At 67.0% G+C, this 55,319-nt stretch carries 61 protein-coding genes (2 of these 61 running past the window's edge); 24 read left to right on the forward strand and 37 right to left on the reverse strand.

Annotated features, from left to right (window positions below):
* From argH to BM282_RS00845, 8 genes are all read right to left on the reverse strand, one after another.
* Positions 1–8, reverse strand: partial view of an argininosuccinate lyase gene (argH, locus tag BM282_RS00810; RefSeq protein WP_089875854.1) — the start only. Its footprint begins 1,456 nt before the window's first position; 8 of the gene's 1,464 nt are visible here — the first part of the coding sequence; its start codon is at positions 6–8; the stop codon falls past the left edge of the window.
* A gap of 3 nt (positions 9–11) precedes the next feature.
* On the reverse strand, positions 12–1,253 hold the full coding sequence (locus BM282_RS00815; RefSeq protein ID WP_089875856.1) for an argininosuccinate synthase: 1,242 nt from the start codon (positions 1,251–1,253) through the stop codon (positions 12–14).
* Between the two features lie 519 nt (positions 1,254–1,772).
* A complete protein-coding gene (locus tag BM282_RS00820; RefSeq protein WP_089875858.1) occupies positions 1,773–2,975 on the reverse strand; it encodes a cation:proton antiporter in 1,203 nt (400 codons plus the stop codon).
* On the reverse strand, positions 2,975–3,460 hold the full coding sequence (locus BM282_RS00825; protein ID WP_089875859.1) for a cation:proton antiporter regulatory subunit: 486 nt from the start codon (positions 3,458–3,460) through the stop codon (positions 2,975–2,977). The genes BM282_RS00820 and BM282_RS00825 overlap by 1 nt, the downstream gene beginning before the upstream one ends.
* A gap of 77 nt (positions 3,461–3,537) precedes the next feature.
* The gene (locus BM282_RS00830; RefSeq protein WP_089875861.1) at positions 3,538–4,161 is read right to left on the reverse strand and encodes a dolichol kinase; all 624 of its coding nucleotides are present in this window, start codon (positions 4,159–4,161) and stop codon (positions 3,538–3,540) included.
* Between the two features lie 7 nt (positions 4,162–4,168).
* Positions 4,169–5,956 carry a glycine--tRNA ligase gene (gene glyS / locus BM282_RS00835; RefSeq protein WP_089875863.1) on the reverse strand — a complete coding sequence of 596 codons (1,788 nt, stop codon included), beginning with the start codon at positions 5,954–5,956 and terminating at the stop codon, positions 4,169–4,171.
* A 2-nt stretch (positions 5,957–5,958) separates the two neighbouring features.
* Complete coding sequence (locus tag BM282_RS00840) at positions 5,959–6,804, reverse strand: CBS domain-containing protein (RefSeq protein WP_089875865.1); 846 nt, start codon at positions 6,802–6,804, stop codon at positions 5,959–5,961.
* An 87-nt stretch (positions 6,805–6,891) separates the two neighbouring features.
* Positions 6,892–7,404, reverse strand: coding sequence for a DUF7555 family protein (locus tag BM282_RS00845; RefSeq protein ID WP_089875866.1), 513 nt, complete (start codon positions 7,402–7,404; stop codon positions 6,892–6,894).
* Between the two features lie 149 nt (positions 7,405–7,553).
* On the opposite strand from BM282_RS00845, the gene BM282_RS18335 reads away from it, so the two are divergent.
* The 3 genes from BM282_RS18335 (at position 7,554) to BM282_RS00855 (ending at position 11,923) form a co-directional block, all read left to right on the forward strand.
* The gene (locus BM282_RS18335) at positions 7,554–7,721 is read left to right on the forward strand and encodes a DUF7556 family protein (RefSeq protein WP_175501325.1); all 168 of its coding nucleotides are present in this window, start codon (positions 7,554–7,556) and stop codon (positions 7,719–7,721) included.
* Positions 7,722–7,912: 191 nt separating this feature from the next.
* Positions 7,913–8,332, forward strand: coding sequence for a PPC domain-containing DNA-binding protein (locus BM282_RS00850; RefSeq protein WP_089875868.1), 420 nt, complete (start codon positions 7,913–7,915; stop codon positions 8,330–8,332).
* 3 nt (positions 8,333–8,335) lie between these two features.
* Entirely contained in the window at positions 8,336–11,923 is a 3,588-nt protein-coding gene (locus BM282_RS00855) for a DNA polymerase II large subunit (RefSeq protein WP_089875870.1), read from the forward strand.
* 174 nt (positions 11,924–12,097) lie between these two features.
* Here BM282_RS00855 and BM282_RS00860 read toward each other — a convergent pair whose 3' ends face one another.
* Positions 12,098–13,156 (reverse strand): PQQ-binding-like beta-propeller repeat protein, encoded by a 1,059-nt coding sequence (locus BM282_RS00860; RefSeq protein ID WP_245758259.1) that lies wholly within the window; start codon positions 13,154–13,156, stop codon positions 12,098–12,100.
* A 346-nt stretch (positions 13,157–13,502) separates the two neighbouring features.
* Here BM282_RS00860 and BM282_RS00865 point away from each other — a divergent pair, with 346 nt between their 5' ends.
* The 3 genes from BM282_RS00865 (at position 13,503) to BM282_RS00875 (ending at position 15,189) form a co-directional block, all read left to right on the forward strand.
* Positions 13,503–13,793, forward strand: coding sequence for a DUF7130 family rubredoxin-like protein (locus BM282_RS00865; RefSeq protein ID WP_089875872.1), 291 nt, complete (start codon positions 13,503–13,505; stop codon positions 13,791–13,793).
* A 117-nt stretch (positions 13,794–13,910) separates the two neighbouring features.
* Complete coding sequence (locus BM282_RS00870) at positions 13,911–14,810, forward strand: ketopantoate reductase family protein (RefSeq protein ID WP_089875874.1); 900 nt, start codon at positions 13,911–13,913, stop codon at positions 14,808–14,810.
* A gap of 52 nt (positions 14,811–14,862) precedes the next feature.
* A complete protein-coding gene (locus BM282_RS00875; RefSeq protein WP_089875876.1) occupies positions 14,863–15,189 on the forward strand; it encodes a DMT family transporter in 327 nt (108 codons plus the stop codon).
* A 29-nt stretch (positions 15,190–15,218) separates the two neighbouring features.
* On the opposite strand, the gene BM282_RS00880 is transcribed toward BM282_RS00875, so the two are convergent.
* From BM282_RS00880 to BM282_RS00890, 3 genes are all read right to left on the reverse strand, one after another.
* Complete coding sequence (locus BM282_RS00880; RefSeq protein WP_089875878.1) at positions 15,219–16,760, reverse strand: sulfatase; 1,542 nt, start codon at positions 16,758–16,760, stop codon at positions 15,219–15,221.
* Positions 16,761–16,826: 66 nt separating this feature from the next.
* Complete coding sequence (locus BM282_RS00885) at positions 16,827–17,189, reverse strand: NifU family protein (protein WP_089875880.1); 363 nt, start codon at positions 17,187–17,189, stop codon at positions 16,827–16,829.
* A 74-nt stretch (positions 17,190–17,263) separates the two neighbouring features.
* The gene (locus BM282_RS00890) at positions 17,264–17,581 is read right to left on the reverse strand and encodes a DUF5783 family protein (RefSeq protein ID WP_089875882.1); all 318 of its coding nucleotides are present in this window, start codon (positions 17,579–17,581) and stop codon (positions 17,264–17,266) included.
* Between the two features lie 243 nt (positions 17,582–17,824).
* Here BM282_RS00890 and BM282_RS00895 point away from each other — a divergent pair, with 243 nt between their 5' ends.
* Together BM282_RS00895 and BM282_RS00905 are read left to right on the forward strand one after the other, a co-directional pair.
* Entirely contained in the window at positions 17,825–19,387 is a 1,563-nt protein-coding gene (locus BM282_RS00895) for a Na+/H+ antiporter NhaC family protein (protein WP_089875884.1), read from the forward strand.
* 478 nt (positions 19,388–19,865) lie between these two features.
* Complete coding sequence (locus tag BM282_RS00905) at positions 19,866–20,099, forward strand: hypothetical protein (protein WP_089875888.1); 234 nt, start codon at positions 19,866–19,868, stop codon at positions 20,097–20,099.
* 248 nt (positions 20,100–20,347) lie between these two features.
* Here BM282_RS00905 and BM282_RS00910 read toward each other — a convergent pair whose 3' ends face one another.
* The 7 genes from BM282_RS00910 to hemC all read right to left on the reverse strand — a co-directional run bounded on the left by BM282_RS00910 (position 20,348) and on the right by hemC (position 26,548).
* Entirely contained in the window at positions 20,348–20,764 is a 417-nt protein-coding gene (locus BM282_RS00910; protein ID WP_089875890.1) for a hypothetical protein, read from the reverse strand.
* 75 nt (positions 20,765–20,839) lie between these two features.
* Entirely contained in the window at positions 20,840–22,279 is a 1,440-nt protein-coding gene (locus BM282_RS00915; RefSeq protein WP_089875892.1) for a DHH family phosphoesterase, read from the reverse strand.
* Between the two features lie 38 nt (positions 22,280–22,317).
* Entirely contained in the window at positions 22,318–22,542 is a 225-nt protein-coding gene (locus tag BM282_RS00920; protein ID WP_089875894.1) for a hypothetical protein, read from the reverse strand.
* Positions 22,543–22,593: 51 nt separating this feature from the next.
* Complete coding sequence (locus BM282_RS00925) at positions 22,594–23,763, reverse strand: MFS transporter (protein WP_089875896.1); 1,170 nt, start codon at positions 23,761–23,763, stop codon at positions 22,594–22,596.
* A 51-nt stretch (positions 23,764–23,814) separates the two neighbouring features.
* Positions 23,815–24,558 carry a uroporphyrinogen-III synthase gene (locus BM282_RS00930; RefSeq protein ID WP_089875898.1) on the reverse strand — a complete coding sequence of 248 codons (744 nt, stop codon included), beginning with the start codon at positions 24,556–24,558 and terminating at the stop codon, positions 23,815–23,817.
* The gene (gene cobA, locus BM282_RS00935; RefSeq protein ID WP_175501326.1) at positions 24,555–25,382 is read right to left on the reverse strand and encodes a uroporphyrinogen-III C-methyltransferase; all 828 of its coding nucleotides are present in this window, start codon (positions 25,380–25,382) and stop codon (positions 24,555–24,557) included. The genes BM282_RS00930 and cobA overlap by 4 nt, the downstream gene beginning before the upstream one ends.
* A 2-nt stretch (positions 25,383–25,384) precedes the next feature.
* Positions 25,385–26,548 carry a hydroxymethylbilane synthase gene (gene hemC / locus BM282_RS00940; RefSeq protein ID WP_089875901.1) on the reverse strand — a complete coding sequence of 388 codons (1,164 nt, stop codon included), beginning with the start codon at positions 26,546–26,548 and terminating at the stop codon, positions 25,385–25,387.
* A 150-nt stretch (positions 26,549–26,698) separates the two neighbouring features.
* On the opposite strand from hemC, the gene BM282_RS00945 reads away from it, so the two are divergent.
* Both BM282_RS00945 and BM282_RS00950 read left to right on the forward strand, forming a co-directional pair.
* The gene (locus BM282_RS00945; protein ID WP_089877282.1) at positions 26,699–27,883 is read left to right on the forward strand and encodes an outer membrane protein assembly factor BamB family protein; all 1,185 of its coding nucleotides are present in this window, start codon (positions 26,699–26,701) and stop codon (positions 27,881–27,883) included.
* On the forward strand, positions 27,880–28,395 hold the full coding sequence (locus tag BM282_RS00950) for a hypothetical protein (protein ID WP_089875902.1): 516 nt from the start codon (positions 27,880–27,882) through the stop codon (positions 28,393–28,395). The genes BM282_RS00945 and BM282_RS00950 overlap by 4 nt, the downstream gene beginning before the upstream one ends.
* A gap of 18 nt (positions 28,396–28,413) precedes the next feature.
* Here the strand turns inward: BM282_RS00950 and BM282_RS00955 are convergent, their stop codons facing one another.
* The gene (locus BM282_RS00955) at positions 28,414–28,866 is read right to left on the reverse strand and encodes a hypothetical protein (RefSeq protein WP_089875904.1); all 453 of its coding nucleotides are present in this window, start codon (positions 28,864–28,866) and stop codon (positions 28,414–28,416) included.
* A gap of 91 nt (positions 28,867–28,957) precedes the next feature.
* On the opposite strand from BM282_RS00955, the gene BM282_RS00960 reads away from it, so the two are divergent.
* Entirely contained in the window at positions 28,958–29,722 is a 765-nt protein-coding gene (locus BM282_RS00960) for a YihY/virulence factor BrkB family protein (RefSeq protein ID WP_089875906.1), read from the forward strand.
* A gap of 78 nt (positions 29,723–29,800) precedes the next feature.
* On the opposite strand, the gene hemL is transcribed toward BM282_RS00960, so the two are convergent.
* The 7 genes from hemL to hemB form a co-directional block, all read right to left on the reverse strand.
* Positions 29,801–31,138 carry a glutamate-1-semialdehyde 2,1-aminomutase gene (gene hemL, locus BM282_RS00965; protein ID WP_089875908.1) on the reverse strand — a complete coding sequence of 446 codons (1,338 nt, stop codon included), beginning with the start codon at positions 31,136–31,138 and terminating at the stop codon, positions 29,801–29,803.
* Positions 31,139–31,214: 76 nt separating this feature from the next.
* Positions 31,215–31,919 (reverse strand): CPBP family glutamic-type intramembrane protease, encoded by a 705-nt coding sequence (locus BM282_RS00970; RefSeq protein ID WP_089875910.1) that lies wholly within the window; start codon positions 31,917–31,919, stop codon positions 31,215–31,217.
* Between the two features lie 127 nt (positions 31,920–32,046).
* Positions 32,047–32,415: a P-II family nitrogen regulator gene (locus tag BM282_RS00975; RefSeq protein WP_089875912.1), complete on the reverse strand. Its 369-nt coding sequence runs from the start codon at positions 32,413–32,415 to the stop codon at positions 32,047–32,049.
* A gap of 2 nt (positions 32,416–32,417) precedes the next feature.
* Positions 32,418–33,803, reverse strand: a complete 1,386-nt coding sequence (locus tag BM282_RS00980; RefSeq protein ID WP_089875914.1) for an ammonium transporter — start codon at positions 33,801–33,803, stop codon at positions 32,418–32,420.
* 393 nt (positions 33,804–34,196) lie between these two features.
* The gene (locus BM282_RS00985; RefSeq protein WP_089875916.1) at positions 34,197–34,574 is read right to left on the reverse strand and encodes a P-II family nitrogen regulator; all 378 of its coding nucleotides are present in this window, start codon (positions 34,572–34,574) and stop codon (positions 34,197–34,199) included.
* Entirely contained in the window at positions 34,571–35,935 is a 1,365-nt protein-coding gene (locus BM282_RS00990) for an ammonium transporter (protein ID WP_175501327.1), read from the reverse strand. The genes BM282_RS00985 and BM282_RS00990 overlap by 4 nt, the downstream gene beginning before the upstream one ends.
* A 316-nt stretch (positions 35,936–36,251) precedes the next feature.
* Positions 36,252–37,232, reverse strand: a complete 981-nt coding sequence (gene hemB, locus BM282_RS00995) for a porphobilinogen synthase (RefSeq protein WP_089875919.1) — start codon at positions 37,230–37,232, stop codon at positions 36,252–36,254.
* A gap of 111 nt (positions 37,233–37,343) precedes the next feature.
* On the opposite strand from hemB, the gene BM282_RS01000 reads away from it, so the two are divergent.
* Positions 37,344–37,856: a DedA family protein gene (locus tag BM282_RS01000; protein WP_089875921.1), complete on the forward strand. Its 513-nt coding sequence runs from the start codon at positions 37,344–37,346 to the stop codon at positions 37,854–37,856.
* Between the two features lie 19 nt (positions 37,857–37,875).
* Positions 37,876–38,124, forward strand: a complete 249-nt coding sequence (locus BM282_RS01005) for a hypothetical protein (protein ID WP_089875922.1) — start codon at positions 37,876–37,878, stop codon at positions 38,122–38,124.
* 431 nt (positions 38,125–38,555) lie between these two features.
* On the opposite strand, the gene BM282_RS18340 is transcribed toward BM282_RS01005, so the two are convergent.
* Positions 38,556–38,720, reverse strand: a complete 165-nt coding sequence (locus BM282_RS18340; RefSeq protein ID WP_175501328.1) for a DUF6757 family protein — start codon at positions 38,718–38,720, stop codon at positions 38,556–38,558.
* A 65-nt stretch (positions 38,721–38,785) separates the two neighbouring features.
* On the reverse strand, positions 38,786–39,613 hold the full coding sequence (locus tag BM282_RS01015; protein WP_089875926.1) for a PHP domain-containing protein: 828 nt from the start codon (positions 39,611–39,613) through the stop codon (positions 38,786–38,788).
* A 136-nt stretch (positions 39,614–39,749) separates the two neighbouring features.
* On the opposite strand from BM282_RS01015, the gene BM282_RS01020 reads away from it, so the two are divergent.
* Positions 39,750–40,034, forward strand: coding sequence for a DUF5789 family protein (locus tag BM282_RS01020; RefSeq protein WP_089875928.1), 285 nt, complete (start codon positions 39,750–39,752; stop codon positions 40,032–40,034).
* Here BM282_RS01020 and BM282_RS01025 read toward each other — a convergent pair.
* Positions 40,031–41,020, reverse strand: coding sequence for a DUF5784 family protein (locus tag BM282_RS01025; RefSeq protein ID WP_089875930.1), 990 nt, complete (start codon positions 41,018–41,020; stop codon positions 40,031–40,033). The two genes, BM282_RS01020 and BM282_RS01025, sit on opposite strands and share 4 nt — an antisense overlap.
* Before the next feature lie 101 nt (positions 41,021–41,121).
* On the opposite strand from BM282_RS01025, the gene BM282_RS18345 reads away from it, so the two are divergent.
* Positions 41,122–41,295 (forward strand): DUF5786 family protein, encoded by a 174-nt coding sequence (locus BM282_RS18345; protein WP_175501329.1) that lies wholly within the window; start codon positions 41,122–41,124, stop codon positions 41,293–41,295.
* Between the two features lie 4 nt (positions 41,296–41,299).
* Here the strand turns inward: BM282_RS18345 and BM282_RS01030 are convergent, their stop codons facing one another.
* The 3 genes from BM282_RS01030 to BM282_RS01040 are packed head-to-tail and all read right to left on the reverse strand — an operon-like array spanning position 41,300 to position 44,034.
* The gene (locus BM282_RS01030) at positions 41,300–42,025 is read right to left on the reverse strand and encodes a DUF7530 family protein (protein WP_089875932.1); all 726 of its coding nucleotides are present in this window, start codon (positions 42,023–42,025) and stop codon (positions 41,300–41,302) included.
* Complete coding sequence (locus BM282_RS01035) at positions 42,026–43,102, reverse strand: NAD(P)H-binding protein (protein ID WP_089875934.1); 1,077 nt, start codon at positions 43,100–43,102, stop codon at positions 42,026–42,028.
* A gap of 53 nt (positions 43,103–43,155) precedes the next feature.
* Positions 43,156–44,034, reverse strand: a complete 879-nt coding sequence (locus BM282_RS01040; RefSeq protein ID WP_089875936.1) for a YkgJ family cysteine cluster protein — start codon at positions 44,032–44,034, stop codon at positions 43,156–43,158.
* A 115-nt stretch (positions 44,035–44,149) separates the two neighbouring features.
* Here BM282_RS01040 and BM282_RS01045 point away from each other — a divergent pair, with 115 nt between their 5' ends.
* The 3 genes from BM282_RS01045 to BM282_RS01055 all read left to right on the forward strand — a co-directional run bounded on the left by BM282_RS01045 (position 44,150) and on the right by BM282_RS01055 (position 46,839).
* On the forward strand, positions 44,150–44,353 hold the full coding sequence (locus BM282_RS01045) for a DUF7561 family protein (RefSeq protein ID WP_089877284.1): 204 nt from the start codon (positions 44,150–44,152) through the stop codon (positions 44,351–44,353).
* Positions 44,354–44,459: 106 nt separating this feature from the next.
* On the forward strand, positions 44,460–46,295 hold the full coding sequence (locus tag BM282_RS01050; protein WP_089875938.1) for an ATP-dependent DNA helicase: 1,836 nt from the start codon (positions 44,460–44,462) through the stop codon (positions 46,293–46,295).
* Between the two features lie 352 nt (positions 46,296–46,647).
* Entirely contained in the window at positions 46,648–46,839 is a 192-nt protein-coding gene (locus tag BM282_RS01055; RefSeq protein WP_089875940.1) for a DUF7317 family protein, read from the forward strand.
* 2 nt (positions 46,840–46,841) lie between these two features.
* Here BM282_RS01055 and BM282_RS01060 read toward each other — a convergent pair whose 3' ends face one another.
* The 3 genes from BM282_RS01060 to BM282_RS01070 all read right to left on the reverse strand — a co-directional run bounded on the left by BM282_RS01060 (position 46,842) and on the right by BM282_RS01070 (position 49,678).
* On the reverse strand, positions 46,842–47,966 hold the full coding sequence (locus tag BM282_RS01060) for a 60S ribosomal export protein NMD3 (protein WP_089875942.1): 1,125 nt from the start codon (positions 47,964–47,966) through the stop codon (positions 46,842–46,844).
* 41 nt (positions 47,967–48,007) lie between these two features.
* Complete coding sequence (locus tag BM282_RS01065) at positions 48,008–48,631, reverse strand: phosphoribosyltransferase (protein ID WP_089875944.1); 624 nt, start codon at positions 48,629–48,631, stop codon at positions 48,008–48,010.
* Between the two features lie 159 nt (positions 48,632–48,790).
* Complete coding sequence (locus BM282_RS01070; protein ID WP_089875947.1) at positions 48,791–49,678, reverse strand: NAD-dependent epimerase/dehydratase family protein; 888 nt, start codon at positions 49,676–49,678, stop codon at positions 48,791–48,793.
* Between the two features lie 111 nt (positions 49,679–49,789).
* On the opposite strand from BM282_RS01070, the gene htpX reads away from it, so the two are divergent.
* From htpX to BM282_RS01090, 4 genes are all read left to right on the forward strand, one after another.
* Complete coding sequence (gene htpX, locus BM282_RS01075) at positions 49,790–50,659, forward strand: zinc metalloprotease HtpX (RefSeq protein WP_089875949.1); 870 nt, start codon at positions 49,790–49,792, stop codon at positions 50,657–50,659.
* Between the two features lies 1 nt (position 50,660).
* Positions 50,661–51,269, forward strand: coding sequence for a PspA-associated protein PspAB (gene pspAB / locus BM282_RS01080; RefSeq protein ID WP_089875952.1), 609 nt, complete (start codon positions 50,661–50,663; stop codon positions 51,267–51,269).
* A gap of 249 nt (positions 51,270–51,518) precedes the next feature.
* The gene (gene radA, locus BM282_RS01085) at positions 51,519–52,550 is read left to right on the forward strand and encodes a DNA repair and recombination protein RadA (protein WP_089875954.1); all 1,032 of its coding nucleotides are present in this window, start codon (positions 51,519–51,521) and stop codon (positions 52,548–52,550) included.
* Positions 52,551–52,703: 153 nt separating this feature from the next.
* Positions 52,704–53,096, forward strand: a complete 393-nt coding sequence (locus BM282_RS01090) for a hypothetical protein (RefSeq protein WP_089875956.1) — start codon at positions 52,704–52,706, stop codon at positions 53,094–53,096.
* A gap of 18 nt (positions 53,097–53,114) precedes the next feature.
* On the opposite strand, the gene BM282_RS01095 is transcribed toward BM282_RS01090, so the two are convergent.
* Complete coding sequence (locus BM282_RS01095) at positions 53,115–53,873, reverse strand: CDP-alcohol phosphatidyltransferase family protein (RefSeq protein ID WP_089875958.1); 759 nt, start codon at positions 53,871–53,873, stop codon at positions 53,115–53,117.
* A gap of 201 nt (positions 53,874–54,074) precedes the next feature.
* On the opposite strand from BM282_RS01095, the gene BM282_RS01100 reads away from it, so the two are divergent.
* Together BM282_RS01100 and BM282_RS01105 are read left to right on the forward strand one after the other, a co-directional pair.
* Positions 54,075–55,025 carry a zinc-dependent alcohol dehydrogenase gene (locus BM282_RS01100; RefSeq protein ID WP_245758260.1) on the forward strand — a complete coding sequence of 317 codons (951 nt, stop codon included), beginning with the start codon at positions 54,075–54,077 and terminating at the stop codon, positions 55,023–55,025.
* A gap of 48 nt (positions 55,026–55,073) precedes the next feature.
* Positions 55,074–55,319, forward strand: partial view of a 6-pyruvoyl trahydropterin synthase family protein gene (locus tag BM282_RS01105; protein ID WP_089875962.1) — the 5' portion only. Its footprint extends 132 nt past the window's final position; only the first 246 of its 378 coding nucleotides appear in the window; the start codon lies at positions 55,074–55,076; the stop codon falls past the right edge of the window.

A 55,319-nucleotide genomic window follows, 5' to 3' on the forward strand; every position in this document is an offset into this window, starting at 1 on the left:
TCGCTCATCGTCTACTCGTCCGTCTCGGCTTTCTCGTCGCCACCGTCGGTGGCGAGTTCGGGCTTGTCCTTCGTCGCCTTCGCGACGGCGGCGTTGGCGAGGCGGGACTGGAAGCCGTGGTACTTCGCGACGCCGGTGGCGTCCTCCTGGGTGATTCCGCCGACCGTCTTCGTGTTGAAGGAGGCGGCCTCCTCGGAGTAGACGGCGTAGTCGGACTCGCGGGCGACGGGGCGCGTGCGGCCGCCGTCGAACTTCACGGTCACCGTTCCGGTCACGCGCGTCTGCGTCTCGTCGATGAAGCCTTCGAGGGCCTTCACGAACGGGGCGTCGACGAGACCCTGATAGCCCTTGTTGGCCCACTGCTGGTCTATCTGCTCTTTGAAGTCGCGCTCCTCTTTGGTGAGGACGAGTTGTTCGAGGCCCTCGTGCGCGGTGAGAAGCGTCGTCGCCGCGGGGTGCTCGTAGTTCTCACGCACCTTCAGCCCGAGCATGCGGTCTTCCATCATGTCCGTGCGGCCGACCCCGTACGCGCCCGCGACCTCGTTCAGGTGTTCGATGAGGTCGGCGGGTTCCATCTCCTCGCCGTCGACGGCGACGGGGTAGCCGTTCTCGAACGCGATTTCGACGGTGCCCGTCTCGCCCTGCGGCGTCTCGGTCCACTCGTAGATGTCCTCGGGCGGGATGTAGCTCGGGTCTTCGAGTTGGCCGCCCTCGATGGAACGACTCCAGAGGTTCGTGTCGATGGACCAGACACCGTCGTTACCGGCTTGGACGGGCAGGCCCTTCTCCTCGGCGTACTGCTTCTCCCACTCGCGGGTGAGACCCATCTCGCGGACGGGGGCGACGACGTCGAGGTCGGAGGCGCGCCAGATGACCTCGAAGCGGAGTTGGTCGTTCCCCTTCCCGGTACACCCGTGCGCGAGGGCGTCACAGCCCTCTTCCTTCGCGACGTCGAGGATTGCGTTCGCGATGACCGGGCGGGCGAGCGCCGTCCCGAGGGGGTAACCCTGGTAGGTCGCGTTCGCGCGGACCGAGTCGAAACAGAGGTCCGCGAACTCGTCTTTCGCGTCCACGACGTGGATGTCGAGGCCGTGCGCCTCCGCCGTCGCCTTCGCCTCCTCGAACTCCGACTCCGGTTGGCCGACGTCGACGGTGACGCCGACGACGTCGTCGTATCCGTACTCTTCTTTCAGCAGTGAGACGCAGACCGTCGTGTCGAGACCGCCACTGAACGCGAGTGCCACGCTTGTCATACCTGCTTCTGGTCGTTCGGGGTTGATAAATTACACGGTGTTAAGTTGCGAAATTAAAGGGTAGGGATGCCTATACGGGTGCTGAGCGCTTTCGAGTTTTCCGATAAACCGTCGAAGTGTAGTGTGTAGTAGGCCCTAGAGGGCCGGTCGTCGCGGTCGTCGCACGCCGTCGGGGCGCGCGGAGAAAGAACCGTCCGTCTCGGACGCCGAGGCGTCGAGACGCGCGGCTCCCGGGGTGTCGCAGACGGCGACCGCTGGGAACCGCGTCATCACTGCTTCTGTGCGGGTACGTCGTATTAAGCGTTTTCGGGTCTGCAACGATTGCCGACCCGCTCGCCCCGTCAGTCGGCCGCCTCCAGCGCCAACTCCAACACCGTCTCGGTGTCGAAGAGGGCCAGCACGATTCCGAGGACGAGCAGTGCGACGAGACCGAGGAGTGCGAGTTCCAGCAGTGTCATCGCACCCGACGTTCACGGAGCCACGAACAAGTGCGTAACGGCCGTCCCCGCGGCGACGGCGTCACCCGCCCGTCGATTCGGAGGCGTCCTCGTCGCGGAACACGAGTCGTTCGAGCGTCCCCGACTGCTCCATCAACACCGTTCCGAGACTGCTCATGACGAGGACGTAGCCGACGGCGAACGCCGGGATGACCTCCTGCATCACCGTCGTCGCCCCGTTCGCCGCGAGGGCGGCGATGACCAAGGAGAACTCGCCGCGGGGGACCATCCCGACGCCGACGCGGAGCGACCGGCGCTTCGAGAGGTCGTAGACGCGGCCGCCGAGGTAGCCCGAGAGCATCTTCGCGGGCGTCGTCAGGGCGACGGCGAGGACGAGGGGGACGGCGGCGGCGGCGAGGAGCGTCGGGTCGGTGCCGACGCCGATCCAGAAGAAGAACACCGCGCCGAACACGTCGCGGAGGGGCGCGAGGAGACGCTCTATCTTCTCTCGGTGTCCGCTCGTCGCGAAGCCCATCCCGACGAAGAACGCCGCGACGGCCTCGCTCACGCCGAGTGCGAGTGCGACGCCCGAGACGGGGACGACGACGGCCAGCGTCCGCAGGACGAACGCCTCCTGACCGGGGACGTCCAGTATCCCGGCGAAGAAGCGCGACCCGTACTGGACGGCGAGGAGGAGGACGCCGAGGAAGCCGAACGCGATAGCCAGCGACTGCGCGAGGCTTCCGAGTCCGTCGCCGCCGAGGACGAGTGAGGTGACGACGGCGAGGTAGACGGCGATGAACAGGTCCTCGAACACGAGCGTCCCCAACACCGGTTCGGCCTCGGGGTTCGCGATCCATCCGAGGTCGATGAGCGACTTCGTGATGATGGCGCTGGAGGAGATGTAGACGATGCCGCCCAGCAGGAGCGATTCGACGACCGACCACCCGAGGAGGAGGCCGATGGCGATACCGATGGGCAGGTTCACCGCGAGGTCGAAGAGACCCGACCGCGTGATTCGCGTGCGCGACGTCAGGAGGCGGTCCAGGCTGAACTCCAAGCCGAGGAAGAACAGGAGGAGGACGATACCCACCTCCGCGAACAGCGTCACGACTTCGCCGTCGGCGACGTACGGCAGTCCGAGTCGACCCGCGACGTACGGCCCCGCGAGGACGCCGCCGACGACGTACAGGGGGATGACCGACAGACCGAGACGGAGCGCGATGGCTCCGGTCAGGGCGAGGACGACGAACAGTTGACCGAGTTCGAGGAGTTCTCCGGCCATCAGTCGCCGCGTATCGTCGAGAGTGCGTCTCGGCACGCGTCGGACGACCCGACCACGACGAGCGTATCGCCCGCCTCGATGGTCGCGTTACCGCCCGGCGACGGGATGACCTCGTCGTCGCGTTCGATGGCGATGACGGACGCACCCGTGGCCTGCCGGAGGTCGGACTCGGCCAACGTCTTCCCGGCGACGGGCGAGTTCGCTCCGACTTCGACCCACTCCAGCATCGTGTTCTCGCCCAACAGCGTCTCTATCGAGTCCGTCTGGACGGGTTGGAAGTACGCTCCTTCCAACAGCGTGCCGACCTGCCGTGCGAGTTTGTCGGAGAGTTCGAACAGTTTCTCGGAGTCGCTGTCGGCGTCCGCGCGACGGAACACCTCGCGCTTGCCGCTGTTGTGCGTCACGATGACGAGGCGAGAGCCATCGCCGAGGTCGACCTCGTGCTTTTTGCCGACGCCCGGAAGGTCGCTCTCGTAGACAGTCATACACCCGCGTTGGTCGGCACCGGATAAAAACACTCGCCGGCGCCGGGTCGCTCGCTCGTCTTCTCTCTTGCGTCCGACTACACGACCGCCGCGGCACCCGTCACCCAGAGCACCGCCGCGATGCAGAGACACGCCGCCGGCGGAATCGAGGCGTTGTCGTCGACGACGTAGCCTCGGACGACGGGTTTCACGCCGTCTGCGACCGTCGCGCCGACCGCCCCCGCGACGGCCGCGCCGACGCCGACGGGACCGGCGACCGGCAAGAGAAACGGTACGCTGACGAGGAGGCAGACGAGGAACATCGCGCCGAGCGTCGTCATCCGCTTCGGTTCGCCCGCCTCGCGCGTCCGCCCGAGCAGTCCGCTCACGGGGTCGCCGACGGCGAGCATCAGCATCCCCGGCACGGCGACGTAGGGTTCGAAGACGAGGGCGACGGCGGTCATGCTGAAGATGTAGAGCGCGTACCCCGCGAGGTTGGTCTGTTCGTACGACCGGGTGAGTTCGTCGTAGATGGCCCAGTCGAGACCGACGCGGAGTCTGAGCAGTTCCAGTATCCCGACGAGAACGGAGAGACCGACCATCACCACTCCCAACTGCGCCCACGTGAGGACGCCGAGGACGTAGCCGAGTGGGAGAAGCGCACCGCTCACGTGGACGAGTCGGCGTTTCACCTCGCTCTTCGAGGGTGTGGTGGAGGTCACCGTCCGGTCAGGCGTTCGTTACTTCCTCGTACTCGGCGGCGATGTCGGCGAACGTCCGGTCGTCGGCCCGGACCGACTCTAACTCCGCGGCGAGGGCGTCGACGGGGACGCGGACCTGTCGGCCGGAGTCACGTTCGCGGATGGTGACCGTCGTCTCGCTGTCGCCCTCCAGACCGTCTCGGTCGACGGTGATACAGAACGGCGTGCCGACTTCGTCCTGTCTCCGGTAGCGACGGCCGATGCTGCCGGAGTCGTCGTAGAAGACCGAGAGGCCGGCCGTCCGCAGGTCGTCGACGATGTCTTCCGCGAGGTCGACGAGTTCGTCGACGTTGCTCACGAGGGGGAACACGCCCACGTCGCGCGGCGCGACGGCGGGGGCGAGCGACAGATACGTCCGTTCCTCGTCGTCCACCTCGTCCTCCTCGTACGCGTGCGCGAGGAGCGTGTACACCGTTCGGTCGACGCCGAACGAGGGTTCGACGACGTGCGGCGTGACGTGTTCGCCGCTCTCGGTCTGTTCTTCGACGGCGAAGTTCGTCACGTCGGTGTCGACGGCGTAGGACTCGCCGTCCACCTCGACGGTCACCTCGTCGGCGTCGAAGGCGTCCGGGTCGCGTTCCGCGAGCGTCTCTAACGCCTGCTTCACGCCGCCCGCCGCGCCGCCGAACTCGGGGCCGAGGACGGACATGTCGGGGTCGACGACGGCGCGTTCGACCGTCTTCGGTTCGTCGTACTGCCGGAAGACGGTGAAGTCCTCGTCGGCGTGTTCGGCGTGCTTCGACAGGTCGTAGTCCGACCGGTAGGAGAAGCCCGCGATTTCTATCCAGTCGCCGTCGACTTCGCTCTCGGCGTCCCAGCAGTCCGAGGAGTAGTGCGCGAGTTCGCCGGGGAGGTGTTGGCGGAACCGGAAGCGGTCCACGTCGACGCCGATACGTTCGTACCACTCCTGGGCGACGCCGAGGAAGTAGCCGACCCACGCGTTGGCGACGATGCCGTCTTCGACGGCGGCCCCGATAGTCGTCTCCACGTAGTCGCCGTCGTCGGCCTGTTGTTCGTCTGCGGGGTAGAGAAGCACCTCGACGTCTTCTACGGACGAGAGGTCGGGTTCGTCGCGTTCGGGGTCGACGAACTGCTCTAACTCGGCCTGCGTGAACTCGCGCGTGCGGACGATGCTCTTCCGCGGCGAAATCTCGTTGCGGTAGGCGCGGCCCACCTGCGTCACGCCGAACGGCAGGCGGTTACGGGCGTACTCTTTGATGCGCGGGAACTCCACGAAGATGCCCTGCGCCGTCTCCGGGCGGAGGTAGCCCGCCGTCGAGGAACCGGGGCCGATGTTCGTCTCGAACATGAGATTGAAGTCCTCAACGGACTGGCCCGCGAGGTCAGCGCCGCAGTTCGGACAGACGAGGCCCAGGTCGGCGATTCGCTCGGCCGCTTCCTCGACGGACAGCGTCTCGGCGTCTTCGAGGTCGGAGTTGTCCTCGATGAGGTGGTCCGCGCGGTGGGACTCGCCGCACTCGGCGCACTCGACCAGCATGTCGTCGAAGCCGTCCAGGTGACCGGACGCCTCGAAGACGGGTTCGGGCATGATGGTCGGCGCGTCTATCTCCATGTTGCCCTCCTGGACGGCGAACCGGTCGCGCCACGCGTCTTCGACGTTCGACTTCAGCGCGGCACCCTGCGGACCGTAGGTGTAGAACCCGGCGACGCCGCCGTAGGCGTCGCTGGAACCGAAGTAGTAGCCGCGGCGTTTCGCGAGTTCGGTGAGGCGTTCGCCCTCGGTTCGTTCCGCCATCCCTACAACGCCTCCAGGAGGTCGATGTCGCGGACGATGCCGACCAGATTGTCACCGCTGACGAGCGGAATCTGCTCGATGTCTTCCGTTATCATCGCCTGTGCGGCCTCGACGGCGGACTTTCGCTTCGAGACGGTGACCACGTCGGTGCTCATGAACGTCGACACCGGTTCGGCCGGGAGTTCGACGTTCCGCGTCGGGACGTAGCGGTTGCCGACGGTCTTGATTCCCTCCCACATCCACTCGTCGTCCTGGTCGGCGACGGAACCGCCGGTGTCGTCCTCGCCCTCGACGACGCGCGCCACGTCGATGATGTCGACTTCGGTGAGGATGCCCGCCATCTGGCCCTCCTCGTCGAGTGCGACGGCGTAGGGGACGTTCGCGTAGAAAATCTCGCGCTCGGCGACGGTCAACGGCGTCTCGACGTACGTGGTGTTCACGTCCTTCGAGGCGACGTCCGCCGCACCCGCGTCGAGTGCGACTTCGCCGCGGGCGATGGCGCGAACCACGTCGGTGACGGTGACGATGCCCTCCAGTTCGCCGTCGACGACGGGAACGCGACGAGTACCCTCTTCGACCATCATGCGGGCGACGTCCTCGACGGAGGTGTCGGCCGTCGTCGTCGGCACGTCGCGCATGAGGACGGCCAGTTGGTCTTCGTCGGGGTGTTCGATGAGGTCCTCTCGGCTGACGAGGCCGCGGTAGGCCTCCTCGCCGTCGGTCTCTTTCACGACCGGCACAGACGAGAAGCCGCGCTCTTGGAGATACTCCAGAACGTCGTCACGGGTGCCCGGGAGTTTCACGGTCACCACGTCCTCTCGCGGAGTCATCGCGTCGGCTACTTGCATACCCCGTCGTACTTCCCGCCGCCTCTTGTACTCTGCGAAGGTCTGCGACGCGTTCGCGTGGCGTCGAGGGAGTGAGACGCTCCGAGGTCAGACGGGCACGACGCCGAACACCGTCTCCAGCAGGTAGGAGACGAAGAGCGCCCACATCCCGCCGACGAAGACGCGCAGGCCCCACGACGACCGATACGCCGGGTCGGGAGCCAACGAGGCGGGCAGGAGCGTTCGGCGGGCGACGTCGCTTCGACGGCCCTCGCCTGCGTCTCCCGCCCGACGCCCGTCTGCGCCGCCCGCCGGACGCTCCTTCTCGTCGGACGCGCCGTCTCGTCCGCGTCTCCACGCGCGCTTCGGACGGAGCGAGAGGAGCGACCCGCCCATCGCGAGGAACCCGAAGACGAACAGGCCGCGCTTGAACCCGACGGGGCCGTTGCCGACGACGAGGCCGACGAGAGCCAGCAGAACGGACCCACAGAGGAGGACGACGACGCCCCACGTCGCGGCGTCGAGTGCGATTTTGAACAGTTGCGCGGGCGGGGGCATCTCGTCTGTGGGTCCCGAGTCGCCTCTCGGGCGGGAGTCGACGGTGTCCGAATCGAGGTCCATTGGCGGTGAGTACGGCCGTTTCGTCGAGCGGACGGGTAGAACTTCCCCTCGCGTTCGGCCCCGCCGACGAACTGACTCCCCGGTCAGATTCTGAGCATCGTCGTGGTCTTTCCGACGAGTTTATGTAGGGTTGTTACAGAGTATCAAACATGACGCCGAATGTGACGGCATCGTCCGACGCGTCGCGCGCCGAGGTCATGGCCTCGGTGGACTCCAGTCTCTCCCGCTCGGAGTTCATTATCGCAGACATCTCCTGCGACAACGCGTGGCTTTCGATGCGAGAGGCGGAGGCGCCGTCACTTCGGGACTGGGCCTGAGCGCCCACGGGTCGGCGGGCGCGGCACGTCCGCCGACTCACTTCGACTCCGCGAATTCTCACGCGTGAGCGCCGAACGGCGGCGTTCGCGCCGGCAGACTCGTCCACTTCTCCCGAGCGACTGCGTCGTCTCGTCGCCTCGTCCGTCCCGAACACTGAACACTTTTGCCGTTCCCACGCAAGCACCTGTCTATGAACTATCGGGCAGTCGAATCCAGTCGCGAGTTCCTCCTCCGACTGGACAACGGGGCGGACTGGCGCGAGGAGATAGAGGAGTTCGCCGAACTCGAGGACATCGAATCGGCGTGGTTCAACGCCATGGGCGCGGTGCAGGACGCCGAGGTGTGGTTCTACGATCAGACCGAGCAAGATTACCGCTCCGTGACGTTCGACGAACCGTTGGAAGTCGCCGCCTGCGTCGGCAACGTCGCCCTCCTCGACGACGAACCGTTCGCGCACACGCACGCCGTCCTCTCCCGTCGAAGCGGCCAGTCGTTGGCGGGCCACCTCAACGCCGCCACCGTCTTCGCGGGCGAGGTGTACCTCCGCGCGTTCGACGAACCGCTCGAACGCGAACACGACGACGTGACCGACTTAGACCTCTGGTTGTAGACCGTGCACGAAGACGACGAACGGTACTTCGCGCGCATCGAGGACCGTCTCGACGAGGCGTTCGACCGCGCCCGCGCCGCGAAGGGACAGGGGCGTGACCCGCAACCCGAGGTCGAGATTCCGGTCGCCAAAGACATGGCCGACCGCGTCGAGAACATCCTCGGTATCCCCGGCGTGGCGGAACGCGTCCGCGAGTTGGAAGGGCAGATGTCCCGCGAGGAGGCCGCCCTCGAACTCGTCAACGACTTCGTCGAGGGGAGCGTCGGCGACTACGACTCCCGCGCCGGGAAGGTCGAAGGCGCGGTGCGGACGGCCGTCGCCCTCCTCACCGAGGGCGTCGTCGCCGCGCCCATCGAGGGCATCGACCGCGTCGAAATCTTAGAGAACGACGACGGCACCGAGTTCGTCAACGTCTACTACGCCGGCCCGATTCGCTCCGCCGGCGGGACCGCACAGGCGCTCTCGGTCCTCGTCGCCGACTTCGCCCGGTCGCTTCTCGGCATCGAGGAGTACAAGGCGCGAGACATCGAAGTCGAGCGCTACGCCGAAGAGGTCGCTCTCTACGACAAGGAGACCGGACTGCAGTACTCGCCGAAGGACAAGGAGACGAAGTTCATCGCAGAGCACATGCCCATCATGCTCGACGGCGAGGCGACGGGCGACGAGGAAGTCTCCGGGTTCCGTGACCTCGAACGCGTCGACACCAACTCCGCCCGCGGTGGGATGTGTCTGGTCATGGCCGAGGGTATCGCGCTGAAAGCCCCGAAGATTCAGCGCTACACCCGACAACTCGACGAAGTCGACTGGCCGTGGTTGCAGGACCTCATCGACGGCACCTACTACGAGGGCGGCGGGGCGGACGACGGCGACGGCGACGGCGACGAAGACGACGCGGCCGAGGACGCCGACGCGGCCGACGAGACGCCCGAGGACGCCGTCGAAGACGCCCCGGAACCGGCCGGTCCCGCCCGCGTCGACCCCGCGAGCAAGTACCTCCGCGACCTCATCGCCGGGCGTCCCGTCTTCGGCCATCCGAGCGAGGCGGGCGGGTTCCGCCTCCGCTACGGCCGTTCCCGCAACCACGGCTTCGCGACGGCGGGCGTCCACCCCGCAACGATGCACCTCGTCGACGACTTCCTCGCGACGGGGACGCAGATAAAGACCGAACGTCCCGGGAAGGCGGGCGGCGTCATCCCCGTCGACTCCATCGAGGGGCCGACGGTCAGACTCGCCAACGGCGACGTGCGGCGCATCGACGACCCCGAGGAGGCGCTGAAAGTGAGAAACGGCGTCGAGAAGATTCTGGACCTCGGGGAGTACCTCGTCAACTTCGGCGAGTTCGTCGAGAACAACCACCCGCTCGCACCCGCGTCGTACGTCTACGAGTGGTGGGTTCAGGAGTTCGAGTCCGCGGGTGCACCGGTCCAAGCCCTCGAAGACGACCCGCGAATCGACCTCGAACATCCGACGGCCGAACAGGCGTTCGAGTGGGCCACCGAGTACGACTGCCATCTCCACCCCGACTACACCTATCTCTGGCACGACATCACCGTCGACGAGTTCGAGACGCTCGCGGACGCCGCGGCGGGCGGACGAGTCGTCGAGTCCGACGGCGGCGTCGTCCTCGAACCCGACGACGCAGACTCCACCGACGGCGTCCTCGAACTCGACCGGACCGAGGAACTCACCCGACTGCTCGAACACCTCCTCGTCGAGCACACCCAGACCGACGAGACGCTCCGGATTCCGGAGTGGCGACTGTTCGCGCGTTCGCTCGGTCTCACAGCGTCCTTAGAGATGACCTGGGACGACCTCTCCGCGGAGGCCCGCCAGTGGGCCGGCGGCGACAACGCCGTGAAGGCCGTCACCGAAGTCGCCCCCTTCGACGTGCGCGAACGCGCTCCGACCCGAATCGGCAACCGGATGGGTCGCCCCGAGAAATCCGAGTCGCGGGACCTCTCGCCCGCGGTCCACACGCTGTTCCCCATCAGCGAGATGGGCGGGAACCAACGCGACGTCGGCGAGGCGGCCCGCGCGCGAAACGAACAGGGCGTCCGCGGCGAACTGAACGCCCTCGTCGGTGACCGCGAGTGCCCCGACTGCGGCGCGCACACGTTCAAGAACCGCTGTCCCGACTGCGAGACGCACACCGAACCGCACTACGAGTGCGAGGAGTGCGGTACCGTCGTCGAACCCGACGAGTCCGGTCGCGTGTTCTGCGAACGCTGCGAACGCGAGGTGGAGAGCCCCGACTGGTTCTCCATCGACCTCTCGACGGAACTCCGTTCGGCGTTAGAGAACGTCGGCGAACGCGAGTCCTCCTACCCCATCCTGAAAGGCGTGAAGGGACTCACCTCGGCGAACAAGACGCCCGAAGCCATCGAGAAAGGCATCCTCCGGGCGAAACACGGCGTCTCCTCGTTCAAAGACGGGACCGTCCGCTACGACATGACCGACCTCCCAGTCACCTCGGTTCGCCCCGCGGAACTCGACGTCTCCGTCGACCACTTCCGCGAACTCGGCTACGAGACGGACATCGACGGCGAACCCCTGCGGTTCGACGACCAACTCGTCGAACTGAAAGTACAGGACATCGTCCTCTCGGACGGCGCGGCCCAACACATGCTGAAGACGGCCGACTTCGTCGACGACCTCCTCTCGAAGTTCTACGGTTTAGAGCCGTTCTACGACGTAGAGGAACGAGACGACCTCATCGGCGAACTCGTGTTCGGGATGGCCCCGCACACCTCCGCGGCCGTCGTCGGGCGCGTCGTCGGATTCACGTCCGCGGCCGTCGGCTACGCCCACCCGTATTTTCACGCCGCCAAGCGGCGGAACTGCGACGGCGACGAAGATTGCGTCATGCTCCTCATGGACGGCCTCCTGAACTTCTCGAAGGAGTTCCTCCCGGACAAGCGCGGCGGGCAGATGGACGCCCCGCTCGTGATGTCCTCGCGCATCGACCCCTCGGAGATTGACGACGAGGCGCACAACATGGACATCGTGCGCCAGTACCCCGAGGCGTTCTACGAGGCTTCCTTAGAGATGGCCGACCCCGGCGAGGTGGAGAACCTCATCCAACTCGGCGAGGACACCCTCGGCACCGACGACGAGTACCGCGGGTTCGACCACACCCACGACACCACCGACATCGCCCTCGGCCCGGACCTCTCGGCGTACAAGACGCTCGGGTCGATGATGGACAAGATGGACGCGCAACTCGAACTCGCGCGGAAACTCCGCGCCGTCGACGAGACTGACGTGGCCGAACGGGTCATCGAGGGGCACTTCCTCCCGGACCTCATCGGGAACCTCCGCGCGTTCTCCAGACAGGAGACGCGCTGTCTCGACTGCGGCGAGAAGTATCGACGGATGCCGCTGACCGGCGACTGCCGGGAGTGCGGCGGCCGAGTCAACCTCACCGTCCACCAGGGGTCGGTGAACAAGTACATGGACGTCGCCATCGAGGTGGCCGAGGAGTTCGGCTGTCGCGACTACACGAAACAGCGACTCGAAGTCCTCGAAAAGAGCCTCGAATCGGTCTTCGAGAACGACAAAAACAAGGCCTCGAAGTTGGGCGACTTCATGTAGGACCTTTTTGCTGACTCGGGTTTCCTCGCGTCGCCTTCGGCGACGCTGCGGGAACCCTCGTTGCAAAAAGCTCCACCAAAAATCTCCCACAGACTCGGCCTTCGGCCTCGTCTGTGGTGCGACATCCTGACTGCTCCGCCGCCGCACCGCTCCGCCGCCGCATCCGCCCTGCTTCTACTCCGCCGGCCCCACGCCGTGCAGGCCGTCGGCGGCGTCCACGTACACCGCGCCGTCGACGGGCGTGACGCCGTGAATCGTCTGGTTCACGGTGTCTGAGACCTGCACCTCGGGCGTCGCGTACGACCACAGACCCTCGCCCGTCGTCGCGTCGTAGGCGTACAGCGTCCCCCCGTTCGTCACGTACAGCACGTCTCCCGTACACGCCACGGGGACGGCGCGACGGTTCGGCAGTTCTCGTGCGGACCCGTCTTCGGCATCGAGTGCGAGCATCGTCTCGTTCGGACCGACCGCGTAGACGGTTCCGTCGGCCACGACGGGTGGCCCGCGGGCAGGCCCCGTCTCGGCGGCCCAGCGAACGCTCCCGTCCGCCGTATCGAGCGCGTACAGTCGATACCGTCGCTCGTCGCTCGACCGGTAGTCGACGACGTAGGCGGTTCCGTCGGCGACGGCGACGCTCCCCCACCCGTGCGAGACGGCGTCGCTCACGAACCGTTCCTCGCCCGTCTCCAGTTCGACGGCGTGGACGCCCGCATCGCTCGTCACGAACACCGCGCCGTCGCCGACGGCGGGCGTCGCCCGCGACCGGACACCCGATTCGTACGACCAGCGCTCGGTCCCATCGAAGTCGAACGCCGTGAGTCGCGGCGGCGTCTCGGTGTACCCACCGCCGTTGACGAAGAGGGTGTCGTCCGTCACCGTCGGCGCGCCCTGAATCCCCTTCGTCTCCGGGCCGCGCCACAGCACCTCGTCGCGGTCGGTGGCGAGACAGAACACCTCGACGAACGTCGTGACGAACGCCCGGTCACCGGCGACGGCGGGCGGACTGTTCACGCCGTACGAGACGAGGTCCGTCGCCGAGCGAACCGCGGCCGTCGCGGGTCGCGACGCGTGAACGACTTCGGTTCCTCCCGCGCGTAGACGTTGTACATCGTTCCGTCGGCGACGCTCGGCGCGTGTCCGGCGTCCAACGTCCAGTAGCCCGCGGCGTCGCGGAGGCCGGACAGTTCGGGTGCGTAGCCGGTGTTGCCGGCGTCGAAGCGGAACTGGGGCCACGCTCCCGACGAATCGAGCGGTGGCTCACCGGGCGGCGTCGCGGTGACCCGTTCGTCGGGGCCGTCCGTCGGTCCGTACGTCTCCGTCTCGGGCGTCACTTCGGTCTCCGTCGCCGTCGGCGGTCGGGTGGGCGATTCGGTCGGCGACGACGACTCGTCGGATTCGGCGGTACACCCGGCGAGGCCGACGGCGGCGACGCCGGCGAGGTGGAGGAACGAGCGACGGGTCCGGCGTTCGTCTGCACCGCGCGTTGGAGGGCGCATATCTCCCGTTCGACCACCGAACGTGAGTACCTTCTGTAATTTCGCCGAAGAGATTTATTCCGTTGGCCGTCGAATCCTCTCCCATGGCCGAACAAAAACCCACCGCGAGCATCGGAACCGTCGTGTACACCGAGGACGGCCGCGAACTCGGGACGATTCGCGGCTTCGACGACGACGGCTTCTTCGTGACGACCAGAGAGGGCATCGCCAGCCTCTCCATCGAACACGAACGCGCCGGCCACGAGTTCGGCGAGGCCGAGTTGGCGTGGCGCTGTGCCAACTGCGGCGAGATGGGTCAGTTGGACGAGATGCCCGACAAGTGCCCGGACTGCGGCGCGCCGAAGGAAGACCTGTTCTACTGGACCGAGGACTGACCGCGCCTCGGTCTCGGCCGCGGACCGTCCGTAGACGACGGACGGCCGTGACGACGTACCGACCGACCGCCGACGACCGACCCCGACGCTTTTTCCGACTCGCGTCCATCGCTCGCCATGGATATCCTCGTCTTCGGTGCCGGCAGTCTCGGGACGCTCGTCGGCGCGGTTCTCGCCCGGACGCACGACGTGACGCTCGTCGGCCGCGACCCGCACGTCTCGAACGTCCGCGAGTCGGGCGTCCGCGTCTCCGGCGCGCTCGACGTTCACACCACGCCCGCGGCGACGACGGCGGGCGAGGGCCGCGCGGCCGACCTCGCGATAGTGACGGTCAAGTCGTTCGACACCCCCGCGGCCGTCGACGCGCTCTCGACGGGGGCGTTCGACGCGGTGCTCTCGCTCCAGAACGGTCTCACCGAAGGCGAACTCGCCGCCGGACTCGACGCACCCGTCCTCGCCGGGACGGCCACCTACGGCGCGCGCCTCACGGCCCCCGGCCACGTCGAGTGTACCGGCGTCGGGCGCGTCGTCCTCGGAGCACGGCGCGGCGGCACCGACCCCCGCGCGGAACGGGTCGGGAAGGCGTTCCGCGACGCCGGCCTCGACACCCTCGTCGCCGCCGACATGCCGCGCCGTCGCTGGGAGAAACTCGCGGTCAACGCCGGTATCAACGCCGTCACCGCCCTCGCCCGCGTCGAGAACGGCGCACTCGCCGAGGGACCGGGGTCCGAACTGGCGCACCGCGCCGCCCGCGAGACGGCCCGCGTCGCCCGCGCGGAAGGCGTCTCGCTCACGAACCGACGTGCCCGCGCGTCGCTCGCGGAGGTGGTCGACGCGACGAGTGCGAACCGGTCGTCGATGCTTCAGGACGTGGACGCCGGTCGGAGAACGGAGGTGGACGCCATCCACGGCGTCGTCGTCGAACGAGCGGAGCGACACCGACTCGACGTGCCGACGCACCGTACGCTCGCGGCCCTCCTCCGAACGTGGGAGCGCGGACGGGGCGTCCGGTCGTAACCGCGAGCAGGCGAGTCGCATCGCTCAAACGGGTCGGTCTCGAAGCCCCCACGTGAACCAACAGACCGCCTGGCTAGTCCTCCTCGGTGCCGCCGTGTTCGAGACGGTGTGGGCTATCGGACTGGAGTACGCCGACGGCTTCTCGAACCTCCGAGCGACGCTCGTCGTCGTCGTCGCACTCGTCGTGAGTATGGCCGGCCTCGCGAAAGCCGTCCAAGTCCTCCCCGTCGGGACGGCGTACGCCGCCTGGACCGGTATCGGCGCGGTGGGAACCGTCGTTCTCGGCATCGTCCTCTTCGGTGAGTCGACGTCGCTCGTCAGACTCGTCTGTCTCTCCGCCATCGTCGCGGGCGTCGTCGGCCTGCGCTTTGCGGCCTGAAGACGAGACGAACAGCGACAGCGGGTCGCCTACTCCAGATAGCCGAGGTCACGGAGGCGGTCTTGGGCCTCCTCGTCCATCGACTCCACGGAGTCGTCCGACACGTCGGCGTCGAGAGCGTCCGTCCACGCGCCGCCGACGTTCGACTCGAACGCCGAGAGCGCCGCCTCGGTCGCTTCGATTCGGTCGTCGTCGCTCCCGGCGAGATTCTCCGTCTCTCCGGGGTCTTCGTCCAGGCGATACGCTTCGTCGGGGATGCGGTCGATGCGGACGTACTTCGCGTCCGTCCGGCGTGCGGCCCGCATCCGCGAGTAAAAGCGCGAATCCTCGGGCAGCGTGATTCCGGCGGCAGAGGCCTTCTCCTCTAACTGCTTCAGTTCGACGACGGGTCGCGAGTACTCGACGAACGCGTACTCACCGTCGCGAGTCTGGCCGGGGTCCTCGTTCGTCGCGTCGGCGAACTCCCGGTAGGAGTCGGAGAGAAGCGACCGCGTTCGGTCGAGGGCGACCACGTCGTCGCCGGGGTCTGCGGGCGTGCCGCCCTCCACGTCGAGGGCGTCCAAGACGGTGTGGTAGAGATCGACGAGTTCGACCTGGTCCTCGCGGCGTTCCTCCTCCAACGCGGGATGCTTCACCATCAGCGGGACGTTCACGAGCGGGTCGTACAGGCAGAACTCGTGACCGTACAGGTCGTGTTCGCCGTGGAGTTCGCCGTGGTCCGCGCAGACGACGACCATCGTGTCGTCCCAGCGGTCGGTCTCTTTCAGCCAGTCGAACAGGCGGCCGAGTTGGTCGTCGATGTGGGCGATTTCGGCGTCGTACAGGCCGCCGATAGCCTCCCACTCCTCGTCGTCGATGTCGCGCGCGCCGGCGTTGTACTCTTTGGAGTTCTGACACACTTCCGTCGAGTCGACGCCGGGTGCGAACTCGTCTGCGAACTCCTCGGGCGGGTGGTACGGCAGGTGCGCGTCCATGAGGTTGATGAACGCGAACGACCGCTCGGAGGAGTCGATGAACGCCTTCGTCCGGTCGACGACGGCGGGCGTCTTCGAGTCGGACCCGCCGCCACTCGCGAGATACTCGTGGGCGGTGTTGCCGAGGCTGACGAGTTTGTCGGCGACGGCCCGGAGGGCGTCGTTGTCGTTCATCGTCTTCCACGCCTTCGCCAACGGCCCGGAGAGGAACTCTCCGGGCATCACCTCGAAGAAGTTGTCCTGGTCGGAGAAGCCGTCGGTCAGGTGGGTGTACGGCGTTATCCAGGCGTTCGACGAGTAGCAGGCGGTGTCGTATCCCGCCGCGGAGAGCGTCTGTGCGAGCGTCGTCGCGCCCTCTAAGTACGGGTTCTCCTGGTCTGCGCCGTGGTCGGAGGGGTACATCCCGGTGAAGAGCGAGGCGTGGACGGGGAGGGTCCACGGCGCCGGGGCGACGGCCTGTTCGAAGACGGTCGCCTCCTCCGCGAACGCTTCGAGGTTCGGCGTCGTCGGCCGGTCGTACCCGTACGGCGTGAGTCGGTCCTTCCGGACCGTGTCCATCACGACGAAGAGAACGTTCTCGGGCGACTCAGTGCTCATACACCTCTCTCGCGCGGACAGAATGAAAGAGTCACCGGTCTCCCGCGTCGCCGCGGTGGGGACCGACTAGAAGGGGGCCTGCGGGCCTTCGTCGCTGCCGCCGTCGTCGGAACTGGACTCGCCGGGGAACGACGGGGACATGCCGCCGCCGTGGCCGCCGTCGCCGCCCATGCCGGTGTCGGCGTTGACTTTCTCGATTTCGGGAATCTCTTTGACCATTCGGCTCTTGATGGCCTGGATGGTCATCGGCGAGATACCGCACCCGGAACATGCTCCGCCGAGCATGATGGTGACTTCGCCGTTCTCTCGGTCGAGGTGCTGAATCGCCGCGGAGCCACCGTGCATCTGAATCTGCGGGAAGTTCCGGCGCAGGAAGTTGGTGACGCGTTCTTTCAGGTCGTCGTCCGCGTTGCTCGCGTCCGTGCTCATACGCCGGGATTCGTGGTGGACGGGCTTAGACCTTTGGTTCGGGTACGTCGCTTCCGTCTCTCGATTCGGCCCTCTCAGCCGTCGACGCCGAAGATACGTCGATGTTCGGCGACCAACTCGTCGAGGTAGCGGTCCAACACGGCGTCGAACTTCTCGTCTTCGACGACGACGCCGGTCAGTCGGTCTCTCGGGTTCTCGGGCAGTTGGATGTAGAAGTCGCCGTCCTCGTACATCGGTTCTGACTCGTTCAGAATCTGCTGGTCGATGGCGTGGATGAGGTTCGAGTCGTACTCGTCGTTCATCGTGCTGAACGCGTTCTTGTACGCTCGCTGGAGTTGCGGGAAGTAGTGGACGTACTTGTCCTCGAACTTCTCGGGGTCGAAGTCGGTCATACCTCGGAGTTTTCCGTTCGAGGAGAAAAGTCGGACGGTCCGTCCGTTCGATGGTCGTCGCCGGTCGCCCGTCGCGTCTCTCCCGGCCGAGCACCCGCGACGCCGGACGGGCGGCGGCCATCGCGCGGCGTTCGGGTGCGAGTGACACGGACAGCTTGTCCGACTGATGAACGTCTCTTTCGGAGAACATTCGGACTCGGGGCTAAAATCCTTAACACGGGCGACCGTTATCTGCGGCCTGTCATGTCCGCCGAAACGTACGGAGCCCTCAGTCTGCTCCCAGCACTGTTCGCCATCGTGCTGACGCTGTTGAGCAGACAGGTGCTCCTCTCGTTGTTCACCGGTATCTGGATAGGTGCGACCATCTTGGTCGGGTGGAATCCCATCGCGGGGGCGGCTCACTCGCTCCAGTTGGTCATCAATAGCGTCACGGGGTCGTTCAACAGCAAACTACTGTTGTTTACGTTCCTCTCGGGGGCGATGCTCGGGATGATATTCCTCTCGGGCGGGATGAGCGCTCTCGCTCGGCGCATCATCTCGCGTATCGAGACGCGGAAGCAGGCGGAACTGGGAACGGGCCTCCTCGGGATGCTCATCTTCGTCGATTCGTACGCGAGCACGATGATAACCGGGTCCGTGATGCGCCCCATCACCGACCAGTTCGACATCAGTCGCGAGAAACTCGCGTACCTCCTCGACTCGACCACCTCGCCCGTCGTGAGCGTCGCCGTCGTCTCGACGTGGGTCGGCTTCGAGGTCGGACTCATCAGAGAGCAGTTCTCCCAACTCGGTATCGACCAGAGCGCGTTCGTGGTGTTCCTCCAGAGCATCCCGTTCCGTTTCTACAGCCTCCTCGCCGTCGTCCTCGTCTTCATCCTCGTCTGGATGGGGTGGAACTTCGGCCCGATGAAACGCGCCGAGAAGCGCGCCAAAGAGGAGGGGAAAGTGCTCGCGGACGACGCCGACCCGCTCATCGAAACTCGTGAGGAGGACATCGTCACGCCCGACCACGTCGACTCGCGCTGGTGGTACTTCGCCGCGCCCATCGTCGTGCTGGTCGCCGTGACCGGGTTCGGTCTGCTCTACTCCGGCGGGTGGCCCGCGAAGGCCCCCGTCGAAGCGCTGAAAGGTGCGGCCACCGCCGACGCCATCCTCTGGGGCGTCTTCTCGGCGTGTGCACTCTTGCTCGCCATCCTCGTCGGCCACGCGCGCGTCGAACTCGAAGCGGTGAGCGACGCCATCTTCGAGGGGTTCAAGATGGTGATGTTCCCGGTGGCTATCCTCTCGCTGGCGTGGACTATCGGCGGCGTCAGCGAGTCGCTCGGCGTCGGCCCCTACGTCGTCAGCATCGCGGAGGGTGTCGTCACCCCCGCACTCCTCCCCGCTATCGTGTTCGTCTCGGCGGCCATCATCTCCTTCTCCATCGGCACCTCGTGGGGAACGATGGGTATCATGTTCCCGGTGGCGGTTCCGCTGGCGTACCAACTCGGCGCGGCGTTACCGCTCGCCATCGGCGCGATACTCACCGGGTCGCTGTTCGGTGACCACTGCTCGCCCATCAGCGACACGACGGTCCTCTCGTCGATGTTCGCCGGGGCCGACCACGTCGACCACGTGAACACCCAGATTCCGTACGCGGTGCTGTGTGGGTCCGTCGCGACGGCGTTGTTCGTCGCGGCCGGCTACGGCGTCGGTGCGCTCGTCCTTCTGCCGATCGGGGTCGTCACCCTGTTCGCCGCCGCGTACGTCCTCTCCCAACACGTCGACGTGCGCGTGCCGGCGATGTTCGGGTCGTCGTCGGACTGAACCGCCGACGATATCCGAGACGGCGCTCACCCGCCTCGGCGATCGATTCGATGACTGCACCGTGGGTCCGCCGGTAGCGCTCGGTTCGTGTCTACCGAAGACTCTCGGTTCGCGTCCACCGGTGAGTCCACCGGAACCGTCACGCGCGACTCTATGGTCCTCGACTGGCACCACCCGCTTCCGATTCGGTTCGGGTCGCCGTCAGACCTCACAGACGAAAGCGGCTCTTCGCCCGCATCGAGGGTCTCTTCGGCTCGTTCTCGTGCCTCGGTGCCGCCACCGTACAGGAACACCGCGTCGTCGACGTCGTCCACGCACTCTCGTCCGCTGTCTTGGCCGACCCCCGACCCGCAGGACCTGAACTCATTCTATATCGCATGATGACGTTTATCGGCTGCTCCTTGCTCGACTCGGAAACCGACGGCTAACAGGCGTATCCATAGCCATATCGTCGAATTAGGGCCGTGACCGGCCGTCGGTGATTCGCCTTCCTCCGTTCACCGCCCATGCGCGGAGTTCGTTCGGCATCACCGGCGACCAACCCGTCCCGCTCTTTCGGTGGGAAAGCGCCGCCTGCGAGACGACAGCAGGGAAGGAGGCGATGAGCCTGGATGGCGAACTCGGTGCGTTCTGTCCCCACGCCACGACGCTCGACGTCGGTCTGCGTCCGACGCGGTGTCGAGACGGCGTCTCGAACGTCATTCTCTGCTGACACCGCCGCCGACGACAGCGAACGCTCCTTCGTGCGTTCGTTCGATGGCAGAGGGTATCCGAACACGAACGTCGGACATTTTCGGCCGATTCTCGCACAGACACGGCGTCTCACCGCCGTCTCGGCTACTCGGTCACTTCGCCGATACCGACTTCATATACTCTATACCGCGATACAGAATCTCGACACGGCGCTTTCTCTCCGTGAGATGTCGGTCTCTCATCGCAGGCGAAGCGACGCTCGCAGAATCAGGGAAACGACGAACCGCTGACGGTGACACCGACTTCCTCGACGAACGCACCGCTGTTGTCGGCGGCGACGAGTCTCGCGGGCTTTCCGACCGGAAACCGAGCGTCGCTCACGCTCGTCTGACCGGGTGCGATGGGGGAGTTCCAGACGCTACTCCCTTCGCTGTCGATGACGGCTAGCTCTCGGACGCTGTGCTCCGTCGTCGCCGTATCGGTGAGCGAGACGGTTCCCACGGCCCGATTCGCCGTCCACGACTCCGACAGCGAGACGGACTCGAACACGTCGGAGTCGGAGAGACCGTCGGTCCGTAGCGAGAGTCCGGTCGACACGCACCCTCCGAGCGTCGTGAGGCCGACGGCGGTCAGTCCTGCGAGGAGTCGTCTGCGGGTGTACGAGGGCGAATCTTCGGTATCCATGTAGACCACGGCCGAGTGACCGTACGTGGCCCTCGTCGGCGGCGCGCTTAGGCGGTTTGGCCGCCGGGGGTCTCGCTAGCCGAGTTGCTCGCCGACGAGACGGTCCGCCTCGGCCACGAACGCCTCGCGCGTCCCGGCGGGGATGGTCGCACCCGCCGCGACGTCGTGCCCGCCGCCGTCGCCGCCGACGGCGCGGGACGCCTCGCGCATCACGGCGGAGAGGTCCAGTCCCTTCCGGACGAGGGCGTGCGTCCCCCGCGCGGAGACTTTCACCTCGTCGGCCGACTTCTCCGCGAACGCGAGGATGGGCACGTCGCCGCGGATTCCGCTCGCGCCGACGGCCATCCCGGCGACGATGCCGACGATGGTCTCTCTGATTCGCGTCTCGGCGTCGAACCACTGGACGTTCTCCTCGACGGTGACGCCCTCGCTTTTCACCCACTGGAGCCCCTCCGAGAGGTTTCGCCGGTGGTTTCGGAGGAGTTTCCGCGCCCGTTCGAGCGCCTCGCCCCTGTCGCCGAGACAGACGGCCAGTCCCACGTCGGCGCGTTCGTACCGGGCGGTGGCGTTCAACAGCGTGGAGAACTCGCTCACGTCTCTCAGTTCGGTCCCCACCTCCTCGGAGAGCAGCGAGTACGTCGTCCCGACGAGTTCTTCGATGCGTTTCGCGGGGACGCCGGAGGCGATAGCTCGACGCAGCAGCGCACTCACGACGGTCTGTCGCTCGTCCATCGAGAGGTCGACCCAGCGACGCCAGTCGCCGTCGGCCTTCAGGTCGAGGTCGAGGTCCGACAGGAACTCGATTGCGCCGTTCTGGTCGTTCGAGATGCCGGGGATACGGACGTCGCTGGCGTACTCCAAGAACTTCGGGAGCGGACGGGTCTGCCGCCCGTAGATGGCGAGGTCCGTCGCCTCCTCAAGCACGCCCGCGTCGACGCCGTCGGCGACGATACCGGCGTTCGCGCCGTGGAGGCCGCCCTGTGAGTCCTGCATGTCCCCCACCGCGCCGACGACGGCGAGGGCGGCGAGGTCACGGTTCGCGCCGGGGTCGGACTCAAGCGCCCGCGCGAGGACGTAACTCGCGCCCGCGCCGGACAGTTCCGACGCGCCGTCGACGCCGAACAGCAGGGGGTTCAGATGGTACTCCGTCTCGGCGTCGGCGGGTTGGTGGTGGTCGGCGATGACCGGCGTGAAGTCGCCGCGTTGCTCGTGTGCCGCGATGATGTCGAGTTGGCCGCTGCCGAAGTCGGTGAACAGGACGGTGTCGTAGTCCGTGGCGGCGATGCGCGCCACCTCGCTCTCGTCGAGTTGCTTCGAGAACACCGTCTCGAACGGAATCTCGGCCCGTTCGAGCGCCGAGGCGGCGACGGCGGCACTCGTCAGGCCGTCGGCGTCGATGTGCGAGGCGAGGAGGACTCGGTCGGCGTCGCGTAGTCGTGCGGCGCAGTCGGCGGCGCGTTCTCGCATCTCCGGAACCGGGCCGTCTGCCGCCGCGGGTGTACTGTCCGCGCTCATACCTCTCGTTGGCTCGTTCTCGGGTTTAAACCTGCGCTCTACTCGCTCGTCGCGTCCGACTCGTTCGGGTTCGTGTAGTAGTATATCGCGGTGAACGTGACGCCCATCGCCGTCGCCGAGACGAGTTCGGGGTCCCCGAGGAGCGTGCTCGTGGCGAGCGAGACGGCGAACACGAAGACGCCGACGGTGAGCGCGTAGCGCCCCCGCGAGAAGGCTCTCAGCCGTTCGTCGAGGCGTCGGTAGAGGTCCGTGGTGGAGGGCATCGCTTCGGTGTCTCTGGCGAGGTGGCAAAATAGTATCTGGTATGACAGGACTCACACCCGTCGCCGGACCACGAACAACAGCACCGCGGCGACGGCGGTCAGCGCCGTCACGAACGCCCACGCCGCGTCGTACCCCATCGACTCCACGACGAACCCGAACGTCGGCGGGGCGAGCAGTCCGCCCGTGTTCAGCGCCGTCTGCCCGCCCGCCGTCGCCGCGCCGATGTCGTCGTCGTCGACCACGTCGCTCAGACAGGAGTAGAACACGCCCGTCGACCCGTGGACGGAGAGGCCGAGGCCGACGAAGACGGCGACGGTGAGGAGGAGCGACCCCCCGCTTCCGACGAGGACGACGAACAGTCCGGCGCCGACGGCGGTTTGAGCGAGGGCGACGGTGGCCGCGCCGTGCGCGCCGCCGAGTCGGTCCGCGAGCGTTCCGGCCCCGACGCGGCCGAGACTGCCGGTCACCTGCGTCGCCGCGAGGACGACGCCCGCGACGGCGGCGCTCGCGCCCACGACGTCTTCGACGTAGAGCACGGTGTAGCCGAGCATCGAGAAGACGCCCGCACCGAGGAACAGGCCGGCGGCGACGAGTGCGACGTAGGGGCCGTTCGCGCGCAGGCCGCCGAGTTCGGGTCGTTCGAATCGGCCGCTTCCGCTCTTCCCGCGGTAGACGACGGCGAACCCGACGGCGTAGACGCAGGCGAGTGCGGCGATGGCCCAGAAGCCCACCCGCCAGGCCGCGACGGCCGCGACGCCGGTGACGACGAGCGACGCCGCACCGCTCCCGGCGGTGACGCCGACCTGTTTCAATCCCATCGCGAGGTTCGCCCGGCCCGCGGGTGCCCCGGCGACGATACCGCGGTTCGACCCCGGCATCGCCGTGGAGTACGCCGCGCCGAGCAGTGCGCCCGCGACGAGGAGCAGTGGGTAACTGGGCGCGAACGTCACGCCGACGGCGGCGACGGCGAGGGCGACGAGGCCGACGGTCATCACCCGTTTCTCGCCGAACCCGTCGACGGCGGCACCGCTCGGAAACAGCGAGACGGTGTAGCCGAGCATCGCCGCGGTCAAGAAGAGGCCGACGAGCGACTCCGTCAGGTGGAACGACTCGCGGAGGAAGCCCGTCGCGGCGAAGATGGTGTAGTAACAGAGGCTCGCGGCCGTCTGCCACCCGGCGACGACGCCGACGGTGCGCCACGACCCGTCCGTTCCGCTCACGCGGGCCTCCGAGTCGTCGTCTGCGTCGCGAGGCGTCGCCGTCTCACGGCGTCACTCGTGGTACGTCGGCGCGGCCGCCTCGACGACGGCGCACGCCAGTTGCTCGAAGTCCGCGTCGTCGGGGACGACGTCGACGTCGATGCCGTGCGACTCGGCCGTCTCGCGCGTCGGCGGACCGATGACGCCGACGACTATCCGGTTCAGTCCGGCGACGGCCTCGTCTCGGACGCCTCGCTCCTCGGCCGCGTCGAGGAAGTTCTCGACGGTGAGCGAGGAACTGAAGCAGACGCCCTCCAACTCGCCGCCGGCGGCCATCACCGCCGACTGGCCCGTCCCCTCCGGCCGAACCAGTCGGTAGAGCACCGTCTCGTGGACGTCGGCACCGGCGTCTCGGAGTCCGTCGAGGAGGACGTCGCTGCCGTGGTCGCTCCGGGCGACTTCCACCGTCGCGCCCGACACCTCCCCGCGGAGGCGTTCGACCAGACCCGCGGAGGTGTACTCCTCTGGGACGATGTCGACCGTCCACCCGGCGTCGCGGGCGACGGCGGCCGTCGACGGGCCGATACAGACCAGCGTCGCGTCGCCGGGGTCCCACCCTTTCTCCGAGAGCAGTTCGACGCCCGTCTTGCTCGTGAGGACGACGTACGCCGCGGACTCGGGCGTCGCGTCCGTCGGTTCGACGGCGAGCATCGGGTCCGGGACGGCTATCGCGCCGAGCGAATCGAGGAGTTCCACGGCGTCGCGCATCCGGTCGTCGTCCGGGCGGAAGACGGCGACGCGAACCTGTTGGCTCATTCGTCGTCCACTCCGTCCGCGTCCGATTTCACGGCTTCGTCTGCGGCACGTTCGTCTCCGTCCCACTCGCCCGTCCGGTTGCCGAGGAACGCGAGGACGCGTTCGCGCGTTCCGGCCACCTCGCCGATGACGGTGACGGCGGGCGGTTCGATGCCCGCCTCGTCGCGCACGGAGACGATGGTGTCTAAGGTGCCGGTGGCGACGCGCATGTCCGGCCACGTCGCGCGTTCGACGAGGGCGACGGGCGTCTCGGGGTCCATCCCCGCCTCGCGGAGTGCGGCCGTGTAGTCGGGGAGTTTGCCGACGCCCATCAGGACGACGAGCGTGCCGCCCGTCGCGGCGAGTGCCTCCCAGTCGACCGCCGACTCCTCTTTCGTGGGGTCTTCGTGGCCCGTGACGAACGAGACGGAGGAGGTGTGGTCGCGGTGCGTGACGGGGATTCCCGCCGTTCCGGGGCCGGCGATGGCGGAGGTGATTCCGGGGACGACCTCGAACGGGATTCCCTCGCTCGCGAGATGCTCCATCTCCTCGCCGCCGCGTCCGAAGACGAACGGGTCGCCGCCCTTCAGTCGGACGACGGTCTTACCCTCGCGGGCGAGTTCGACCAGTCGGTGGTTGGTGTACTCCTGCGGCGTCCACTCGCCGCCGGCGCGCTTCCCGACGTCCTCGCGCTTCTCCTCGGGAATCCGTCCGAGAATCTCCGGGCCGGGGAGCTTGTCGTGCAGGACGACGTCAGCCTCCTCCAGCAGGCGCGCCGCCTTCACGGTCATCAGGTCCGGGTCGCCCGGTCCGCTGCCGACGAGGTAGACTTTCCCGACGCTCATCGTCACTCCCCGCGGGGGCCGTGGTCGGCGTCTTCGACGCTGTTCTCGTCGTCGGCGTCGTCGGCGTCCGCCCGGGCGGCGGCGATGAGTTCGTCTGCGCCCTGCGAGGCGAGATAGTCGGCGAACTCGGCCGCGGCGTTCGCGTGGTCGTCGACGGGCAGGTCACGGCTCGCACTGACCTCTTCGCTCCCGTCGACGGCGAGGACGCGCGCGGTGACGTGGACGTGTTCGCCCTGCAGTTTCGCGTGGACGCCCATCGGGGCGATGCATCCCCCGCCGAGTTCCGCGAGGACGGTCCGTTCGACGGTGGTGGTGACGCGCGTCCGTGGGTCGTCCAGAGCGCCGTTGATTCGGTCGAGGTGGTCGGTGTCGTGACGTGCGGTGACGGCGATTGCCCCCTGACCGGGTGCGGGGACGAACTCGTTCTTCGGGAGGCGTTCGTACTCGACGCGGTGGAGGAGGCCGGAGCGCTGGAGGCCCGCCTCCGCGAGGACGATGGCGTCGTACTCCGTCTCCACGTCGCGTTCGAGCGCGCGACGCTCTATCTCCGAGAGGTCGTCGAACCACTCGTCGATGGAGCGGTCGAACTCCGTCTCGTACTCCTCGCCGGAGGCGGACGCCTCGGCGCTGTTGCCCTTCTTGTCTCGGTCGTCGTCGACGCGGGCCTCGTGTTCGCGCTGGAGCGTCGGCGCGAGCAGTTTCTCCACGCGCGTGTCGACGTTGCCGCGGAGCGGTTCGACCTCCAAATCGGGGCGGTTCGCGAGAATCTGCGCCTTCCGGCGGAGCGACGACGTGCCTACCACCGAGTCCGCGGGGAGGTTCTCGAACGCCGTGCTGTCGGGCGTGACGAGGACGTCGCCCGCGGGGGCGCGTTCGGGGACGCCCGCGACGACGAGGTCACGGGGCTGTTCGGTCGGCATATCCTTCATCGAGTGGACGGCGACGTCGAGTTCGCCGTCGAGCACCTTCTCGTCGAGTGCCCGGACGAACGCGCCCGTCTTCCCGAGTCGGTGGATGAGTTCGTCGCGAATCTGGTCGCCACGCGTCTCCACCTCCACCAGTTCCACCTCGAACCGACGGTCCGCGAGTGCGTCGCGCACACTCGCCGCCTGTCGGAGTGCGAGGTCGGACCCTCGCGTCGCCAGTCGGAGCGTCCCGCGTTTCATAACTGTCCCCACGTGGGCGCTGGGGAGTGAAAAGCCCACCAGTTCCCGTTCGCGGGCGTCAACCGCTCCCGTGGTCGACGAGCCTGCAAACCGCTTGACACCGCTCGTGGCATCGGTGTGGCTAAGTGTCGCTCCGCCGTCGACTCTCGCGTGCGCCCTCCACGCTTCACTCGCCGCCGCCTGCTCGCCGCGGGTGGCCTCTCGCTTCTCGGCGGTGCCGTCCTCGACCCGTCGTGGACGGCCGGTGCGGCGTCCGACGCCGCGGTCGACGGCTGGCCGATGGAACGCCGCGACCCCGCTCGAACCGGGTTCGACCCCGACGGCACCGCCCCCCGCGGGGAGTTCTCCGTTCGCTGGCGAGCCACGGTGCCCGAACCGTCGTACCGAACCCGACCGCTCGCCGTCGTCGACGGGAACGTCTACGCCGTCGGCGAGGACGAACTCGTCGCCGTCGCCGCCGACTCCGGCGAGACGAGGTGGCGGTTCGACGGCGAGTCGCGACCGTGGCGCGAGTACGTCGGATTCACCTCCTCGCCCGCCGCCTTCGACGGCGGCGTCGTCGTCGCGAGTCAGACGGACGTGCTCGGCTTCGCCGCGGCGAGCGGTCGACTCGACTGGTCGTACGACGAGACGACGAACGTCGAGACGCCGCTTCTCGTCGGGAACACGGTCTACTGCGAGGCTTCCGGAGACGGCACTCTCGTCCTCGACGCCGAGACGGGTCTTTCCCGCCGTCGGTCGCCGCTCTCGACGGACTTCGAACCGTTCGCGTATCGGGAGGGGGTCCTCGTCGGCAGGGGCGACTCGCCCGACAAACTCGTCGCCGTCGACGCCGCGACGGGCGACCGACTCTGGACGGAGACGTTCGCTATCGCCTCGGCGTTCTTCCTCTCGCCGTCTCTCGGCCGAGAGACGGTGTACTACGGAACCGGCCCGCTGTACGCGATTTCGCTGGCGGACGGTTCCGTGCGGTGGGAGGGTGACCTCGGGGCGTCTCGGGCGGGGACCAGACCCGTCACCGACGGCGACCGCGTGTACGTCGTCGCCGCGGACGAGGAGACGCGGTTCGTGGTCGCGTTCGACGCCGAGACGGGCGAACGGGTCTGGCGTGCGGACGCGAACGCCGCCGACGAGGCGGTTCCGGCCGTCGTCGACGACACGCTGTACGTCACGACGCCGACCGGATTCGTCGCCCTCGACGCGGCGGACGGGGGCGAAGTCGGCCGATTCCGGCCGACGCGACGCCGCGGGTCGACCCGTTCGCCCGTCGTCGTCGACGGCACCGTCTACGTCGCACTCGACGACACGCTGTACGCCGTGGAGGGGTCGGCGTGAGCGACGAGACGGAAGGGAACGAGGGGACGAGCATCACCGCCAACGTCGCGGCGGGGTTCTCGGACCTCGTCCGCATCGTCGTCCTCTGGTTCGCGTTCACGACGCTTCTCAATCCGCTCGGCGTCGTCGTCGACGCCGCGTTGGTGGCCGAACCGTTCTCCTTCGGTCGCCTCGTCACGCTCGGTCTCAGCGTCGTCGCCATCGCGGTGACGAACGCCCGCGCGCCCGCGGTGTCGGCGTACCGACTCTGGGTCGTCGGCCTCGTCTCGACCGTCCTGTTCGTCGCCGTCGGCCGCCTCTCCGGCGCGTTGGACGCCCCGACGAGCGGGTCGCTTCTCGTCGTTCTCAGACTCTTCCTGCTCTGGGCGGGCGCTGTCGGCGTCTCCGTCGGATTACTCCGCTATCGGTGGGACGACGGCGAGGGCGACGAGGGCGACGACGGTGACGGCGGAGACGACAGTGACGGCGACGACGGGGCCGATGGCCACGACTGGGAGTGGCTCCGTCGCTGACTCGTCTTCGACCCGCGCTCAGGGCGTGCCGACGGCGGTGTGTCGACGGTAGAGGTAGTAGATGCCGAACGGGACGCTGACGGTGAACGCGGTGAGGACGACGCCCGCGAGGGCGACGAGGCCGTACAGCACGGGGTCGGGCGACCACGACGACTCCGGCGCGTCGGAGAGCGCCCTGGCGTCGACGTAGACGGCGACGGGGAACAGCACCGAGATGACGAGGCCGACGAGGGCGGCGAAGCCGCCGAACAGCAGGGCCGCGCCGAAACTCAGCAGGCCGCCGGTGAAAAACAGGTCGAACAGGAAGCCGACAAAAAAGAGGCTGCCGCCGACCAGCGAGAGGACGAACAGGACGATAGGGGCGGCGATCCAGTACCACCAGTTCGAGTCGACCGAGGCGTACGGCAGCAGGTCGCCTATCGGGTCGTCGTACCCCTTCTCGTGCGTCTGTGCGGAGGGCGAAGTGTCCATATCGTCCGATAGCGCCCGATAGTACAAAAAGAACGACCTCGGCGCGGTTCTGCGACCAGAGTTTTGAGTACCGAAGCCGTACCGGTGTTCAATGGCAGGCCCGGTGGACGCCGTGAGAGTCGTCCTCGCCGTCGTCCGGTCGGTGCGCGACCACGACGTCGAGTACCCCGCGGCGTCGCTCGCGTACTACGGGTTCATCTCGCTGTTTCCGCTGTTGCTCATCGTCCTCACGCTGCTCAGCCGTTCGGCGGCGACGGCGATTCAGTCCGCGACGCCGCCGTTTCTCACGCCCGGTACGCGGGAGTTGGTGTACGACGTGATGGCGGACCGCAGCGGCGGCCGAACCGCGATAACCGTCGCGCTGGCCGTTCTCACGTGGAGCGGCGCGAACCTCACCGTCGGCTTTCGGTCGACGGTCGAACGCGCGGAGGGCGAACTCGACACGTCGGTCACGGGGCGAGTCAGGGACGCTCTCTGTGTGCTCGGTTCGCTCGCCCTCGCGCTCTGTACCATCGTCCTCACGACGGTTGCGTTTTCGGCGTTCTCCGCCAGACCGAGCGTCGTCGCCGCCGGCGTCGTCGCCCTCGTCGCGACGCTCTCTCTGGCGTTCCTGCCGCTGTACTACTTTCCGTCGCGTCGCGTCACGTCGCTCCGCGAGGCCCTCCCGGGTTCGCTCACGGCCGCGCTCGGGTGGACCGGACTCCTCGTCTTCGCCCACCTGTACGCGGCCAACGCGGAACGACTCGCCGTCTACGGCGCTATCAGCGGTATCATCGTCGTCCTCACGAGCGTGTACGTCGCCGCGCTCCTCCTTCTCACCGGCGTGGTGCTCAACGCGACGCTGGCGGGGCGGTGACGTGGTACGGCGCGCTGGCCGGATGGTGAGCTGTCCGGGTGCGGAGACGGCGACGATTCGATTCCCGAAGTCTCGCGCTCAGAGCGCCGTCTTGTACGCCTCTAACGTCTCCTCGATGTCTTCGTCCGTGTGCGCGTAGGAGACGAACTGCGACTCGAACTGGTTCGCCGTGAGGAAGACGCCCTGTTCTTTCATCTCCTGCCAGAAGATGCGCTCCCACCGTTCGGTCTCGGCGTCGCCGACGTCGGCACCGGTCTTCGGGCAGTAGTCGTAGCGGGTGCAGGACTCGCGCTGTTCGCACCCGGCCGAACAGCACTCCGAGCGGTCCGACGGCCCCTCGCGCGTGAAGACGGTCTTGAACATCGAGTCGGTGCCGACGACGGTGTACGAGGGCGCGTGGTCCTCGACGATGTCCGTGATTCCGCGGCGGAGTTTCTCGCCGAGTCGGTTCACGTGGTCGTACACGTCGTTCTCGGCGGCGAACTTCAGGTACTCGTAGCCCGCGGCCATCGTCACCGGGTGCCCGGAGAACGTCCCCGACTGGAACACGGGTCCGGCGGGCGAGAACTGTTCGATAATCTCCGACTTCCCGCCTATCGCGCCGACGGGGAAGCCGCCGCCGATTATCTTCCCGAACGTGGTCACGTCGGGCGTGACGCCGAACTTCCCCTGGGCGCACTGGAGGCCGCCGACGCGGAAGCCCGTGATGACCTCGTCGAAGACGAGAAGCGAACCGTGTTCGTCGGTCAGGTCGCGGAGGTGCTGGAGGTAGCCGTCGACGGGGGCGACGATGCCCTTGTTCGCGAGGACGGGTTCGGTGAGGACGGCGGCGACGTCGTCGCCGTGTTCTTCGAACACTTCGGTCACCGTCTCCCGGTCGTTGAACGGCACCGGAATCGTGTGCTCGGCGAACGACTGCGGGATGCCGCGCGTGCTCGGGTGGACGTCGCCGGGTTCGCCCTCCACGAGCGTCGACTCCTGCGCGCCGTGGTAGCCGGCCTGCATGACGACGATTTTGTCGCGGCCGGTGTAGCCGCGGGCGAGGCGGACGGCCGACACGGTCGCTTCGGTCCCCGAGTTGACGAACCGAACCATCTCGACCGAGGGGACGTGGCGGGCGACGAACTCCGCGTGTTCGACCTCTATCTCGGTCGGCGCGCCGTACATCGGCCCGTCCGACGCGTACGACTGGACCGCGGAGCGAACCGGGTCGGGCATGTCGTGGCCGTAGAGCAGGGGGCCGTAGCCCATCACGTAGTCGAGATACCGGTTGCCGTCGGCGTCGACGACGTGCGCGCCGTCGCCGCGTTCGACGAAGAAGGGGTAGGGTCGCGTCGCGCGGACGGAGGAGTTGACGCCGCCGGGCATGACCGAGAGCGCCCGGTCGTACAGCGCGCGGGACTCGTCGTGATTCATGCCTGCGCGTTCGGACGCACCCGGCAAAGTCCTTACTCGTCCGGGCGCGCGTTCGTCGGGCGTTCGGTGGGTACGACTACTCGTCCAGCCAACTCGTCGCGGCGGAGGATTCGGACTCTTCGGTCGGTTCCGGCGCGTACCGGTCGGCGACGAGCAACCCGAACGCGTCGTTCAGCGCGTGGATGGCGATGAGCGCGGGGAGCGACCGGAACCAGAGGTACAGGAGGGTGGTGACGAGTGCGGGTTGGGCGATGCGGAGGACGGCCTGTCGGTCCCACGTCTCGCCGAGGTGTCCGAGGGTGAACGCGGCGAACGAGACGACGCCCGCGAGGGGGACGCTCCCGGTCAGGGCGGCGAGTCGTTCGACGGCGTAGCCGTGGTACGGAATCTCTTCTGTGACGCCCGCGGTCACCGCGACGAACAGTCGCTCCGAGACGGAAAGCGACGCGAACGACCCGATTCCCTCCGCGAGGCTCTGACCGCCGTCGCCGACGCGCGACCAGAGCGGTGCGAGGAGCATGTTCGTCCCGAGCATCGCCGCGAGACCGACGGCCACCTGCCAGACGAGAAGCAGCGTCGACTCGACGCGCCAGCCGATGGAGGCGAGCGTCCGCCCTTCGGCGGCGACGACGAGGAGGACGAACGCGGGGACGACCCACTTCCACGCGTGGTCGGCCATCGGCCCGCCCGTCCAGCCGAACCGCTCGCGGACGCGGTGTAGCAACTCGAAGCCGACGAGGGCGACCACGAGTCCGACCGCGATGACCGGCGTCAGTTCCACGTTGGCAGTCGAGACGGCGGGACGTTTGGCTCTTTTCGTCTCGGACGTCGGGTGACAGTCACGGTCGAATCGTGCGTCCGTTCCGACCGCCGTCCTGAATTGACCGAGAAGAGAACGAGGAGGCCGTTCAGACCGCGTCGCGGCCGGTCTTTCCCGTCCGGACCTGAACCGCGCTCTCGACGGGAAGCGTGAACACCTTGCCGTCACCGGGTTCGCCCGTTCGGGCCGCTTCGGCGATGGCCGCTGCGACGTCTTCGGCGGGGATGTCGGCGACGATGCACTCTATCTTGACCTTCTGGTGGAGGTCGACGGTGTACTCCTCGCCGCGCCACTGGCCCTTTTTGGCGGGCTGAGAGCCGCGGCCGGAGACGTTCGTCACGGTCAGCGACGGTGCGCCGACCTCCGCGAGTGCCTGTTTCACGTCCGCGAGCTTGTCCGGGCGGACGAGCGCCATCACGAGTTTGATATCGCCGTCGTTGGGTACGTCTTCGGTCATGGTCAGTCCTCACGCTCTTCACTGGTAGTCGTTTCCGCGTCGGTCCACGCGCCACCGTCCATGCGGATGCCGCCGTCCACGCGGACGGCGTTCTCGGGGCCGCCGAACTCGGGGTAGGTGTCGACGCCGTGTTCGGTGGCGTCGAGGCCCTCTATCTCGTGTTCGCGGCTGACGCGCGCCTCGCCCGCGGCGCGGAAGGCACCGAAGACGACGGCGGTGGCCGCGAACGTCCAGGCGGCGATGGCGACGACGCCGACGACCTGCGGGACGAGGAGGCCGACGAACGAGGCGCTCCCGCCCCAGACGCCCGTCGCGAAGGCGGGGTAGAGCAGTGCGCCGAGCACGCCGGCGGAGCCGTGGACGGGGAACACCGCGCAGACGTCGTCTATCTTCAGGCGTTTCTCGACGAACTCGAAGACGACGGGGAGTTGCGCGCCGGCCAGCAAGCCGACGGCGATGGCACCGGGCCAGACGATGTCGTCGGCGATGGACGTGATACCGACCAGACCGGCGAGGACGCCGTTGGCGACGTACAGGGTGTCTACCTTCCCGGTCTTGAGCATCGAGACGCCGCCCGCACCGATGGCGCCCGCGGCCATGCCGAGCGTCGTCACGAGGGCGACGCGGCCGACGATGGCGAACGACCCGAGGGTCACGCCGTCGGCTTCGGAGTACGCGAGCGGCGAGGCGGCGGTGCCGACGTTGAAGCCGTACCAGCCGAACGCGAGGATGAGCGTTCCCAGGACGGCGAACGTCATCGAGTGGCCGGGGATGACGTTCACGGAGCCGTCACTGTTGTAGCGGTCCATGCGCGGACCGATTATCCACGCCGCGGTGAGACCGGCGATACCGCCCATCGCGTGGACGATGACGCCGCCCGCGAAGTCGTGGAATCCGAGGTTGGCGAGGAAGCCACCGGCCCACGTGAAGCCGACGACGACGGGGTAGATGACGGCGGCGAGGAGAATCGTGTAAGTGATGTACGCGCGGAGTTTCGCCCGGCCCGCGACGGCACCGGAGACGATGGTGGCGGCCGTCATGGCGAACACGGCACCGAAGAGCCAGTTCACCCACGCGCCCGCTGCGCCTTCGGCGGGCATGTAGAGGTCGGTGAACGCGCCGAGGGCGGAGTACTCTCCGCCGCCCGTGAATCCACCGACGATGGTCGAAATCGCGGCTCCGACGAGGAAGAACACGATGACCCCGACGGACCACGTCAGGAGGTTCTTCGTGAGTTGGTTCGCGACGTTCTTCGAGCGGACCTGCCCGGCTTCGAGCATCGCGAACCCGGCGTGCATGAAGAAGATGAGGAAGGTCACAGTCAGCACCCAGACCATGTTCACTCCCTCGACGACGGTTGCGAGGTCGGACTGCAGTGGGCTTAGCATACGGTACCTCCGACGAGTGGTGCGTCAGTTTGACTTGGACGTTCGGTCATTGTTAATCTGATTCGAGTTGGGTTTCAACTCGTATCTCGAACGAAAGTAACCGATTGGATGGGTATAATAGTATGTGTTGACAGTTGTCTATTTCAAAGGCATATTATCGACATTCGTCCTCTTTACTATCGGATAATAGCTGTATAAGGACGTATAGTGCGCGGATATCTGGCAACTATTGCGGAACAATCTGACGACTGTTTTGTTAGAAAAGCTACTTTTCTCTCGGTCGGTCTCGTCAGTCGATCGGTGCGCGCGGGTCGGACATCCACCGGTGGTCGTCGTCGCAGAGGGGCGTCAGGAGGCCGTCCAGCGGCGGTCGGGCGGCCGTCCGCGGCGTTCTCACACCGCGGTCATCCCTTCCTTTCCGGTCCGGACCTGGACGGCCGCCTCCACGGGGAGTACGAATATCTTCCCGTCGCCGGGTTCTCCCGTGTGGGCCGCCTCGCGGATGGCGTCGACCACGTCTTCGGCGGGGATGTCGGCGACGATGCACTCTATCTTGACCTTCTGGTGGAGGTCGACGGTGTACTCCTCGCCGCGCCACTGGCCCTTTTTGGCGGGCTGAGAGCCGCGGCCGGAGACGTTCGTCACGGTCAGCGACGGCGCGCCGACTTCGGCGAGGCCGCGCTTTACCTCCGCGAGTTTGTCCGGACGGATGACGGCCATCACGAGTTTGATACCGTCGTTTTCGGTCTCGGTCTCGGTTTCGTCGCTCATTCGTCGTCACCTCCGGTGACGCCGACCGCGCCGCCGTCCGTGCGGACGGAGCCACCGTCGGCCATCGGACTGTCTCCGCCGGCGACGAACTCGGGGTAGACCGCGACGCCGTGTTCGCCGAGGTCCAGTCCCTCCGCCTCCTCACCTTCGGTGACGCGCAGACCGACCGTGAGGTCGAGGGCGTACAGGGTGAGACCGGAAGCGGCGACGGTCCACGCGGCGATGACGACGACACCGAGCACTTGCAGGGCGAGTTGGCTCGCCGAGAAGCCGGCGACGGCGAAGACGGGGATGAGCGCCGTGCCCACCGCACCGGCGACGCCGTGGACGGCGAAGACGCCGCAGACGTCGTCGACTTTCAGCGTGTCGACCGTGTAGCGGAACGCGGGGAGGACGAGGAAACCGCCGAGGCCGCCGAGGAGGACGCCGCCCCACCACGTGACGTGAGGGACCGCACCCGTGACGGCGACGAGGCCGGCGAGGAGACCGTTCGCGGTCCAGAGGGGGTCGGGCTTGCCCTGGTAGCGCGCGGACATCAGCATCGCCATCGCGCCGCCAGCGCCCATTCCGAGCGTCGTGACGAGGGCGACGCGACCGAGCGCGGCGCCCATGAACGTCAGACTCCCGTCGTCACCGACCGCGAGGATGGTCGCCTGCGTGCCGACGTTGAAGCCGTACCAGCCGAACGCGAGGATGAACGTCCCGAGGACGGCGAGCAGCATCGAGTGGCCGGGGATAGGCTGACTCTCTCCGTTCAAATCGTAGCGACCCTTACGCGCGCCGACCATCTTCGCGGCGACGAGACCGGCGATACCACCGCACATGTGGACGACCGTCGCACCGGCGAAGTCGAGGTAACCGGTCCCGAGGAGACTTCCGAGGTAGCCACCCGAGGAGAGGAGTCCGCCGCCCCACGTGAAGCCGACGACGACGGGGTAGATGATGGCCGTCATCACGGCGGTGAACAGCACGTACGCGCGGAACTCCATGCGCTCTGCGACGGCACCCGAGACGATGGTGGCCGCGGTCATGGCGAACACCGCGCCGAAGAGCCATCCGATCCACGCCGTCGGGTCGTTGACGTACGCGAACGCTGCGGTGAGGTCGACCGTCCCCGAGGAGGTGAGGCCGCCGACTACCGTCGCCATCGCGGCACCGACGACGAAGTAGACGAGCGTTCCCAGAATCCAGTCGGTCATGTTCTTCATCAACACGTTGCCGACGTTCTTCGCGCGGACCTGTCCGGCCTCCAACAGCGCGAACCCGGGTTGCATGAAGAAGATGAGGAACGTCACGACCAACACCCAGACGTTGTTGACGCCCGCGGCGATGGCCGACGCCTCCGCCTGCAGGGGAATCATCAGTTCGCCACCTCAAACGATGAACGTTCGTCTACTATTCCACTGAATTCCGTATCGTTCGTGTTCGAGTTCACGCGAGATGCTGATGAGAACGTAGTATATAACGTTGTGTGCTAAGAACGTCCAATAATTCAGGGAAGTAGTAGACGAACGAACTATCTGCCCAACAATATTATGCATACAAGGTCATATTTCTTCCGATACAGACCTCTAATCTGCCAAATTAGTGGACGAGCGTTCACGCAAAATCTGCCAAAACAGACGGTTATGCTCTCGCGCGGTGAGAACGTCGACGTCCGTCCGCTTTCGTCGCCGGTCAGAGTGCGTCGGCGATATCTTCGGCGAAGTAAGTGAGTATCAGGTCCGCCCCCGCGCGTTTCATCGCGAGGAGCGATTCGTGCGCCGCCGCCTCCAAGTCGAGCCATCCCTTCTCGCTCGCGGCGTGTATCATCGCGTACTCGCCGGAGACGTTGTAGGCGGCGACGGGGTGGTCGAAGCTCTCCCGCACCGCGCGGACGATATCGAGGTACGCGAGCGCGGGTTTCACCATCAACACGTCCGCGCCCTGTTCGACGTCGAGTTCGACTTCGCGCATCGCCTCGCGGGCGTTCGCCGGGTCCATCTGGTAGTGGCGGCGGTCACCGAACGCGGGCGCGCCGTCGGCGGCGTCGCGGAACGGCCCGTAGAAGGCGCTCTCGTACTTCGCGGCGTAGGACATGATGGGCACCGCGTCGTGGCCGGCGTCGTCGAGTGCGTCCCGAATCGCGCCGACCATCCCGTCGGTCATCGAACTCGGCGCGACCATGTCCGCGCCCGCCTCGGCGTGCGAGACGGCCGTCTTCGCCAAGAGGTCGAGCGTCTCGTCGTTCTTCACCGTCAACGTCGGGTCCGACTCGGCGCGGTCCTCCACCACCCCGCAGTGCCCGTGACTCGTGTACTCGCAGAGGCAGACGTCGGTTATCACGTAGGCGTCCGTCTCTCTCGTCACCCGCCGCGTCGCTTCTTGGACGACGCCGTTTTCGGCCCACGCGCGGGACCCGCGTTCGTCTTTCGACTCGGGGATGCCGAACAGCATCACCGCCTCGACGCCGGTTTCGAGGACTTCCTCCACGCGCGCGACGGCGTCCGAGACGGGGACGCGTTCGTGGCCCGGCATCGACTCGATGGGGAGGCGTTCGTCCGTCGTCGCGTCGACGAAGACGGGTGCGATGAGGTCCGTAGCGGCCAGACTCGTCTCGCTGACGAGTCCTCGGATGCCGTCGGTTCGGAGGCGTCGGGGGCGGTCGGTGAGGTTCATACCCCGCTTTCGACCCCCACGCGAAAAAGTCGCGTCGTTCGCGGCGACGGAGTCGGCGATGGCCACGCGAAGCCGAAACTGGTTTCACTCACTCGGGGGTATCCCCCGCCAATGCAGGCCCTCCAAGTGGCGCAGATGCCGGACGAACTGCAGGCGCTGTTGAACTCCGAGTGGGCGTTCGTCGTCCTGTTCGGGGTGTTCGTCCTGGAGGGCGCGATGTTGATGTACTTCATGCCGAGCGAACTCGTCGTCCCGGCGTCGCTCGTTCTCCTCGGTGCTGACAGCGTCGTCCCCGTCCTCGCCGTCGCCGTCGTCGGCGCGACTATCGGGCAGTACGCGCTGTTCAAAATCGCCCAGCGCGGCGGGCGCGAGTACCTCCTCCAGAAGCGCTGGTTCAAAATCTCGGAGTCCAAGTTAGACAAGTTCGACGGCTGGTTCGACCGCTGGGGTCCCGTCGTCGTCCCCGTCAGCAACTCGCTGTTGTTCACCCGCGGGATGCTCACCGTCCCGGCCGGGTTCGCCGAGATGGACGACAAACAGTTCGTCGCGCTCTCTGCGGTCGGAACGCTCTCGTTCGAGGTCATCCTCGCCAGTCTCTACCTCTACTTCGACACGTTGCTCTGACCCGGTCGAAAACCCTTCCGTGTCCGAGCACATCGGGCGAGGCGTGTTCGACCCCAACGGTCTCCTCCTCGTTCTCGTCGGCCTTCCGAATCTGGTGTGGCCCGCCGGAAGCGCGCGCCTCGGCCTCCACCTCCGTTCGTTCGGCCGCACCCCCTCGTCGACGGTCGAACCGGCGGACTGGTACGTCCACGCCACCCGTCTGTTCGGTCTCGTCGTGACGTTCGTCGGCCTCTCGTGGTTCGTGTCGGGCCGACCGCCGTTCCCGTAGCACCGACGGGCTATCTGACGATTCGGTGACTATTCGGGGCTATGGTCCGCGTTCCTCCTCGGCGTCTGGCTTTTCACGGAGACCGGATGGCTCCCACAACTGTTCTACGCCGTCGCGTACCCGGTGTGACTCCCCGTCTACGTCGCTCTCGCGGTCGCGTCGGGGCTCAGAAACGCCGTCTCCGCGTGGCTCGGTGCCGGTCTCCCGTTCGACGCCGTCGTCGCTCTCGGCCTCTCCTTCCAAGCGGTGCTGTTCGTCGCCGTCGGTCGAACGCCCCGGCACGTCGTCCGGACGTACCGGCGTGGCGGGTCGACCGAACGGAGGCCGTGAGCGCCGGTTAGATGGCGTTCGACGAACGAAACGAAGCCGTTAGGTCATTCTGTGCGGTCGATATCTCTTCGACACCGACCGCGTCCTCGTTCATACAAGATTCACTCGGTTCGATCGATATCGATCTGCTCCCGCAACGCCGCGAGTTCCTCGGAGTCGGCGAGTTCCTCCACACGCTCTCGGAAGTGCCGTTCACAGAGACCCACCCTGATTCCGTCTTTTCCGGCGGCGTACGCGGCCTCTCGATCGCAGTAGTGGCACTTCATACACGTCCTTCGTGCTTCACCCGATTTAACTCTACGCTCCCGGTTATCGGGGCCGAGACTCTGCGTCAGACGTCTGGCACGCGCGCGGCGAACGCCTCGAAGGCGTCGGGAGTCGGACCGGCGACGCCCAACGTCTCGTCGTGCGCGTCGCTCCCGCCGGTCAGCAGTAAGTCGTTCTCGGCGGCGACGCGTTCGACCAGTTCCGCGTCCTCCCTCTCGGCGCTCTCGCCGCCGTACGGGTAGAACCGCTCCACAGCGTCGAGTTCCGCCGCCCGGTCGAGTGCCGACTCGGGGTCGGGATAGCGGAACGGGTGCGCCAGACCGACGACGGCGCAGGCCTCGCGAAGCGCCTCCACACCCGTCTCGAAGTCGGGGACGTAGCGCTGGACGTAACAGGGGCCGTCGTCGCCGATGAGGTGGTCGAACGCGCCCGCGTAGTCGTAGGGCGCGTCGCTCTCTTCGATGGCCCGTGCGATGTTCGGTCGGCCGATTCCCTCGCGGAGTTCGACGTCGAGGCGCACGTCGAGGTGGTCCTCGACGTTCTCGACGATTCGCCGTCCGCGCTCCTTCCGGTCGGTCTGGATGCGCTCTGTCACTTCGCGGAGGCCGGGCGTGTCGCGGACGGCGTAGCCGAGGAGGTCCAGTCGTTGTTCGGGCGTCTCGACGCGGAGTTCGATGCCGCGTATCACCGTCACGCCACCGTGGTCCGTGACGGGCGCGTCCAACTCGGGGTGGACTCGGTCGTGGTCGGTCACCGCCACGACGTCGACGCCGCCCGACGTCGCCGCCTCCGGAACCCGCGGAACTGTCAGGACGCCGTCTGATGCCGTCGTGTGCAGGTGGAGATCGGCCGCCGGGTCGCCGTCGAAATCGCCGTTCCGCGCTCGAATCACGGCCGAACGTGGACGGCCGGTGCTGAAAGCGTTTTCCTCCTGCGCGTCTCCATATAATGTTCATTAAGGAATATCGAGTATCCAATGACTATCATAGAAAACCATTAAGGATACCTCGCTCATCTGTGTGGCTGTAATGCGCCTGAACCGCACCGGCGACGTCATCGACGCTCACGAGTACCCCGCGACGACCGAAGAACTCATCGAGGCGTTCGGCGACCAGACTATCGAACACCCCAACGGCAGCGAGCAACTCGCGGACGTGCTCGCTCGCGCGGGGTTCGAGACGTACATGAACGCCGACGATGCACGAAACGCCCTGCTCTCCGCGGTGAGCCACGAAGCCGTCGGCCGCCGCTACTACAGCGACCGAGACGTGTCCACGTTCGGCGAGGACGGTCCAGAACAGGTCTCCTTCTAAAACGGTACGTCGAGCGGAACGCTTCCTTTCGTGTAGCCTTCGACGCGACTGTCCGGCCGGATTCTGAACACGACGGCCGGTCGGTGGTGAACCTCCGGTTTCTCGTCGCGAATCGACCGCCACTCGTCGTCCGGGAACGACGAGCAGTCGACGAACAGGACGACGCCGCCGCCGTGTTCCTGTAGTTGTCCGCCGGACTTCGTCTCGGCGGTGTCGCGGACGGCGGCGATGGGCGTCCCGGCGCTTCGCCGACTCGTCGGCAACGGACGCGTCACCTCGACGAGTGTCCCGTCGCCGTTCTTCGACGCCCGATAGTCGATGGCGTGCCCCGTCGTCACCGATATCTCCGGAACGATGTCGTAGCCCATGTCGACGAGGAACTTCCCGGCGTTGAACTCGCCCATCGCGGCGGTCATGCGCGTCCAGTCGAGGTACTCGGAGGTGCCGAGTTTCCCGGCCATCACCTCGCGGTAGTCGTCTAGCACGCCCGTCTCTAGGAACTCCTCGTAGAACGCCAGCGCCTCGTCGCGCGTCGCGTCGGGGAATCCGGCGGCGTGTTCGTCGAAGAACGTCCGCGTCGTCTCGCGGCCGTCCTTCGAGAGGAAGACGGGGAGGAAGAACCAGGACAGATGCGGGTAGGGTTCGAGCCACGGCGACTCGTCGTGTAGTTGGGCGGTGAGTTCGCGAGTCACCCAGCGCGTCACGGCGTGCGGCGCCTCGTCGAACCCCTTCTTGTCCGTCCGCCAGAGCGACTCCGGCGTCTCGGTGTTGCCCATCCAGTATGCCTCGCTGTCGTCCCAACAGAAGAGCGCTACGTCGCCGTTGTCCATGTCGAACCGGACGGCTTCGAACCCGTTCGGCGGTTTGAACCACGGCGCGTTCATCGTCGCACCGAGGTTCGCGTCTAAATCGTCGTACAACTGCCGACGGACTCGAGCGTCGTCCCACCGTCCCGGGGCGTAGCGAAATCGCAGAGGGCGTGCCACGCTGTCCGCTTTATCGGGGACGGGTTTAGCCGTTCCGCGTCGATTATCAGGTCTTTCACCGTTAATTATATGTGAGTCTGATTCACAAGGCAATACGTATCATGTCAATGGGTGCCTACGACGAAGACGAACACGAACGCCGCGAGCGGAAGAACGGGTCCGTCGACACGACGTTCGACGACGACCGAACGACGTACCACGGCGAAGTGACGTACGACTCGGGCGACTCCGCGGAAGCGCTCCTCGACCAGTTCCGCGAGATGAAAGGACAGTAGTTCGTCACTCGATTTTGACGGCCAACGCCGCAACCGCCGAAACGACGGTGACGGCGACGACGTGCCCGCTCACGGCCACGAGCAACACCGGTTGGTCCAAGATGAACGGCACGAGCGCCAGTTGTGCGACGCCGAACACGACGTTCCACCCGTCTGCCAGACGGAGCGTCCGCGCCGTCGACTCGTCGACGGTGTAGCGCCACGACCCCCACAGCGAGACGATGGCGGCCCACCACGACGTCCCGATTCGGTAACAGAGGTCCCACAACACGAGGAGCGTCAGGTAGACGACGACGACGGGGGGGTCCCCGCCGAACACCGAGACGAACAGCGTCTCGCCGCCCTGTCTCGGGTCGAAGACGAACAGGTGCGTCACGAGGGCGACGAACGCGAGGACGCCGAGGACGACTTCGATACTCGACCCGAACAGCAGGCGCGTGTACGCGTCGGGAAGGTTCGTCTCGCGCGTCGTCCGGCCCATCCGGAGCATCACGACGCTGCCGACGGCGGCGACGCCGACGGCGATGGTGCCGGGGACGACGGCGTCCCAGAGGTCGTACGCCCACGCGAAGAAGACGACGAACACCTCGAACAGGCCGAGTTGGAGCGCGATGGCTTCGCCGTCCGTCAGGTCGATTCCCGGCAGTGCGCCCACGATGCTCTCGTACACCCACGTCTCGCCGAACTCCGTCCGTGAGACTCGCACCTCACGGGGGGCACGCGGTGACATTCAGTTCTCTGTGGGGTTCGCACTCGATTCGAGACCCGTCTGGCCGTCGTCCGCGCCGTCTCCGCTCTCCGACTCGTCCACCGCGACGGCGACGTCTTCGGCGGGCGACTCGACTCCGAGCGCCCGCGTTACGGCGTCGTCGAACGACGTCGGTTCCACGTCGACGTACCGTTCGATGCTGTGGTCGCTGACGACGACGGGGTTCTTCATCCCCTCGACGAGGGGTCGCGCGACGGACGTCGGGACGTCGGTGACGAGACTCACCCAGTACGAGGAGAGACGCGGCGTCAACACGGGGACGGAGAACAGACGCGTCCCCCGGCCGAGGTGGTCCGCGACGCGGGTGAGCACCTCGCCGTAGGTGAGGACGTCCGGGCCGCCGATTTGGAACGTCCCGCCCGCCGTCTCCGGGGCGTCGAGGACGCCGACGAGGTACGCCACCACGTCGTCGATGGCGATGGGTTGACACTCGGTGTCCACCCACCGCGGCGTCACCATCACCGGCAGGCGCTTGGAGAGTTGCCGAATCACCTCGAAACTCGCGCTCCCGTCGCCGATGATGATGGCGGCCCGGAGCGTCGTCAGGTCGAACGTTCCGGTCCCGAGGATGTGTTCGACCTCGCGACGCGACTGCAGGTGCGGCGAGAGTCTGTCTCGGTCCTCGCCGAGGCCGCCGAGGTAGACGACGCGCCGGACGCCCGCCTCGGAGGCGGCGCGAGTGAAGTGCCGGGCCGCCCGCCTGTCGCGTTCCTCGAAGTCGGACCCGGACTGCATCGAGTGGACGAGGTAGTACGCCGCCTCGACGTCGAGTGCGGAGAGGACGCTCGTCAACGTCTCTGTCGCCCGTTCGTCGCCCTCCTCGTCGGCGTCAGCGTCGGTGTCGGCGTCAACGCCACCCCCAACCAGTCGGTAGCCGCCCAGTTCGAGCAAGTCGCCTTCGACGACGGTGACGCCCGGTGGCAGGTCCGCACTCGATGCGTCGCGAACGAGGACGGATACGTCGTGTCCGGCGTCGAGGAGGGAAGCGACGAGGCGTCGACCGACGAATCCGGTCGCACCCGTCACGAGGATTCTCATACGACTTCGAACGGGCCGTGCGGTGTTAATGGTTCTCGCCGGACGGGCGGGTTTCAGTGCAGGTCGTCCCATCCCGGCGTCTCCGGCGCGCCACGGGCGACTTCCACCGTCCGCCCGTCGGGGGCGTCCGCGGCGTCGTCGCCGACGTCTCCGGCCAGTTCGGTCCACGCTCCGACGACCTCGCCGGCCCACGAGTCGGCGTCGAGGACGGTCTCGCGAACGGCCTCCGCGCGCGTCTCGTCCACCTCCGTCGACCCCGGGCGCGACCCGGCGGCCGCGCCGACGAACGCCGCGCGGTCCGCGTCGGTCAGGTCGCCGCGACGCATCCGCTCGACGGTCCCCGAGAGCGCCTCTCGGTCGGGATACGCGAACACCTTCGACCCGACGGCGTGCGGGCCGAGAAGGAGTCCGCGAAGTTCGGGCGTCTCGTCGTCCAACAGGCGGTCGCCGCCGAACGTCGACTCGACCCGCTCACATTCCGTCTCTCTTCCGAGGGCGAGGTTGTGGCCGGGGTACTCGCGGCACTCGTCGGGGTACAGGTCGTCCTCGTGGATTCGACATTGGAGGGTCTCGGGGTCCAAGAAGACGCAGGCGTCCAACCACGTCCGGCCGACGCCGAACGGAGAGACCGGTTTCGACGGCTTGCGCAGGCCGACGAAGAAGGCGGGTCGCCCGGCGATGGCGGCCACCGAGACGCCGTCTACCTCGACGCTGGGCGTGTCCGCGTCGTCGACCTCCCACATCCGCGGGACCAACACGTCGCCGAACCCGGCCCGGACGAACCCGACGACTTCGTCTCGCGTGAGTGGAACGAGGTTGTACACGTCGTCTAGCGGTCGTCTCGGACCGCGACGCTCGTGGTCGGAGGGGGCGGGTGAGACGGGACGCCAGTCGACACAGCATCCGGCGCAGTCTTCGCAGTCCACGTCCATGTCAGAGAACTACGGTACCACGGCACAAGAAACACGGGTCCGCGGGCGCCGCGCGGCGTCGATGCGACGAGGACGAGACCGACCACTCATGTCCGTCGGTCGCCTCTCTCCGCGCGTGACGACAGAACCGTGCGACGGTTGTGGAACGCTCGTCCGCATCGGCGGCGGCATCGGGGACTTCTGGTCGTTCTCGAACGAGTCCACGCAGGGGATGACGCTCGAACTCGACGACGGCGGCGAGTTCTTCCTCTGCTACGACTGCATCGACCGACTTCCCGAGGACCGAACCGTGACGAGCGACGACGTCGCCTCGCTCTGACCGGCCGTCCCGTTCTGACCGATTGCTCCGTTCTGACCGGTCGTCGGCCTCGCGACGGCGCTTCCGAGAGCGAACCTTTTACGCTCGGCGACGGACAGAGACGGACGTGGACCCCGACCGAATCCTCTCGTCGTTTCCGGCCCCGAGCTTTCGCGGTGCGCAGGAACGAGCGCTTCGCGACATCCGCGACGCGTTCGCCGCCGGCAACGACGTCGTCCTCGTCCGCGCGCCGACGGGGAGCGGAAAGTCGCTCCTCGCGCGCGCCATCGCGGGCGCCGCGCGAACGACGGAGGCGGCGACGCCCGCGCAACCGACGGACGCCTACTACACGACGCCGCAGGTGTCGCAACTGGACGACGTGGCCGAGGACGACCTGCTCTCGGATCTGAGCATCATCCGCGGGAAGTCGAACTACAACTGCATCATCAACGGCGAGACGGACACGCCCGTGAACCGCGCGCCGTGCGCCCGACAGAAGGGGTTCGACTGCACCGTCAGGCACCGCTGTCCGTACTTCTCGGACCGCGCTATCGCCTCCAACCGGAGCATCGCGGCGATGACGCTCGCGTACTTCATGCAGACGGCGGGGTCCGACGTGTTTCGGCAACGGGACGTGGTCGTGATAGACGAGGCGCACGGCCTCGCCGAGTGGGCCGAGATGTACGCGACCATCGACCTCAGTCCCCACACGGTTCCCGTCTGGGACGACGTCGGCGTCCCGGACGTGACCGCCGCGGACGACCCCCTCGAACGCACCGTCCGATTCGCCGAGGCCTTGCTGCAGGTATGCTCGAAGGCGAAAGACGAACTGCTCACCAAGCCGGAACTCACGCCCGAGGAGGCGGCGCGTCGCGACCGACTACAGGAACTCCGCTCGGAGTTGAACTGGTTCGTCGACGACTACCGCGACCCCGAGAGTCCGACGACGTGGGTGGTCGACCAGTTCGGCGGCGAGGGCGAACCCATCACGGTGAAACCGTTAGACCCCGCTCGGTACCTGCGACACACCGTCTGGGACCGCGGCGAGAAGTTCGCGCTCCTCTCGGCGACCATCCTGAACAAGGACGCCTTCTGCCGGAGCGTCGGACTCGACCCCTCGAAGGTGGCTCTCGTCGACGTCGAACACACGTTCCCTGTCGAGAACCGACCGCTGTACGACGTGACGCAGGGAAAGATGACGTACGAACACCGCGGCGACACGCTCCCGAAGATAGCCCGCCTCCTCGTCCGCCTGATGGCGAAACACCCCGACGAGAAGGGCCTCGTCCACTGTCACTCCTACGCCATCCAGTCGGAGTTACGGAAGCGACTCGCGCAGTTGGGCCTCGGCGACCGGGTTCGCGGACACGACACGGACAACCGCGACGCCGAACTGGAGACGTGGAAGGCCTCGGGCGGTGCGGACGTGTTCCTCTCGGTGAAGATGGAGGAAGCGCTCAACCTGAAAGGCGACCTCTGTCGGTGGCAGGTCGTCTGCAAGGCGCCGTACCTGAACACGAACGACTCGCGCGTCGCCCACCGCCTCGAAGAGGGGCAGTGGTCGTGGTACCGTCGCTCGGCGCTCAGGACGGTGATTCAGGCCTGTGGGCGGGTCGTTCGCGCCCCGGACGACTACGGCGCGACGTACCTCGCGGACTCCTCGTTGCTCCAGTTGTTCGACCGCACGCGCGGCGAGATGCCCGACTGGTTCGCCGACCAGGTCGACCGCATGACCGCCCCCGACCTGCCCGAGTTCGACCAGGAGGCCGCCGGTGGACGCGGTCGGTCGGAGTCGTCGCGTTCGCGTCGGTCCGGTTCGACCGGCGGTTCCGCCACCGGTACCGCCTCCTCGGGGTCGGGCGGCGGTCGGTCACGCGGACGAACCGGAAGCTCTCGCGGTCGCCAGGACGACTCCGACGACCGGTCGAACCACCCGTTGTCGGACGTGTGGGGCGACGGCTGACGCCCGCACTGCCTACATGAACAGGAGACTGGCCCCGTAGGCTACCGACGACCCGATCATCAGGCCGACGAGTATCAACGCGAGCCACTGCTGTCGGTCCATACCCCTTCTGGTCACTCCGGGAATTTTAGTTCTTTCGTCCGGACTGTCGGTCTCGGTTGGCAGTATTTACACAGACCGAAACTGATGGCTGACAAGTATTTAATGATTGTTCATCTTGGTGTGTTTCCTTCAACTTCTATTCGGAATTAGGTTCCAAACACTGCATTAATACTTCTGTAACCTTCTGCTCTGTCACGCGTTATCACGAAATAGTTAACACCCTTGCCTGAGACGGTTGGAGTATCCGGCCATGCACACACACGCGCTGACGACGGCGATGACGCTGTACAAAAGCGGAACGCTGACGCTCTCACAGGCCGCGACCCGCGCGGGTCGCTCCGAGGCAGAACTGGTCGTCGTCCTCCACCAACACGGTATCGACGTGCGAGACGAGAGCGGAACGCCCACCGCGACGTCGGAGACGCCCGTGCGCGCCGACTGAGCCTACTCGTCGCTCTTTTCGACCGCCTCTTCCGGGAGGATGTGTAACCCCGCTCGACTCTTGAGTACGGGCGTCGTCGCCGCGTCCTCGTCGAAGTACGTCGGTCGTGCGATGGTCTTCGACTCGAACGTCTCGGGGTCTAACACTTGGACCGCGTTCTCGTCTTCGACGGTGACGACGGTGGTCTCTTCGGCGTCTTCGACGGTTCCAAGACGGCGCGCCTCGGGCGCGTCGCCCTCCTCGAACCGCGCTTCGTACTCCGTTCCGTCGGTGATTCGAACGCCCTTCAGGTTCCCCCGGACGCTCCGGACCAACACCGGTCCCCCGTCGTCCTCGGGGTCGATGACGTCGCCGGGGGTGAACTTCGGCAGACGGACGGCGTAGGTGACGCGGTAGACTTCGTTGCCGTCGCCGTCCTCGGTGACGAGTGTCGGGTACTCCTCGAAACTCCCGCCGAGTTCGCGGACGACGTGCTTCGCCACCCCGCCGCCCATCTGGTTCGTCGATATCTTGATGTTCGGCCCCTCGCCGGAGTCGGTTATCTCGGAGATGAACGCGTTCCGGTCGCCCGTCGCCTCGCGTTCGGCGATGTAGGACTCGGCTATCTCGACGGCCCGTTCGGCCTCCTCCTTCGTGGGTTCGCGGTCCTCGGCGCGAATCTGGACGATGCTGGAGTAGTACCCCCCAGCGATGCGTCCGCAGCGTTTGCACGTCTGCCGCGAAATCATCACCGGGACCATCACCGTCTCCTCGACGTGCGTGTCGCGGACGAACCCCGAGAACGTGCAGTGCATCCGGATGGTGTTCTGGTCGACCTGTTCGGGTTCGACCCCCCAGCGGACGTCCTCGGCCTGCAGGTGGACGCCGAGTGCCTCGGTCACCTCTTCGATGGCCACGTCGGTGTAGTCTTTCGCACCCACGTCCACCCAGCGGTTCCCCTTGTGTATCGCGCCGCACTGCGCGCAGACGCGGACCTCGATACGCTCCGGGGCGTCCACGAGGTCGAAGTCCTCGAAGTAACAGGAGTCGCAGAGTACCGCGTCGCGGTCGCGGGGCATCCCGGGGAGCGGTTCTTCTCGCTCCGGCACGGGGTCCCCACAGCGCGGACAGAAGTCGCCTGAACTCATTGGCCCTCGTAGTCGGCGAGGGCGTTTAAGACCGACGACATTCAGGTTTCGAGGTACGCTATCGCCTCCCTGTCGGACACCTGCCCGAAGTCGCGGTAGTGATAGCCCACCGCCGAGAACGACGCGGGAACCTCGACGACGACCACCTCGTCTGCCTCCTCGCGCAACTGGGGAACCGTCGCCGCCGCCGCGACGGGCACCGCGAAGACGACGCGCTCTGCGCCCGCCTCCCGGAGCATCCGGATGCAAGCGAACGCCGTCGCGCCCGTCGCCACGCCGTCGTCGACGACGACGACGCGTTTACCGGCCACGTCCGGGAGGGTCTCGCCGTCGCGGTACGCGCGCACTTTCTCGCGCGCCACCTCTGCTTCGCGTTCGCGCTCACGTTCGACGTAGTCCTCGCCGACGCCGAGTCTCTCCACGAGCGACTCGTTCAGCCAGAGACTCCCGTCGCCCGCGACGGCCCCGATGGCGAGTTCGGGGTTGCCCGGCGCCCCGACTTTCGAGGCGACGACCACGTCCAGGGGGACGCCGAGGGCGTCCGCGACGGCGCGGCCCACCGGCAGGCCGCCGCGGGGAATCGCGAGGACGACGTCGACGTCCACGTCCGCCTCGCGCAGTTCGTCGGCCAGTCGTTCGCCCGCGTCCGTGCGGTCTGTGAACATACTTGGAAAAAGGACCGTGAACGGCAAAAACGCACCGCGGACGCCGGGACGGACCGCGCCACCGCGGCGGACGGACTCTATAGTAGCGTCTGCAAGTCATCGCTCACTCGACCGCACGACGGCGTGCGGTCGGATGAGTAGACAGTTGCAGACGCTACTCTAGTACAGCGACGGCACGTCGACGTCCTCGTCTTCGGCGCCGCGCCAGGAGTGTTCCGGGTTCCAGTCCAGCAACTCCTCGGCCTTCGCCGTCGACAGCGCCGACTGGTCGCCGTCGAGCGTGCAGTTCGCCGGCATCTCGCCGAAGAACTCCTGTACCGCACCGGCGGTGGAGCGATCGAGGTAGTTCTCCGCGGCGGCGGCGTGGAACGCCTCGTGGCCCGAGAACGCCCCGTCGAGGGCGGCGCCGACGAGTCCGGCCACGTCGCGAACGTCCACGTACGACCACCAGTTGCCCGCACCCTGCGAGAGGTCACCGGACCGGGCGACGTCGCGGCAGTGGTACTCGCCGGGGTACTGAATCCACGATGGGCGGACGGAGGCGACGGGGACGTCGTAGCGCCGCGCCACCATCTTCGCGACTTCCTCGCCGGCGACTTTCGAGGCGCCGTAGGGGTCCTCGGGCCGGAGTTCGTGCGCTTCCGTCACCGGGAGTTCGTCCGGCACCTCGTCGCCCTCGGCGAAGGCGAACCCGTACGCGGACTCGCTGGACGCCCAGACGACCCGGGCGTCGGCGCGCCCCGCCCCGACGAGGACGTTGTACGTCGCGAGCACGTTCGTCTCGAAGACGCGGCCGCCGGCGTGTCTCGTCGGCGCGGGGATGTTCGCCCAGTGGACGACGCCGTCGGGGTCGAGGTCCGCGAGGAGGTCCAACGTCTCGCCGCGGTCCGAGAGGTCGGCGGCGCGGAAGTCCACGTTCTCGGGGGCGTCGACCTCGAACCCGGGGTGTGAGAGGTCGACGCAGACGACTTCGTACTCCGCTCGAAGTCGGTCGGCTATCCATCGGCCCGAACGGCCCGCCGCACCGGTGACGACAACTGTCTCCATACGGGCACGACGAGGGCGCCGGCCATAGTCTCTCGTGTCTCCGAGGCGTTCGTCGCTCACGGCTCTTCACGCTCCAACAGCGTTTATACCAACGAACACGAAAGAACGCGCATGGATTGGAAACCGGACTGGGGACTCCGTGGACGCATGGTAGTCACCATGTTCCTGCTCTTCGCACTCTATATCGTGTTCGTGGGGGCACTCGCGTACACGCGGAACTGGTTCATCCTCCCGTTCGTGGGGATATTCCTGTTCGCCCAGTTCTTCTTCAGCGACAAACTCGCGCTGTACAGTATGGGAGCCAAAGAGGTCTCCGAAGAGGAGTATCCGGAACTCCACGCGAGCATCTCGCGACTCTCCCAACAGGCCGACCTCCCGAAACCGAAAGTCGCCGTCGTCGACTCGCGCGTCCCGAACGCGTTCGCGACCGGCCGGTCGCAGAAGAAGGCGGCCGTCTGCGTGACGACGGGGTTGATGCGGATGCTCGACCGAGACGAGTTGGACGGCGTTCTCGCGCACGAACTCGCGCACGTGAAGAACCGCGACGTGATGGTGATGACCATCGCCTCGTTCCTCTCGACGGTCGCGTTCATGATCGTCCGGTGGGGCTTCTGGTTCGGCGGCGGCAGTCGCGACCGACAGGGCGGCGGTATCATCGTCGCCATCGCCGTCTCCCTCGTGGTTTGGATCGTCTCGTTCGTCCTCATCCGCGCGCTCTCGCGCTACCGCGAGTACGCCGCCGACCGCGGTGCGGCGCTCATCACGGGCCGCCCCTCCGCGCTGGCCTCCGCGCTGATGAAGATATCCGGGAACATGGAGAACGTCCCGAAAGACGACCTGCGCGAGCAGTCGGAGATGAACGCGTTCTTCATCATCCCCATCAAGAGCGACTTCATCGGTCGCATCTTCAGCACGCACCCGGCGACGGAGAACCGCATCGAGCGACTTCGCCAACTGGAACGCGAGATGGAGACGGCGTAAGATGGGCTTTCTCGACTCGATTCGCTCGGTGCTCGGAATCAGCGCCGAGGCGGACGCGACGCGCGACGCCGACCCCGAAGACCTGTTCGGGATGAGCACGGCGTACGTCACGATGGAGGCCGACCTCGGCTTCCGGTCGGTCGGGGCCGCGGCGCTCTGCTTCTCTTCCGTGGACAGCACCGACTTCGCCGAGACGGTCGAAGACGTCGAAGCCATCCTCAAAGCCGGCGAGGAGGAGACGGGGACGGACTTCCGCCTCCACGAGGACTCGCACGGGTGGGAGTGGGTCGTCCTCGAAGACGACGACCCCGAAGACCTGGTGACGAGCGTTCACTTCGCCGCCGACGAGTTCATCGAACGCGGCTACGGGTCCAGACTCCTCGCGGCCGTCTTCGGCTTCGAGAACGACGGCGGCGAACGCGCCTACTGGATCTACTCGTTCCGCCGCGGCGCATACTACCCGTTCGCGCCGAAGCGAGGCAAAGAACAGAACCAACGGGTGCTCACGAAGTTGGAGTCGGTCCTCGACGGCGAACTCGGCCTCGAACCCGACAAAGAGTACTGGTACCCGATGTGGCCCGACCGGACCGGCGGCCACCCCTGGCAGTGAACGAAGCGAGACCCGCGGGCGACGGCGAGGCCCGTCGGGAGGTTGCGACCGACTCCGCGTGACTCGCTGAACCGAGACGTTCTCGACGCCGACTCTCCGAACTGCACCGCGACGGACAGCGTCGGCCGTATCGTTCGCCAATAAACCTTCTCCGAATCCTGAACGACGCCCGCTCGCCGTCTTCCATTTTCACTTTCACTCTGGTGTTAACGAGGGTTTATGTGCCCGTGGGACCCAGAACCGTATACGATGCCAGAAGACGACCTCGAAAGTCTCCCGGGTGTGGGTCCTGCGACCGCTGACAAACTCGTCGAAGCCGGATTCGAGAGCTACCAATCTATCGCCGTCGCGAGTCCGAGCGAACTCTCCAACACGGCCGACGTGGGCGAGTCCACCTCGTCGGACATCATCAAGGCCGCGCGGAAGGCGGCCGACATCGGCGGCTTCGAGACGGGTTCGATGGTCCTCGAACGACGCCAACAGATCGGTAAACTCACCTGGAACATCCCCGGCGTGGACGAACTCCTCGGCGGCGGTCTGGAGACGCAGTCTATCACCGAAGTGTACGGTGAGTTCGGTGCCGGGAAATCGCAGGTAACCCACCAGATGGCGGTCAACGTCCAACTCCCCTCGGAGTACGGCGGCCTGGAGGGCAGTTGTATCTTCGTCGACTCCGAGGACACGTTCCGTCCGGAACGTATCGACGACATGGTCCGCGGCCTCGACGACGAGGTTCTGCAGGCGACGATGGACCACCGCGAGATAGAGGGCACCCCGGACGACGAGGACGCCATGGAGGAACTCCTCAGCGACGTTCTCGACAAGATTCACGTCGCGAAGGCGTTCAACTCCAACCACCAGATTCTGCTCGCCGAGAAGGCGAAAGAACTCGCTCGCGACCACGAGGACGACGAGTTCCCCGTCCGTCTGCTCTGCGTGGACTCGCTGACGGCGCACTTCCGCGCGGAGTACGTCGGCCGCGGCCAACTCGCCGAGCGACAGCAGAAACTCAACAAACACCTTCACGACCTGATGCGCATCGGTGACTTGTACAACACCGTCGTCCTCGTGACGAATCAGGTCGCGTCGAACCCCGACTCGTACTTCGGCGACCCGACGCAACCCATCGGTGGGAACATCCTCGGCCACACGTCGACGTTCCGCATCTACCTGCGCAAATCGAAGGGCGACAAGCGTATCGTCCGCCTCGTCGACGCGCCGAACCTCGCCGACGGCGAGAGCATCATGCGCGTGCAGGACGGCGGTCTGAAGCCCGAGTAGGGTCTCCGTCTTCGACCGTGAGGGCGCACGCCCGAACGGGCTGAGGAGCGACCGTCGATTTCTCTCTTCTCTCTCGCCCGTCGCCGAAGCGGTTCCGAAACCGTGCCGCGTGGTAACTCGACTCTTATGGTGCTGGCGAACCAACACTCTCGTATGTCCACTCGCCTCGACAGCACCGAATCCGGCGACGTCGCCACCGGCTTGGACCTCTCGTCGCTCACGACGCTGCATCGCGTCGGTATCGCCCTCGCCGCCCTCTCGGGCGTCGTCCACCTCGTCCTCGGTATCGCGTCGCTCCCGTCGGCGTTCGGTCTCTCCTTCCTCGTCGCTGCGGCGGGGTTCGCCGTTGGTATCGTCCTCGTCGCGTGGAACGTCCGGCGGCGACTCGTCTACCAGGTGGGGATTCCGTTCGTCCTCGGACAGATAGCCATCTTCGGCGTCCTCTGGGTGCAAGGGGCGACTGACCTCTCCGCCGTCGCCGCCGTCGACAAACTCGCGCAACTCGTCCTCGTCGGCGTCCTCGTCACCCTCCTCAGACGAGAGTGAGCGTGGCGTCGCGACGACTCACGGAAGCGGTCGTTCGCGCCGTCCGGTGACGACGAACCAGTCGACGAGGAAGTTCCCGAGGAACGGGAGCATCGTCACCGTCGCCAGCGTCCACCCGGCCCACTGCGGAACGACCGGCGCGAGGGCGACGGCCGTCACGGCCATCTGAATGCCCGCGAGTGCGCGCCGCGTGTCACCGTGCGGTAACTCGAAGACCGGGAGGCCGCGGCGACGACGACGCCACGCGCCGAGGACGAACAGATACCGCGCCGCGCCGACGGCGAGGTACCACGGCGGGAGCGACCCGACCGAGACGCCGACGAGTGCGGCGACGAGGAGTCCGGCGGCGTCGACGTTCACGTCCAGGCGCGCACCGAGAAGCGTCGTCCGGTCGCGGAGGCGGGCTATCGCGCCGTCTACGGGGTCGGAGGCGGCGACGGCCCCGTAGAGGAGCGCCGGAAGCCAGCCGACGGGTGCGGGGACGACCAGTACCCCCGCGAGGAACGCGACGACGACGCCCCGACAGAGCGTCACCGCGTTGGCGGCGCCGAGCGAATCGAACACTCGGCCTCGTTCGCTCGGTCGGTTTCGATGGGCGTGGCGGCGCGCGAATCCGACGACGCCGAGGACGCCGGCGGCGGAGACGGCGCCCCACGGCGCACCGGCCCCGGGCGTCCGCCGTTCGGCCACGACTGCGACGAGGAACGTACAGACTGCGAAGGCGACGCCGAGCGTCGTCAGTTGTCGTCGCGTCCGTCGGGTCCCCGCGTCTCTCACGTCTCCTCGTAGGGTCCGCGGTGCCGTGAACGTTCTCCCGTACGACAGGTTTACCCCCTCACGCTCGTCAGTTCCGGGCATGTCACGACAGCGAGACGGCGGCGACCGGTCGGGGCCCGACGCCGCGGCCGTTCGACGATGACCGACGCGCGCCGCGTTCGGTTTCTCGGCCCTCGAACCGTAGCGACCGAGACGGTACCGATGCCTCTCCCGGACGACGACGAAGTCCGCGTCGAGACGCGAGTCTCCGCTCTCAGCCCCGGCACGGAACTCCTCGTCTACCGCGACTGCGTCCCCGGCGACGTTCCGCTCGACGCGACGATAGACGGCCTCGACGAACCGTTCTCGTACCCGCTCTCGTACGGCTACGCCGCCGTCGGCGTCGTCACCGCCGTCGGAGACGCCGTCGACGAGTCGTGGGTCGGACGCCGCGTCTTCGCGTTCCACCCCCACGCCAGCCACTTCTGCGTCTCGCCGGAGTCGCTCGTTCCGCTCCCCGCCGAGGTGTCCGACGAGGACGCGGCGATGCTGGCGACGGTCGAGACGGCGACGGGGTTCGCGATGGACGGCCGCCCCGGAATCGGCGAACGCGTCGCCGTCTTCGGACAGGGCGTCGTGGGCCTGCTCACCACCGCGCTTCTCTCGCAGTTCCCGCTCTCGCAACTGGTCACGGTCGACTGCCACGACGCCCGGCGCGAGCGGTCGCGTTCGCTCGGGGCCGACGTCGTCTTCGGCGCGGACGTGGGAGAAGACGGACTGATGGACGCGTTGAGCGGGGACGGGCGGACGGACCTCACGTACGAACTGTCCGGCAATCCGGCGGCGCTCTCGGACGCTCTCGCGGTCACGGGCGACGACGGCCGCCTCGTCGTCGGGTCGTGGTACGGGGAGAAACCCGTCGCGCTGGACCTGGGCGGGCGATTCCACCGCAGCGGAATCGAGATTCGCTCCAGTCAGGTGAGCCGTCTCGCGCCCGAACACACCGGCCGCTGGGACAAGTCGCGGCGTCTGGACTACGCTCTCGACTCGCTCTCTCGGCTCTCGCCCTCCTCGCTCGTCACTCACCGATTCCCCGTCGAAGACGCCGCCGACGCCTACCGCCTCTTGGACCGCCGTCCGGAAGACGCCGTCCAGGTTCTTCTCACCTACTGACCGCGGTTCCGACCGCGGTTTTAGGGTGTCTCCACCCGACGAACGGACATGTACTCCGTCACGGTCCGCAGACGACTCGTCGCACAGCACGCGCTGACGGTTCCGGACCCCGGTCCGGAGGGCGTCCCCCACTCGCACCGCTACCGCCTTGAAGTGACGCTCCGCGGCGAGACGCTGAACGAGTACGACTACCTCGTCGACATCGACGACGTGGAGGCGACACTGGACGAAATCGAGCGTCGCTACACCGACGCGTTCTTGAACGACCTCCCGGAGTTCGAGGGGTACAACCCC

Origin of the sequence: Halogeometricum limi (genome assembly GCF_900115785.1) — an archaeon.
Classification (GTDB): Archaea; Halobacteriota; Halobacteria; order Halobacteriales; family Haloferacaceae; genus Halogeometricum; species Halogeometricum limi.

Coding starts and splice junctions, on each gene's coding strand:
- BM282_RS00815 (WP_089875856.1), bottom strand. CDS start 1,253: ATGACAAGCGTGGCACTCGCGTTCAGTGGCGGTCTCGACACGACGGTC.
- BM282_RS00820 (WP_089875858.1), bottom strand. CDS start 2,975: ATGGCCGGAGAACTCCTCGAACTCGGTCAACTGTTCGTCGTCCTCGCC.
- BM282_RS00825 (WP_089875859.1), bottom strand. CDS start 3,460: ATGACTGTCTACGAGAGCGACCTTCCGGGCGTCGGCAAAAAGCACGAG.
- glyS (WP_089875863.1), bottom strand. CDS start 5,956: ATGGCGGAACGAACCGAGGGCGAACGCCTCACCGAACTCGCGAAACGC.
- BM282_RS00840 (WP_089875865.1), bottom strand. CDS start 6,804: ATGCAAGTAGCCGACGCGATGACTCCGCGAGAGGACGTGGTGACCGTG.
- BM282_RS00845 (WP_089875866.1), bottom strand. CDS start 7,404: ATGGACCTCGATTCGGACACCGTCGACTCCCGCCCGAGAGGCGACTCG.
- BM282_RS18335 (WP_175501325.1), top strand. CDS start 7,554: ATGACGCCGAATGTGACGGCATCGTCCGACGCGTCGCGCGCCGAGGTC.
- BM282_RS00850 (WP_089875868.1), top strand. CDS start 7,913: ATGAACTATCGGGCAGTCGAATCCAGTCGCGAGTTCCTCCTCCGACTG.
- BM282_RS00865 (WP_089875872.1), top strand. CDS start 13,503: ATGGCCGAACAAAAACCCACCGCGAGCATCGGAACCGTCGTGTACACC.
- BM282_RS00870 (WP_089875874.1), top strand. CDS start 13,911: ATGGATATCCTCGTCTTCGGTGCCGGCAGTCTCGGGACGCTCGTCGGC.
- BM282_RS00880 (WP_089875878.1), bottom strand. CDS start 16,760: ATGAGCACTGAGTCGCCCGAGAACGTTCTCTTCGTCGTGATGGACACG.
- BM282_RS00885 (WP_089875880.1), bottom strand. CDS start 17,189: ATGAGCACGGACGCGAGCAACGCGGACGACGACCTGAAAGAACGCGTC.
- BM282_RS00890 (WP_089875882.1), bottom strand. CDS start 17,581: ATGACCGACTTCGACCCCGAGAAGTTCGAGGACAAGTACGTCCACTAC.
- BM282_RS00895 (WP_089875884.1), top strand. CDS start 17,825: ATGTCCGCCGAAACGTACGGAGCCCTCAGTCTGCTCCCAGCACTGTTC.
- BM282_RS00910 (WP_089875890.1), bottom strand. CDS start 20,764: ATGGATACCGAAGATTCGCCCTCGTACACCCGCAGACGACTCCTCGCA.
- BM282_RS00915 (WP_089875892.1), bottom strand. CDS start 22,279: ATGAGCGCGGACAGTACACCCGCGGCGGCAGACGGCCCGGTTCCGGAG.
- BM282_RS00920 (WP_089875894.1), bottom strand. CDS start 22,542: ATGCCCTCCACCACGGACCTCTACCGACGCCTCGACGAACGGCTGAGA.
- BM282_RS00930 (WP_089875898.1), bottom strand. CDS start 24,558: ATGAGCCAACAGGTTCGCGTCGCCGTCTTCCGCCCGGACGACGACCGG.
- cobA (WP_175501326.1), bottom strand. CDS start 25,382: ATGAGCGTCGGGAAAGTCTACCTCGTCGGCAGCGGACCGGGCGACCCG.
- hemC (WP_089875901.1), bottom strand. CDS start 26,548: ATGAAACGCGGGACGCTCCGACTGGCGACGCGAGGGTCCGACCTCGCA.
- BM282_RS00955 (WP_089875904.1), bottom strand. CDS start 28,866: ATGGACACTTCGCCCTCCGCACAGACGCACGAGAAGGGGTACGACGAC.
- BM282_RS00960 (WP_089875906.1), top strand. CDS start 28,958: ATGGCAGGCCCGGTGGACGCCGTGAGAGTCGTCCTCGCCGTCGTCCGG.
- hemL (WP_089875908.1), bottom strand. CDS start 31,138: ATGAATCACGACGAGTCCCGCGCGCTGTACGACCGGGCGCTCTCGGTC.
- BM282_RS00975 (WP_089875912.1), bottom strand. CDS start 32,415: ATGACCGAAGACGTACCCAACGACGGCGATATCAAACTCGTGATGGCG.
- BM282_RS00980 (WP_089875914.1), bottom strand. CDS start 33,803: ATGCTAAGCCCACTGCAGTCCGACCTCGCAACCGTCGTCGAGGGAGTG.
- BM282_RS00985 (WP_089875916.1), bottom strand. CDS start 34,574: ATGAGCGACGAAACCGAGACCGAGACCGAAAACGACGGTATCAAACTC.
- BM282_RS00990 (WP_175501327.1), bottom strand. CDS start 35,935: ATGATTCCCCTGCAGGCGGAGGCGTCGGCCATCGCCGCGGGCGTCAAC.
- hemB (WP_089875919.1), bottom strand. CDS start 37,232: ATGAACCTCACCGACCGCCCCCGACGCCTCCGAACCGACGGCATCCGA.
- BM282_RS01000 (WP_089875921.1), top strand. CDS start 37,344: ATGCAGGCCCTCCAAGTGGCGCAGATGCCGGACGAACTGCAGGCGCTG.
- BM282_RS18340 (WP_175501328.1), bottom strand. CDS start 38,720: ATGAAGTGCCACTACTGCGATCGAGAGGCCGCGTACGCCGCCGGAAAA.
- BM282_RS01020 (WP_089875928.1), top strand. CDS start 39,750: ATGCGCCTGAACCGCACCGGCGACGTCATCGACGCTCACGAGTACCCC.
- BM282_RS18345 (WP_175501329.1), top strand. CDS start 41,122: ATGTCAATGGGTGCCTACGACGAAGACGAACACGAACGCCGCGAGCGG.
- BM282_RS01030 (WP_089875932.1), bottom strand. CDS start 42,025: ATGTCACCGCGTGCCCCCCGTGAGGTGCGAGTCTCACGGACGGAGTTC.
- BM282_RS01035 (WP_089875934.1), bottom strand. CDS start 43,102: ATGAGAATCCTCGTGACGGGTGCGACCGGATTCGTCGGTCGACGCCTC.
- BM282_RS01040 (WP_089875936.1), bottom strand. CDS start 44,034: ATGGACGTGGACTGCGAAGACTGCGCCGGATGCTGTGTCGACTGGCGT.
- BM282_RS01055 (WP_089875940.1), top strand. CDS start 46,648: ATGCACACACACGCGCTGACGACGGCGATGACGCTGTACAAAAGCGGA.
- BM282_RS01060 (WP_089875942.1), bottom strand. CDS start 47,966: ATGAGTTCAGGCGACTTCTGTCCGCGCTGTGGGGACCCCGTGCCGGAG.
- BM282_RS01065 (WP_089875944.1), bottom strand. CDS start 48,631: ATGTTCACAGACCGCACGGACGCGGGCGAACGACTGGCCGACGAACTG.
- BM282_RS01070 (WP_089875947.1), bottom strand. CDS start 49,678: ATGGAGACAGTTGTCGTCACCGGTGCGGCGGGCCGTTCGGGCCGATGG.
- htpX (WP_089875949.1), top strand. CDS start 49,790: ATGGATTGGAAACCGGACTGGGGACTCCGTGGACGCATGGTAGTCACC.
- pspAB (WP_089875952.1), top strand. CDS start 50,661: ATGGGCTTTCTCGACTCGATTCGCTCGGTGCTCGGAATCAGCGCCGAG.
- radA (WP_089875954.1), top strand. CDS start 51,519: ATGCCAGAAGACGACCTCGAAAGTCTCCCGGGTGTGGGTCCTGCGACC.
- BM282_RS01090 (WP_089875956.1), top strand. CDS start 52,704: ATGTCCACTCGCCTCGACAGCACCGAATCCGGCGACGTCGCCACCGGC.
- BM282_RS01100 (WP_245758260.1), top strand. CDS start 54,075: ATGCCTCTCCCGGACGACGACGAAGTCCGCGTCGAGACGCGAGTCTCC.